We start from the raw sequence: 56,042 nt of genomic DNA, 5'->3' as shown, positions 1-56,042 counted from the left end.
GCGTGCGATGAGCGCCCGTGCCACTTCCTGGACCGCCTCGAGCAACTGGGCCCAGTTCAGCCGCACCTCGCCGTCGGCGATCGCCGGGGCGTCGCCGAAGGTCCGAGCGGCGTGGTGCAGTGCCATCGGTGTCGTCTGTGCAGGGGTTGTCACGGTTGTCCTTACCGTCCGCGAGCGAGTTATGCGTGCACTCTACAAAGCAAGTGCTTGGTAGGTTATCCTACCGGCGTGGGTGCGATCCAGACCTCAGAATCCGACACCGCCGCTCCGGACGGGCGGTTTTCCGCCGTGCAGGACGAGCGATTCGCCGCCGAAGTGCGCGAGTGGCTGGAGGAGAACCTCAACGGCGAATTCCGCGCGCTGCGCGGCCTCGGCGGTCCCGGCCGCGAACACGAGGCGTTCGACGAACGCCTGGCCTGGGACCGGCACCTGGCCGCGGCCGGGTGGACCTGCCTGGGCTGGCCGAAGGAGTACGGCGGCCGCGAGGCCACGGTGCGCCAGCAGGTCATCTTCCACGAGGAGTACGCCAAGGCGAACGCCCCCGCGCGGGTGTCGCACGTCGGCGAGGAACTGCTCGGCCCGACCTTGCTCGCGTTCGGCACCCAGGCGCAGAAGGACCGCTTCCTGCCCGGCATCCGCAACGTCAGCGAACTGTGGTGCCAGGGTTATTCGGAGCCCGGCGCCGGCTCCGACCTGGCCGCCATCACCACCTCGGCGCACCTGGACGGCGACGAGTGGTCGATCAACGGGCAGAAGATCTGGACGTCGCTGGCTCACGTGGCCGACTGGTGCTTCGTCGTCGCCCGCACCGAGCGCGGGTCCGCGAGGCACAAGGGTCTGTCCTACCTGCTGGTCCCGATGCGGCAGCCGGGGATCGACGTGCGTCCGATCATCCAGCTGACCGGGACCTCGGAATTCAACGAGGTCTTCTTCGACAACGCCCGCACCGCGGCCGACCTGGTGGTCGGCGAGCCGGGCGACGGCTGGCGGATCGCCATGGGCACGCTCACCTTCGAGCGCGGCATCTCCACCTTGGGCCAGCAGATCCGGTTCGCCCGCGAACTGGCCGACATCGAGGCTCTGGCCCGCCGCACCGGCGCGGCCGACGACCCGCTGATCGCCGACCGAATCGACCGCGCCTGGGTCGGGTTGCGCGTGCTGCGCGCGCACGCCATGCGCACGATGGAGGGCGCGGGCGTGGACGACGGCGCGGGCCAGGCCTCGGTGGCGAAACTGCTGTGGGCCAACTGGCATCGCGGGCTGGGGGAGCTGGCGATGGCCGTGCTCGGCGCCCGCGGCCTGGTGGCGGGCGAGAACGATCTCAACGAATGGCAGCGGCTGTATCTGTTCACCCGCGCCGACACCATCTACGGAGGTTCGAACGAAGTGCAGCGCAACATCATCGCCGAGCGGGTGCTCGGCCTGCCGCGCGAGGCCCGCCCGTGACCGGGCCGCTGTCGGTCGCCCCCGCGCCCGTTCCTGGGCACGGCCTGCTGACCGGACGTTCGGCCGTGATCACCGCGGCGGCGGGCACCGGCATCGGCTCGGCCACCGCGCGCAGGTTGCTGGCCGAGGGCGCGGACGTGGTGGTCTCCGACTGGCACGAGCGGCGTCTGGCCGAGACCGCGACCGAGCTGGCCGCCGAGTTCCCGGACCGGCGGGTCGCCTCGATCCCGTGCGACGTGCAGAGCACCGAACAGGTGAACGCGCTGATCCGCGGCGCCGCCGAGGCCGTCGGCCGCATCGACATCATGGTCAACAACGCCGGGCTGGGCGGGGAGACGCCCGTGGTCGACATGACCGACGAGCAGTGGGACCGCGTCCTCGACATCACCCTCAACGGCACCTTCCGCTGCACCAGGGCCGCCCTCGGTTACTTCCGCGACGCGGGCCACGGCGGCGTGATCGTGAACAACGCCAGCGTGCTCGGCTGGCGCGCGCAGTACGGCCAGGCGCACTACGCGGCGGCCAAGGCGGGCGTCATGGCGTTGACCAGGTGCAGCGCAATCGAGGCTGCCGAACTCGGCGTCCGGATCAACGCGGTGGCCCCGAGCATCGCCAGGCACGCCTTCCTGGACAAGGTCAGCTCGACCGAGCTGCTCGACCGGCTGTCGGAGCGCGAGGCGTTCGGCCGCGCGGCCGAGCCCTGGGAGGTCGCCGCCACGATCGCGATGCTGGCCAGTGACTACACCACCTACCTGACCGGCGAGGTGGTTTCGATCAGCAGCCAACGCGCCTGAGCCACGGGCTTTTCGGGCTCGTCCGCTCTGCATGGGGCGGACGAGCACACCCCGGCGACCATCGAGCAGCCGTTTGTCCGCCACGCCCGGAGAGATCTTCCACGCCGTATTGCGATCGCCTTCTCGCATCACGGCTGCCGCGTGAAATGGGCAGCTGATCAGGTGGAAAAGGACGAGCCGGAGCGCGGCGCGGTGTGCCATGCTGGATGAGATCGGATCAGCGCTCTTCAAGGGGGCGATGGCTATGGGTCGCGATCGCCCACCTGCCCGCGAACAACTGGAACTCGATGTGGTGCGCGAAGTCGTGCTGGCCAGGCGACGGCTCGACAGCCTCGTCCTCTCGGCCCTCACCCTCGGCGCCGAGCTCATCGAGCACACCTCCGAAAGCGCGGTCGCCACGGCCGCCGCGCGGATTCTCGAGCAGCACGCCGTCGACGAGGGGGAGGTCGCCCGCGATCCGCGCGGCGCGCTGCGGGCCGATCTGGCGCGCGATCGCGAGCGTGCCCGGCGCATCGGCCTCAGCGCCGACAGCACGGAGAGCGAGCAGGAGCAGCGCAGGCAGCGCCAGACGGACTTGCTGTGCGAGGTGCGCGCCGACTTGCTCGCGGTGGTCGCGAAATGCCGGAAATTCCGTTTCGACCAGGTGACCTTCTCGGACGAGATCGCGCAGGGCCTGTGCGCTGCCACCGACAAACTGGTGATCGGGGCCGACATGGACACCTACCACGCCTGGCAGCGCGGCATGGTGCTCAAGCTGAGCGAGGAGCCGGTGCGCGGCGGCCCGCCACGGGTGATGGCCACGGTGGACGCCGGTCCCGATCGCGGTCAGCTCACCGTGGAGTGGGACAGCTGCGAACGTCGTCTCGCGCTCGTCGCCCGGATGGCGCGCGCGGGCGTCTCGCCGGTGATCATCTGCGATCGCCTGCTCGCCGATCTCTCGGTGTCCTCGCCGCTGCGCTATTCGGCCCGTTGAACGGGGCCGCTGTACCAAGCAAATGCTTGGTTGTATGATGGCCGTGTGCCCGCACCAGACGCCTCTAAATCAGCACGGCGCAGCGAGTTGCTCGCCTTGGCGGCCGAATTGTTCGCCGAGCGGGGATTGCGCGCGACCACAGTGCGCGACATCGCCGACGCGGCCGGGATCCTATCGGGGAGCCTCTACCACCACTTCGATTCCAAGGAGTCGATGGTGGACGAGATCCTGCGCGGGTTCTTGGACGAACTGTTCGGCCGCTACCGCGAGATCGTCGCCTCCGGTCTGAGTTCGCGAGACACCTTGGAAGCCTTGGTGCTCGCGTCCTACGAGTCGTTCGACCGCTGGCACGCCGCGGTGGCGATCTACCAGGCCGAGGCGAAGCGGCTGCGCGACTCGGAGCGGTTCACCTACATCGCCGCGTACAACCGCGAATTCCGCGAGCTGTGGCACCGGGTGCTGACCAACGGCGTCCAGGACGGCAGCTTCCGGCCGGAGCTGGATGTCGAACTGGCCTACCGGTTCCTGCGTGACACGGTGTGGGTCGCGGTGCGGTGGTACCGCCCCGGCGGCTCGGTCACCGTCGAGAACCTCGCGAAGCAGTACCTGACCATCGTGCTCGACGGGCTCACCGCCGGCGAGCGCACCACGTAGGAGTCCTTACATGTCAGCACCTTCCGCGTCCCGTCGTCCGTATGCCCCGCTGCGGGACGCCTACGTGATCGATGCGGTACGCACCCCGGTCGGCAAGCGCGGCGGCGCACTGGCGGGCGTGCACCCGGCCGATCTGGGCGCGGCCGCGCTGCGCGGCCTGCTGGACCGCAACCCGATCGACCCGGGGAATGTGGACGACGTCATCGTCGGCTGCGTCGACAACGTCGGCCCCCAGGCGGGCAACATCGGCCGCACCATGTGGCTGGCCGCGGGCTATCCCGAAGAGGTGCCCGGCGTCACGGTGGACCGGCAGTGCGGATCCAGCCAGCAGGCCATCAATTTCGGCGCCCAAGCCATCATGAGCGGCACGGCCGAGGTGATCGTCGCGGGCGGCGTGCAGAACATGAGCGCGATCCCGATCTCCGCGGCCATGTTCGCGGGCAAGGAGTACGGCTTCGACTCGCCGTTCGTCGGATCGCAGGGCTGGGATCACCGCTACGGCACCGCCGAGGTGACCCAGTTCCGGGCGGCCCAGCTGATCGCCGAGAAGTGGGACATCAGCCGGGCGGAAATGGAACGATGGGCGCTGCGCAGCCACGAGCGGGCCCGCGACGCGATCAAGAACGGCCGCTTCGACAACGAGATCGTGCCGGTCGGCGATTTCTGGATCGACCAGGGCCCGCGCGAGACCAGTCTGGAGAAGATGGCTTCGCTGCCCGCGCTGGCCGAGGGCAGCCCGCTGACCGCCGCGGTGGCCAGCCAGATCTCCGACGGCGCCAGCGCCACCCTGCTCGCTTCGGACTGGGCGGTGCGGGAGTACGGCTTGACGCCGCGAGCGCGCATCCACCACGTGAGCGCGCGCGGCGCGGACCCGATCTACATGCTCACCGCGCCGATCCCGGCGACCAAGTGGGCGCTGGAGAAGTCCGGTCTCACCATCGATGACATCGACGTGATCGAGATCAACGAGGCGTTCGCGCCCGTGGTGCTGTCCTGGCTGAAGGAGACCGGCGCGAATCCCGAGAAGGTCAACGTCAACGGCGGCGCCATCGCCCTCGGTCACCCGCTCGGCGCGACCGGCGCGAAGCTTTTCGCGACGCTGCTCAACGAGCTCGAACGGATCGAGGGCCGCTACGGCCTGCTCACCATCTGCGAGGGCGGCGGCACCGCCAACGCCACCATCATCGAGCGCCTGCCGCGCTGATCCGCACCGACGAGCGGCACGCCGAGAAGTTCGACGTGCCGCTCGCGTGTCGTGGATGGCGACGGGTCGTGGTCAGTCGGATTGCACCTCGTGATCCGACTGCCCCTGAGACGGCCCATCATTGATGGCGCCACGGCTCTGGTGGACTGGCCGTTCGCGCGGTCCTTATCGCTGTGAGCGCAGGTACTCGTCGTGTTCGCGGTCCTCGCGGTAGTAACGCTGGGTCAGCACGGTGAGACGGTTGATCTCGGCCGCCATAGCGGCGGGGGCGAGCGGTTTGGCGACGATGGGGTCGCCCGTTCTCACGTAGTAGCGGCCATCCGTGTAGTCCATCCACCAGAAACCGCGCCCGAAACTCGGGCGGGCGTCGACGGCTGGGCCGGCGAACACCGTGACCTCGCCCAGCCCGAGGCGTTCCCGCTTGAAGATCTGGTCCAGCCGCGCCACGGTGCCGACCTCGTACGGCTTGCGCACCGGCCGTTCCCGATCGGCGGTCACTTCGTCGCGGCGCACTTCGATCGGCGGATGCGTGCCCGCGGGCATCTTCGGCAGCGCGGCCACCGCTTTGGCGGCGACCCGCCCTGCGGCGCAATAACTCACGATCACGTCAGCGCCGGTGTCCGGTGCGTGGCCGGGGAGTTGGACCAGGGTGGCCCCGGCCTGCCCGCGTACCGCGCCGTGGAAACGGAACACGATCGACATGTCCGGGCCGCCCATGCCTTTGGACTCGACCCGTACCTCGGGCTCCAGCAATACGTCCAGCGCCTGTTCCAACTCGACGGCGTATCGCCCGAGCAGCGCGTCGACCGCTTCCTCGCGTTGACGCTTCAGATCGGCGAAATCCATCTCTTCCGGACGATATTGCAGCGGGTACGGCAGACGGTCGCGACCATAGGCGGACCAAAGGATTTCGAATTCCTGCCCGGTGAAGCGCCAGTCAGCCATGCGGGTTGTCTCCGATGACCGGGGGAACGGCCTTCGGCAAGGAATCCGAACCGGTGAGTTCCTCACCGTTGTGCTGGTTGACCAGGTAGTCCTTGACGCCCGATGTCTCGCTTTCGTCGTGCTTGCCGCGAGACCCCATCCCCGGGGCGATGCCGCTCGTTCCGGTCGTGCCGGTTCGCGCCGCCTGGGCTCCGGTCGCCGTGGCGGCCGGATGCGCGTGCGGCTGCTGCGGGCCGGCCGGGACGTTGCGGCCCGGTGCTGGAGTTCCGGTGATGTTCGGTGCACCGGATACGACGGGGGTGCCGGGACGCCCGGGTGTATTCGGGCTCGTCGTCCCGGGCCGACCAGGCGTCGCCGGAGCGGTGGTGAAGTTCGGGCTCGGCGTAGTGGTGCTGCTCGGTGTCGTCGACGGCGTGGTCGATGTCGTCGGTTGTACGCCGGTCGACTGGTCCACACCCGCCGGGGTGACTGCCTGCGGAGTGGTGGCGGGGTTGGTCTCGGGCGATTGTCGTGGGCCGCCGTCGGATTGGTCGGTGGTCTCCGGTTGCGCGGCTTCGGGCTGGTTCGACTCGGTAGTCGTCGTCTGCGGTGCGGAGGTATTCGGAGCGCCAGGTGACGAGATACCTGGCTGCTGCCCGGGATCTGCCACGATCTGTGGGGCCGTGGGCAGGACGGGCACACCGTGGTCGGTCTGATTCGCGACTTGGCCGTACACCGTCCGCAGAATCCTCCGCGCTTCCTGCGTGGCCTCCTCTTCGGTGTAATCGCCCGCCTTCATGACACCGTCCTGGGGCAACGTCTTATCCCTCAGGTCCGGGCGTTCGGTGGCCTGCGGCATCAACGCCTGCGTCTGCTCGAGGCCGGTATGCATCTCCGACAGCTTGAAACTCACCAGACACGCGGCATCCGCGAGATTCCCCGACTGATTCCGGTAGTTCGTCACCGCGTCCGCGGCCGCTTTCCCGGATTGCCCGGTCCAGCCCGGATTCGTGCCGTCCCCGGTCACGGTGCGGCCGAACTGCTCGTTGAACGCCTGAATCGCACCGGTCAGATTCATCCCGATGTTCAACCAGGCCTCCGACGCCTCGCGCACCGTACCCGGCCGCATCGCGTTCACGGCGTCGACCATCTGCGCCAACGTCATACTGTCGTAGTTGTCCGGTCCCGGAATTCGCGGCGGTTCGTACTCCCCTTGAAACGATGTGCCCAACCGGCTGGTGAAGTCGTAGATCGTGTCACGCTCCCGATTCCACTGCTCCTGCGCGGCGATGATCCGGGCGCGGTACTCCTCGTAGGTCATGGTTGCGCGTCCAAGCCGGTGAACTGGTCGGCCCTCGACCGGTCCAGCTCCACGAAGTTCGCGATTGCTTTGGCGACGACCTCTTTCGCGATCTTTACCGCGTCGATGTGCTGCATGAGGACGGCGTCCGAGGATTGCTCGGTGCCAGTCGATTTCAGGCTGAACTTCTCTTGCAGAGCGACCCCTGACGGAAACGGGCCGAACCCGGTGACATCAATGATCCGGTCGGTCATTCGCATGATGCCGTCGAGACGATCGAGGTAATCGTCACAAGCCTTGTCCAGACCCCTGCCGACATCCGGATGCAGTAGCAGCTCACCGGCGTTCGCCTGGTCCAGCAGCCTGCGCCACTCGGCGAAATCCACCCCGATGGTCATCTAGCCCCTCAATTCGTAGGCAGATAGCGCACCAAGTCGTCAGCGTGACGACCTGCCTCCTGACATGGCTCGCCTTGCTTCCCGATCGAGTAACGCGTGGTCACCTTGAAAATTACCGTTCCGTGAGCATTCTCGACCGCAACGCTGCATTTCAGCCGCCTGCTGTCGCCGACATCCAGGTATTGCAGAGCGCGGTGTGAGCCGACGGTCAGAGGTGTGAACGACTCCTTGTCTTGGCGCTGACGAACTTCATCCAAAGCGAAAGCTCCGGACAGAACACCCAGGTCGTACCAGCGCGCCGCTGCCTGCCAGCCACAAACCTTCCAGCCGGTGAAATCGACCCCAGCGACATCTTTCTCTTTCGTCGCCTGATTAAGACCGGTGCCAGAGACCGCCGATTCTGGCAATGCGCACGGATCCCACAGAGCGGCGTCGGGGTCGCTCGACCTCGACGCCGACGGGGTGGGCGCGGCCGCAGCAGTGGTCGTGGTCGGCATGGGTGTGTCCGTCGAGTCACCGCACCCAACGACCACAAGAGCGACGCCGGTCGCGAGCACGGCACCGCGTAACAGCTTCCCCCAGCTCGTCATCGGTTCCTCACCGCCGGTGCCGTAACGCATCGACGGGGGCCGGACCGGCTCCTCCGCCCCCCGCACGCTGGGATCGACGCTACTGGGCGGTTCATGGGGTCGCAACAGTCGCCGACGGGCGAGGCCAAGCGCGGCGGAAACCGGAGCACAGTGGCGCAGGTGAGCGGAATCCTGACACGCTCGCGCTTCCGAGCGGTCGATGACGCCGAATTCGAAGTTCTACGTATTCGAAATGTTCGTAACGTTCGACTGTTCAATTATTAGTGACCATCTTTCTCTGTACAGTTCGGGTGTGGCGAACATCGTTGAGCTCGTACTGCTTTGGCTCGATGGTGCTGCCTTGCATCCGATCGGTGGCAGTGGAGCGCTGATTCGATGAGGGGTCCGGGGGCCGAAACCTTCGGCCTGTGAACGTCACCCGGCCCGCCTACAGCGCGGCGCCCCACCGTGGGTGACGCACGAGTTCGCTCACGGCACGGCGGTGAACAACTCGTAGCCGAGTACCCGGATCTGATGCTCCGGTTCACAGCGCACACATAGACACGGCCCAGCGCACACACACAAGTTTCTCTTCGAGGATTCTCTCGCCGGTCCGGAAGCCGCGAGTCCGGACCGGCATCCACCGAAGAGAGGATACGAATTGAGCATCAAGTCGACGCTGGCCAGGACCGTTGTCGCCGCCGGCGTTGTGGTCGGCCTGGTAGGCATCGGCGCGGGTATGGCGAGCGCCGATCCGGCCCCGGATCAGCGGCCGCCCGCTCCCGCGCAACCGCAGGATCCGCATTGCCCCCCGCCGGGCCAGCCGCAGGGCCCCGACCAGCCGCCCTGCCCGCCGCCGCAGTAACGCACGGATTCCTGACGGCGTTCGACCCGACGGGAAAGTTCCCATGTTCCACTGGTTGTCGCCGACCGGCAGCTATCTTCCCCAACGGGCAGCCGGCTACCCCTGCTGATGTCGATCTGGCCCCCGCGCACTATCTGAACCTGCGCCGATAGTGACCGGGTGAGCGACCGAATTCCGAGCTCTCCAGAGCGGCACCTGAGGCCCTCCGCGCCAGGCATGCAAGCCTCCGCTGTGGGCCTCTCGCGCCGATCGAAGGCGGAGATCGCCGCAAGGTAGGCACCCGTCAGTCGAGTGGCACATGGCTGAGGCGAATTGCGAGTAGACCCTCCGTCTTGTGCCACTCGACGAGGCGCCTGGCGGGGGCAAACCCTCGCCTGGCGAGTGATCTAGCTAGTCGACGGATAGGTGCCGATGAGCTGGCCGTCTCCGATGCTCGCGTCGACGATCGCGGACCTCGCGTCGTTCGCCGACGTCCGCGCGTCCACCTTCACGGGACGCGAGAGCGCGTAGACGATGAATCGGTAATGGTGGACGCCGGTGCCTGCGGGTGGGCACGGTCCGAAGTATTCGGCGCGCTTCGCGCTGTTGAGGCTGACCACCCCGCCCGCGGGTGTCTGCCCCTCCGCGCTGGACGTGGTGGTCGTCGGGATATTGCTGACCACCCAATGGGTGAACAGGCCGCTCGGGGCGTCCGGGTCGTCGACGATCAGCGCCGAGGTGGCGGCTTCCGGGGGCATCGTCCAGTTCAGCGGCGGCGGCTCGTTCCTGCCCTTGCAGGTGTAGACCACCGGAATCGGGTCGCCATGGTCGAAAGCGGTACTGCGCACGGAGATCTCGTTCGTCGCGGGCATCGCGGCCTCCGCTCGAGTCGAGGGATGGTGATCGAGTCCGACGGTTCGCCTGTCGCACGGCGGGCTGGCGCAATGTGGCGATCGACAGGCGAACCCTGTTATGTCGTTGTCAGTCCAGCGTAAGACGCCGTTGCGGGACCATCCAGATTATGGGCAAATCAGCCGTTATCACTGCCTGTAGGCGACCGGCCACCCGCGAGGTCGGCTTCGAGGTCATGGCTCGCTTCGCCCGGCCGGCTATTCGGGGGTCGCCCGATGTCGGTCCCTTTCGAGTTGGACACGGGCAGGGCGGCACCAGGGCGAACCGGCGGCCGCAATCCCTCAGTCCGACCCTGTTCCCGCCGACTGCTTGTCTCCGGCCAGCGCCGCGATCGTCTCGATCCGCTCCACCGCGTCGGTGACGATCCGATCGATCAGTTCCTTGCACGTGGGCAGGTCGTCGATGATCCCCGTGACCTGTCCCGCCGCGAGCACGCCCGCCTGGGTGTTGCCCTCGACCAATCCGGCGCGCAGGAGCATCGGCGTGTTCGCGGCCATGACGACCTGAGACCAGCTGAGGTCCTTGGTCTTTCGCATGGCCAAGCCGTCGCGGACCATCGTGGACCACTTCATGCCGGTCATGCTCTTGAACCGGGCCGCGTTGCCCACCGCTGCGGTGAGGCCGCGCCAACGGCCCGAATGCTCGAGCCGCTGAACCAGTTCGGTGTTCAGCACGCGGTGCGGCATGCCGTCGACCTTGAGCGACACCACCGTGTCCTGGAGCTGTCGCCGCAGGTACTCCTGCTTGACCGCATCGGGGACGGTGCTCTCCTGGGTGAGCAGGAACCGCGTGCCCATCGCGACACCCGCCGCGCCGTACGCCAGGGCGGCGGCCAGACCACGCCCGTCGAAGAATCCGCCCGCGGCGACAACGGGAATGTCCACCGCGTCCAGCACCGAGGGCAGCAGCAGGGTGGTGGCCACCGGGCCGGTGTGTCCGCCGCCCTCGCCGCCCTGCACGATCACGGCGTCCGCCCCCCACGATGCGACTTTGACCGCGTGCTTCGCCGCGCCGATCGACGGAATGACCACCGCCCCGGCGTCTTTCAGCTTCGCGATCAGGTCCTGCTTCGGCGCGAGCGCGAACGACGCGACCGCCACCTTCTCCCGGATCAGCAGATCGATCCGCTCTGACGCGTCCGCGGCGTCGGCGCGGATGTTCACGCCGAACGGTTTCGCGGTGTGCGCTTTGGTCTTCGCGATGGCCGCCTCGAGCTCGGCGAAGGTCATGGTGGCGGAGGCGAGGATGCCGAGTCCGCCCGCTTCGGCGGTGGCCGACACCAGGCTCGGGCCCGCGACCCAGCCCATGCCGGTCTGCACGATCGGATGTTCGATGCCGACCAGATCGGTCAGCGGGGTACGCAAGCGCGGGCTCATGACGGGACCTCGGTTTCGCGAATCTTCTTGGGGTCGAGCACCTCACGGATCAACCGCAGCTCCTCGGCCGTCGGCTGCCGCGTCTCGCCCGCTTCGGCGAGCCCGGCGATCTCGAACGAGGTGTTCTCCGCGACCTCGTCGGCGGTGACGCCGGGGTGCAGGCTGCGTGCGCGCATGGTGTGGCCTGGGCCTTCGAAGTCGAAGACGCCCAGATTGGTCACCACGCGGTGCAGGTGGTGGAAGCGGTATGCCGGGTCGGCCGCGTCGACCTTGTCGTATCCCACCCCGGAGACGATGTCGACCTTCTCGGTGAACACGCGCTTGGTGTGCCGCGCGACCCAGTAGCTGGTGGCGTGATTGATCGTGTTTCCCGGCGCGCCACGCACACCGAACATCTGCCGGGTCGGCTGCTGCAAGGAGCCGAACGCCGAAAGGTTCTGGTTGCCGAACCGGTCGATCTGATTGGCGCCCATCACCACGTGCCTGCGTCCGGACGCCACCACGTCGAAGACTCTCCGGAACGGGATCCAGCCTTCGATCGGCGCTTTGCCGCCCAGCGGGGGAGTCTCGGCGAACAGCAGCGCCTCGCCGTCGGACAGCAGCAGATCCGGTTCGGTGGTGAGCTTGGCCAGCCGCGCGCCGATTATGGACATGGGTGACATGGGGCTGGCCATGATCTCGCCCGCGCCGCTGAAGATCTCCGCGCAGGCGATGGCACAGATCTCGGCGCGGGTGACGGTTTCGGTGCTGGTCATCACGCCTCCTCGGCGAATCGGCGGACGGCGGCCTGGTACTGCTCCTCGGAGCCGGCCAGATAGGTGTCGACGAACCGCTGCCACGACTCCGGCGTCTTCGCGGACTCGACGTAGTGCTTCTGGAACTTCTCGTCCCGGCCGTAGTCGTCGGCCGCCAGGGTGAAGTGCGCGCCGCCGGGGGCCTCGACCACGCCGTCCACCATCATGCGGTTGAGCAGCAGCGATTGCAGCGGAACGGTTTTCACCAGTTCGTCGGTCTCTACGACGCGCTCGACCGAGACGTAGCGGCGCTGCGCCGCCAGGCAGAACAGATCGTCGAAGTAGGGGTCGACGCCGGTGTAGGCGGCGTTGCCATGCGCGTCGCCGAGATTCAGGTGTACCAGCGCCGCGTCGAGATTCAGGGCGGGCATGGCGATCAGGGTCTCCGGCGTGCCGTCGACGGGGTAGGGCGATTCGACCGTCTTCAACTCGCCCTCCCAGAAGTTCGGGACGTCCGAGCCGAGCCCGGCGCGGATCGGCAGGAACGGCAGTCGCGCCGCCGCGGCCTCCAGCCCGCACTTGAGCATGCCTTCGTCCATCTCGCGGGCGGCCAGCGCACCCGAGGTGCGCGCCTTGGCGAACCACGGGTCGTAGAACGGCGCCGAATCCAGCGACACGAAGCCGTAGTACGCCTTGCGCACCTTCCCCGCCGAACACAACAGCCCGAGATCTGGCCCGCCGTAACCGACCACGGTCAGGTCCGTGAGGTCCGAACGCAGAATGGCTCGAACCAGCGCCATCGGCTTGCGCCGTGACCCCCAGCCACCGATGCCGATGGTCATCCCGCTGCGCAGCTCGCCGACGACCTCGTCGAGCGACATCCGCTTGTCTCGCATGGGTAATTCCTCTCTCACTGCCCGCTCTTGCGCGCCGCGAGGTCGTCGTCGAACCGGGCGCGGATCTCGTCGGCGACGCCGGCGAGGTTGAGTTCGAAGGTGAATCCCTGCTCGTACCGGTAGCTGCGGTGCACGTCCTGCACGTCGATGCCGTTCAGCGCCCGCTTGGCCGCCCGGATCACCCGGCCGTCCTTGGCCGCGATGTTCTTGGCCAGCTCCAAGGCGGCGGCGTCGAGTTCGGCGCGCGGCACCACCTGGTACACCGAGCCGTAGTGGTGCAGCTGCTGGGCGGTGATGGTGCTCGCGGTGTAGAACAGCGCGCGCATCAGGTGCTGCGGCACCAGCCGTGCCAAGTGGGTGGCCGCGCCGAGCGCGCCGCGATCGACCTCGGGCAGCCCGAAGGTCGCGTCGTCGGAGGCGATCACGACATCCGCGTTGCCCACCAGGCCGATGCCGCCACCGAGGCAGAAGCCCTGCACCACCGCGATCACCGGCACCTGGCACTCGTACACCGCCGCGAACGCCTCGAAGCAGCCGTGATTGGCGTCGATGAGCGCCTGATGGCCGGGCTTGCTCTGGATCTCCTTGATGTCCACACCCGCGTTGAAACCGCGGTTCTCCGCGCGCAGCACCACCACCTTGGTGTCCGGGTCGCGGCCCGCCGCGCGCACTTCGTCGGCGATGGCGAACCAACCGTCCGTGGGGATGGCGTTGACCGGCGGATAGTCGACCGTGACCACGCTGATTCCGGTCGATTCGGAGTGGCGGTTGATCCCCATGGCAAGTCCCATCGTGTGTGAACGCATTGGCAAAGCAAGCAGTTGCTTGGTAGGTTAGCACGGTGCCACTCGAAATCGATCTGTCCGGCCGCGTCGTTCTGGTGACGGGCGGTGTGCGCGGTGTGGGCGCGGGCGTGAGCAAGGCGTTCCTTGCCGCGGGCGCCACCGTCGTGGCCTGTGCGCGGCGACCGGCGGACGCGCCCGTCGAAGTCGACGGCCGCTCGATCGACTACGTGCCGTGCGATGTGCGGGACGAGGACGCGGTGCGCGCCCTGATCGACACGATCACCGAGCGCCACGGCCGCCTCGACCATCTGGTGAACAACGCGGGCGGCGCTCCGTTCGCACTCGCCGCCGAGGCGAGCAAGAAGTTCCACACCAAGATCGTCGAGCTGAACCTGCTCGCTCCGCTGCTGTTGGCGCAGGCCGCCAACGCGGTGATGCAGCGGCAGGACGAGGGCGGCTCGATCGTGAACATCTCCAGCGTCAGCGGGCACCGTCCCTCGCCGGGCACCGCCGCCTACGGCGCGGCGAAAGCGGGCGTGGACAGTCTCACCGGCTCGCTCGCCGTCGAGTGGGCGCCGAGGGTTCGGGTGAACTCGCTGGTGGTGGGGCCGGTCGACACCGAGCTGAGCCGACTGCACTACGGCGATCAGGACGGCGTCGACGCGGTGGGCCGGACAATTCCTCTGGGTCGCATGGCCCGACCCGACGACGTCGGCCGCTGCGCCGTCTTCCTGGCCTCGCCGCTGGCCGCATACGTCAGCGGCGCGACCCTGCTGGTGCACGGCGGCGGCGAACGGCCCGCCTTCCTGGCCGCTTCCAATGCCGACCAGCAGTCCTGAACAAGACCGCACACGAAGAAGGACACATATGGACACCGAGCAGATCTGCGCCGGGCGCGTCGTCATCGTCACCGGCGCGGGCCGGGGCATCGGCCGCGCGCACGCCCTCGCTTTCGCCGCGGCGGGCGCCAGCGTGGTGGTCAACGACATCGGTTCGACCCTCGACGGCGCGGCCACCGCGGAAACGCCCGCCGCGCAGGTGGTCGCCGAGATCGAGGCGCTGGGCGGCCGGGCGGTGGCCAACGGCGACGACGTCGCCGACTGGGAAGGCGCCCGCAGGCTCGTCCGCCAGGCCGTCGACGCCTTCGGCAAGCTGGACGTGCTGGTCAACAACGCCGGGTTCGTGCGCGACCGGATGTTGGTCAATCTCAGCGAGGACGAGTGGGACGCGGTGGTCCGCGTGCACCTGAAAGGCCACTTCGCGACCATGCGGCACGCGATCGAATACTGGCGTGCGGAGGCCAAGGCGGGTCGTCCGGTCGACGGACGGATCATCAACACCAGCTCCGGCGCCGGACTGCAGGGCAGCGTCGGACAGAGCAATTACGGTGCGGCCAAGGCCGGTATCGCGGGCCTGACGCTGACCGCCGCCGCCGAATTCGCCCGCTACGGCGTGACGGTGAACGCGATCGCCCCGTCCGCGCGCACCAGGATGACCGAGACGGTGTTCGCGGACATGATGGCGGCGCCGGAAAGCGGCTTCGACGCGATGGCGCCGGAGAACGTGTCTCCGCTGGTCGTATGGCTGGGCAGTGCGCAGTCGGCGGCGGTGACGGGGCGGGTCTTCGAGGTGGAAGGCGGCAAGGTGGCGCTGGCCGACGGCTGGCGGCACGGTGAGCCCGCCGACCGCGGCGCCCGCTGGGATCCGGCCGAGCTCGGACCGGTCGTGGCCGACCTGATCGCCAAAGCGACTCCGCCGGAGCCGGTATACGGCGCCTGAGCGGCCTCGGCCCGTCGACGGGCGCGTTCGCGGACCGGGGTCTAGTATGGGCACCCGTCCGTTCGGAAAGTCCCGTGTGAGAGTGGCGACCGGGCACAGAACTGCGCTTCGACTGATGAGGGGAAGGCTCGGCGCATGAGAGTAGGTCGCGCGTTCCGTGTGCAGGCAGCGTCCGGCGCCGTCGCGGGCCCCGCTCTGCGCGGCGGCAGGGTTTCCGCCCACGTGCCACTTTCCCGCCCATCGTGCGCGGTGGATCCCGAGCCGCCGCCCTACGACAGCGGCGATCCCTGGCTTCCGCTGGCCGTGCCGGGGCAGCGGTCGGAGGTCGATGCGGCCCCTGCCCGGCCGACCGCTGGAACGGATTCGGCCGCAGTGGGTTCGGCGGCCGCCGGGTCGTCCGGTCTGGGCGTGTACTCGGCAGCGGGTCGGCCGTGCAATCGCGCTCTACCCGGCGGGCATCGTGGTGCTCGCGGTACCGGCCGTGGATCGGATCCGGTGCGCGGCCCGGGTCGCAACCGGCAGTCCGGCCTTGGCTCGGCCCGCTTGGAAGGTCGCGAGCCTGCTCATCGCAGATCGGTGACATGCTGACTCGCCGCCCGGCGGCGGCCTCGTGCTGGCGGAACGCGCACCGACCGCCTCGGTGGTGGTCCGGACCGACCGGGTGAGCGCGGTGGATTGCTCTGTCCGAAGGCTTTAGTCCGGGCGGAGCGTGCAGGCACGTCTCGCGCGCCTATCGGACCACCGCGCCCGGCTGCGCTCGAAATTGATCGACCTCGCGCAAATACGATCAATCCGGCGCAATAGCCGAACGCGGACTATTCGGACAGACCGGTTGGGCCGGGAATCCTCTTCGACATGAACGACTGTCGGCGAACCACGCCGAAAGTGCATATGTAAGCACATCATAGGGAGGGCGGCACTAACCGGCCTGCGGTCGCGGCCCCAATTTCTCTGGGCACGACCGCACGCCGGTTGCGTGCTTCGCCCGCTTACGCGTGCGCAAAACACAGCACAGTGCGACCCGATGGGTCGCACTGTGCTGCCGTGCAGAAGAACCTATTCGGTTCCATCCGGAGGAATTTCGGGCAAGCCCTCGCTTGCCCGCAACTTCTCCGCCATGGATGTGAGGAGGTTCTGTGATTCTTCGGACAAGTCGAACGCTCTACTCGACAGCCGTCGCAGTCCATAGCCCTGCAGCTGGGACAGCAGCTCCAGATCGTGATCGATCTTGGCGGCATAGATGTCGTTGAAGAAGTAGTCCGGCTTGACTTTGAAGAACTTCGCCAGGGCGGCCACCGTCTCATCGGACGGGTTCGTCCGTTGTCCCGACCGCAACTGCGACAGGTACGGTTTCGAGATCGGATGTCCGGAGGCCGTCAGCGCCGCCGCGACCTCCGCGTTGGTGTGCGGCTTACGCCCCGGGGGATGCACGGTTTCGAACAGCTTGTTCAGCCGCGCCGCGAAATCAGCCATTGTGAGCCGCCCAATTCCCTTCGCTGTACTAACAGTCGTTATCTCGGATACGTATCATTGATATTAGCGGCTCAGTAACTGAAAACCTACGCCTGATTCCGGATTTCCTTGAAGCTTCTAGGTCGGAAGGCGGCGAAGGCACTGGGACGGTCGCGTTTGCGGGTCACGCCAAGGCCTCTCGAGAAGCCGCGGTACGAACCGGTTCTGGCCCGTCGCTGCGGTCTCTACGCAAGGGGTCTTGATAGCCGCAAGATAGCTGACATCTCATGGACTCGGCGGTACATGGGTTTGTGTGGCGTACGACACGTTTGCGCGCCCAGGGGATGAACGTTCAACAAACGCGCATGAAATGGTTGAACTCACAAACGTTCGATGATCGTTCCTGTCGCGAGTGCGCCACCGGCGCACATGAGAACCATTGCGGTGCTGCGGTCGGAGCGCTCCAGTTCGTGCAAAGCCGTTGTGATCAGGCGGGATCCGGTGGATCCGACCGGATGCCCGAGAGCGATGGCGCCGCCGTTGACATTAACCCGATCCATGTCCGGCTGGTGTACAGAAGCCCAGGAAAGTGCGACCGACGCGAACGCTTCGTTGATCTCGAAAAGGTCGATGTCGCCGATATTCATGCCGGACCGCTCCAGCAGCCTGGTGCACGCCTGCACAGGGCCGTCGAGGTGGAACTCCGGCTCCGCGCCGACCACCGCCTGTGTGACGATCCGCGCCCGCGGACGCAAACCCGCTCGCTGCGCGGCCTTCTCGTCCATCAGCAGCACCGCGGCGGCGCCGTCGGAGATCTGTGAGGAGGATCCGGCGGTGTGCACGCCGCCCTCCAGGACCGGCTTCAGCTTCGCCAGGCCTTCGACAGTGGTCTCGCGCAGGCCCTGATCCCGTGACACATCGAGCTTTTCGCCGGTGAGGTTGCCCTCTTTGTCGGCTGCGGGGGCGGTGACGGTCAGCACCTCGCGATCGAACCGGCCCTCTGCCCACGCCTGCGCGGCCAGGCGCTGCGAGCGTGCGCCGAACGCGTCCACGTCCGCGCGGGTGATGCCGCGCCGCTTGGCGATTCGCTCGGCCGCCTCGAACTGGTTGGGCAGGTCGATGTTCCACGACGCGGGCCTGCGCGGCCCCGCGTTCTCGCCGACATTGGCGCCCAGCGGAACCCGGCTCATCGCCTCCACGCCACAGGCCATGCCGATGTCGATGGCGCCGGCCGCGATCAGTCCCGCGATCAGATGATTGGCCTGCTGAGCGGAGCCGCACTGGGTGTCGATCGTGGTGGCGCCGACCTGCCACGGCAGGCCCGCGTGCAGCCACGCGACCCGGGTGACGTTGTTGGACTGCTCGCCCGCCTGGGTGACGCAGCCGCCGATGACCTGTTCGACCTGCGCGGGGTCCAGGTGTGCGCGCTCGAGCAGCCCGCGCTGGGCCGCGCCGAGCAGTTCGGCCGCGTGCAGGCCCGACAGCCAGCCGCCGCGCTTGCCGATCGGGGTCCGTGCGGCCTCGACGATCACGGGTGTGCCCATGTCCAACCTCTCTTTATGGGACAGAAAACTGAAACGCGTTCATAGCACTTGTCAGGGGCGGATCTATCCGGTTTCTTTCCTCGTTCTCCCGCCTGTGCTTCAATGATTATAGAACGTGTTTCAGTTTGTCGAAGGAGACATCTGGTGGTAGACACTCGGAATGCCCGGCCGAATCTTCCGGACGGGTTCGACGTCACGGACCCGGACATCTACGCCGAGCGTGTTCCGGTCGAGGAGTTCGCCGAACTGCGCCGGACGGCGCCGATCTGGTGGAACCCGCAGTCCCCGGACGTCAGCGGCTTCCACGACGACGGCTTCTGGGTGGTGAGCAAGCACGCCGACGTCAAAGAGGTCTCGCGGCGCAGCGACGTGTTCTCCAGTTACGAGAACACCGCCATCCCGCGGTTCAACGACGACATCGCCCGGGAGCAGATCGAGCTGCAGCGGATCGTCCTGCTGAACATGGACGCGCCGGAGCACACCAAGCTGCGCAAGATCATCTCGCGCGGCTTCACCCCGCGCGCCATCAACGGCCTGCGCGCGGAGCTGTCGGCCCGTGCGGAGTCCATCGTGAAGGCGGCGGCCGAGTCGGGTTCCGGCGACTTCGTCACCCAGATCGCGTGCGAACTGCCGCTACAGGCCATCGCCGAGCTGATCGGCGTCCCGCAGGAAGACCGGATGAAGGTCTTCTCCTGGTCCAACGACATGACCGGCTACGACGACCCGGAGAGCACCGCCGACCCGGTCGCGGCTTCCGCCGAGATTCTGGGCTACGCCTACCAGATGGCGGCCGCGCGCAAGCAATGCCCGGCCGACGACATCGTCACGACGCTGATCGAAGCCGATGTCGACGGTGACAAGCTCACCGAAGAGGAGTTCGGCTTCTTCGTGATCATGCTCGCCGTCGCGGGCAACGAGACCACGCGCAACGCCATCTCGCACGGCATGATCGCGTTCCTGGAGAACCCGGACCAGTGGGAGCTGTTCAAGAAGGAACGTCCCGCCACGGCCGCCGACGAGATCATCCGGTGGGCCACTCCGGTCACCTCGTTCCAGCGGACCGCGCTGGAGGACACGGAGCTCGGCGGCGTGCAGATCAAGAAGGGCCAGCGGGTGGTCATGCTGTACCGCGCGGCCAACTTCGACGAAGAGGTCTTCGACCGGCCGGAGAAGTTCGACATCATGCGCGCGGACAACCCGCACCTGGCCTTCGGCGGCACCGGGGCGCACTTCTGCATCGGGGCGAACCTGGCCCGGCTGGAGATCGATCTGATCTTCAACGCCATCGCCGACCACCTGCCCGACATCACCAAGGTCGCAGACGCCAAGCGGCTGCGTTCGGGCTGGCTCAACGGGATCAAGGAGTTCCCGGTCGACTACAAGACTTGCCCGGTCGCGCACTGAGACATGGAAAAGGCCCTCGCGCTTCGGTGCGAGGGCCTTTTCGTCCGGTACCGAGTCAGTCGACCGGACGCGCGGTCTTCATGGCGCGATCGACCTCCCAGAACGCCCGCAGCGCGGCGATCTTGCCGTCCTCGTTCACCCGGTAGGTGAATACGCCGTCGGCGTCGATCCGGTGCCCGCCGAGGGTGCTGCGGATCGTGCCGGTGAAGGCGACGTCGTTGCCGCAGGCGAACGAGTCGCCGAACAGGAACTCGATCAGATCGGTCTTCGCGATCGCCTTGTCCCAGAACGCGGCGATGGCCTCCGTGCCGCGGTGGCCCTTGCCCTCCGGGTCGAAGCCCGACGGGCCGATGGGGTCCTCCACGATGCCGTCCTCGGCGAACAGCGCGACCCAGGCCCGCTTGTCCCGTGCTCGCACGGCGGCCTGTGACGCAAGGCCCGCGGCCCGGGCCGGATGCTCGGCGGTGGTCATACGGCCTCCTTCGACCGGTTGATGGGTCTCACCGCGCGGTGAGCACGGGTTCGGCTATGTACTGTCGCGCGAACTTGCGCAGCGAGTCCTGTTTGGCGGCGAGCTCACCGTCGAATCCGATGCCGTCGGCCAGCCAGGGCACCACGATCGCGTCGGTGACGCCCGCGTCCGCGAGGTCCTGATAGCCCGACCGTCCGAAGCGATCGATGCACACCGCCTGGATCTCGAACGGCTCATCGGCCCGGTCGTACTCGGCGCGCAGCGTGCCGAGCTTGCCGATGGTGCTCCGGAGTTCGTCGTAGGTCATCATGGCCGAGGTCCAGCCGTCGCCGACCCGTGCGGCGCGGCGCAATGCCGCGTCGGTGTGCCCGCCGATATAGAACGGCACCGGCTCGCTCGGGGCCGGGCTGATCTGCAGCGGATCGAAATCGAAGAACTCGCCGTGGTACTCGACCATGCCACCGGCGAGCACCAGCTTGATCACCTCGATCATCTCGTCCACCCGCGCGCCGCGGCGCGCGAAGGGCACGCCGCACCACTCGAATTCCTCCGGCGCCCAGCCGATTCCGACGCCGAAACCGAAGCGGTTGCCCGACAGGTTGGCCACCGAGCCGACCTGCCGGGCCAGCAGCAGCGGATTGCGCGAACCCAACTTCAGCACGTTCGTGTAGAAGCGGATGCGGCTGGTGACGGCCGCCATGGCGGTCGCGCCGATGAGCGGGTCGACCCACGGGGTCTCCGGCCCCCAGAACCGGCTGCCGTCGGCGGTGTAGGGGTACTTCGCCGCCGCCGACTTCATGTAGAACAGCGAGTCCGGCAGCGCGATCGACGAGAAACCGCACTCTTCGGCGGTTTTCGCGAGTCCGGTCAGCTGGTCCAGCGGACTCAGCGCGATGCCGACGGTGAACTTCAGCGCGGTCACCGCCGCTCCGATCCGACCACCCACATCGAGAAGTACTGCGAACCGCCGCCGTACGCGTGTCCCAGCGCCTTGCGCGCGCCCTCGACCTGGTAGTCCCCGGCCCGCTGCATGACCTGCTTGGCGGCCTCGGCGAACCGGATGAGCCCGGAGGCGCCGATCGGGTTGGACGACAGCACGCCGCCGGACGGATTGACCGGAAGAGTGCCGCCGATCTCGGTCTCGCCCTTGTCGGTGAGTTTCCACCCGTCGCCCTGCGGCACGAAGCCCAGGTTCTCCAGCCACATCGGTTCGAACCAGGAGAACGGGACGTAGATCTCGGCTACGTCGATCTCCTCGAGCGGGTTGGTGATCCCGGCCGCCTGCCACAGCGCCGCCGCCGCGTCGCGGCCCGCCTGCGGGTTGACCTGGTCGCGCCCGGAGAATGTGGTCGGTTCGGTACGCATCGCGGTGCCGTGCACCCAGGCGACCTTGCGGCCGGTGGCCTCGACCGCCTCGGCGGCGTCCGCGTCGCCCAGCACGATCGCGCACGCGCCGTCGGAAGAGGGGCAGGTCTCGTCGAAGCGGATCGGGTCCCACAGCATCTGCGAGGCGAGCACCGATTCCAGCGTGATGTCGGGCTGCTTCAGGTGGGCCAGCGGGTTCTTGGCGCCGTTGCGGCGATCCTTCACCGCCACCATGGCGCCGATGTGACCCGGGGCGTTGGAGCGCCGGATGTAGGAACGTACGTGCGGCGCGAAATATCCGCCCGCGCCCGCGCCGACCGGCATGGTGAACGGCACCGGAATCGACAACGCCCACATGGCGTTCGACTCCGACTGCTTCTCCCACGCCACCGCGAGCACGCGCTTGTGCACACCCGCCTGCACCAGATTGGTCGCGACGATGCCGGTGGAGCCGCCGACGGAACCGGCGGTGTGCACCCGCAGCAGCGGCTTGCCGGTGGCGCCGAGCGCGTCCGCCATGAACAGCTCGGGCATCATGACGCCCTCGAACCCGTCGGGCGCCTTGCCGACCACGACCGCGTCGATATCGGCGATGGTGAGACCGGCGTCGGCGAGGGCGCGATCGATGGCCTCGCGGCACATCCCCGACATGGAGACGTCGGTCCGTTTCGTCACGTGATGGGTCTGTCCGGTGCCGAGCACCGCAGCTGGCAAGCTCATCGGTTCTCCGATCCCAAGACGGTCACAAGGTTCTGCTGGAGCGCGGGTCCGCTGGTGGCGTGGGCCAGGGCGCGATTCGCCGAGCCCGCGATGATCGCCTCGGCCGCGAAGCCGATGCGCTCCAGGCCCGCGGCGAACATCGGGTTGGCCGCGAGCGCGCCGCCGGACGGATTCACCTTCGTGCCGTTCTTCAGCCCGATCGCCTCGGCGAGGATCAGCTGCTGATGACTGAACGGCGCGTGCAGCTCGGCGATGTCGAAGCCGCTGACGTCGCCGCCGGTGACCGCGTGGGCGGCGGCGGCCGTCGAAGGCGAGACGGTGAGGTCACGCGCACCGAGCACGGGAGTATCGGTTCGATGCGCCATGCCGGTGATCCACGCGGGGCGTTCGCACAGTTCGCGGGCGCGGTCGCCCACGGCGAGCACGATGGCGGCCGCGCCGTCGGTGATCGGCGCGATGTCGTGCGCGCGCAGCGGATCCGCGACGTAGGGCTGGTCGAGCAGGCTGTCGGCGTCACCGTCGCCTGCCACGACGGCCGCCATGTCCCGCTCGGTCCAGCGGCCCGCGTCCAGACCGGCGCGCGCCTGCAGGCCGGCGATGGACCAGGCGTCCGGCCACAGCGGCGCGACCAGGTAGGGGTCCAGCTGCATGGTGAGCACCTGGCGCTGCGTGCCCGCGGAGGACTTGCCGAAGCCGTACACCAGTGCCGTCGTCGCCTGCCCGGAGCGCAGTTTCACCCACGCCTCGTACAGCGCCCATGCGGCGTCCATCTCCACGTGCGATTCGTTGATCGGCGGCACCGCGCCGATGGCGTCGATCGCCGAGATGAACGAGAAGGCGCGTCCGGCAAGGTAATCGGACGAGCCGGAGCACCAGAAGTCGATATCGGACTTGGTGATGCCGAGTCGGTCGTAGAGCTGCTGGAAGCAGGGCACCAGCATCTCGACACCGTTGGTGGTGCCGAAGGTCTCCGGCACGTGCGGCGCGTGGGCGAAGCCCACGACCGCGATGTCGGTGGCGTTGTCAGTCAACGTGCGCCTCTCTCAGAGGTGGTGCTTATAGGTCTCGTAGTCGGCGTCCGGCTCGCCGGAGGGGCGGAAGTGATCCACGTTCTCCAGCCCGTAGCCCCACTCCTCGCGCGGCTTCCACACCGCCTGCACCCGCATGCCCATCCGCACCTCGCTCGCGTCGCAGCCGAGCACCAGGTGCAGCACCGGGATGTCCGCGCCGTCCAGCAGCACGTAGGCCGCGACGTAGGGCGGCTTGATCCGCTGGCCCATGAACGGCACATTGACGATGCAGAAGGTGGTCACGGTGCCGTGATCGGACAGTTCGATGAACTCGTCGGTCGGCCTGCCGTCGGTCGGATTCGCGCCGCGCGGCGGGAAGTACACCTTGCCCGCGGCGTCGGTGCGCGCGCCGATCAGCTTGCCTTCGGCGAGTCCGCGCAGGTACACGGTCTCCTGCGGCGAGGCGGTGTGCTTGTAGGAAAGGTCGACCGGCGTCGTGATCATGGTGACCGGATCGGCCGAGGCGGACTCCACCGGCGCCGAAGCCTCCTCGCCCGGCTCGAAGCAGAGGATGTCGCGAATGCTGCCCTCGGTCTGCTCGGCCCAGCGGGCGGTCACCCGTAAGCCTTTGCGGATGTCCTCGGGTGCGGCGACGTCGACGGCGTGCAGCAGCGTCGTGTCCGCGCCGTCCAGCCGGATCAGCGCCCAGGCGAACGGGCGGTCGAACGGCTGGCCCGGCAGCGGCTCGCGCACCCAGGTCCAGGATTCGACGGTGCCGGTGTCGGCGACGTCGACGAACTCGGTCAGCGGTTCGGCGGTGATCGGATCGTATTCCGGCGGCGGCACGATCACCCGGCCGTCCGACCCGCGCGCGCCGACGATCTTGTGGTCGCGCAATCGGGTCAGAAAGGTTCCGATGGTGGTGCCGACGGAGCGGGTGTAATCGAAACGCACCCGCAGGGGCGCGCTGAGTACCTCGGGCACGGCGCCCGTGTTCAATGCCGTGCCGCTACCACCCGCGATTGCCGTGGATGCAGTATTCCCCTGAGTCACGATATCGAGTAGAACAGGTTCTAACTCTGGTGGCAAGCAGTTGATCGGAAAGGGGTCCGGCGTGAAGTTCGGATTGCAACTCGGGTACTGGATGGCCCAGCCGCCCGCGAACGCGGGGGAGCTGGTGGTGGCGGCCGAGGAAGCCGGGTTCGACGCCGTCTTCGCCGCCGAGTCATGGGGATCGGATGCCTTCGGTCCGCTCACCTGGTGGGGTTCGGCCACGCGGCGAGTGCGCCTGGGCACGTCGGTGGTGCAGATGTCGGCGCGCACCCCTGCCGCGACCGCCATGCACGCGCTCACCCTCGACCATCTCAGCGGTGGCCGCGCCATTCTCGGTCTGGGCGTCTCAGGTCCGCAGGTGGTGGAGGGCTGGTACGGCCAGCCGTTCGCCAAGCCGTTGCAGCGCACCCGTGAGTACGTCGGGATCGTGCGCCAGGTGCTGGCCAGGCAGGCGCCGGTCACCAGCGACGGCCCGCACTACCCGCTGCCCTACACCGGGCCGGGTTCGATCGGGCTCGGCAAGCCGCTGAAGCCGATCGTCCATCCACTACGTGCGGATTTGCCGATCTGGCTGGGCGCGGAGGGGCCGAAGAACGTGGCGCTCACCGCCGAGATCGCCGATGGCTGGCTGGCCATCTACTACGCGCCCCGGCTGGCCGGTATGTACGACGAGTGGCTCGACGAGGGCTTCGCGCGGGCGGGTGCGCGGCGCAGTAGGGAGGACTTCGAGATCGCCGCGAGTTGTCAGGTGGTGATCACCGACGACCCGGCGGGCGAGCTGGAGCGGATGCGCTGGATCATGGCGCTCTACATCGGCGGCATGGGCGCGCCGGAGTTGAACTTCCACGCCCAGGTGTACCGGCGCATGGGGTACGACCGCGAGGTCGACGAGATCGGCAAGTTGTTCCAGTCGGGCAAGAAGGCGGAGGCCGCGGCGGCGGTGCCGGACGAGCTGATTCTGGACACCGCGATCATCGGAGACGAGGAGCATGTCCGCAAACAGCTGCGGGTCTGGGAGGCCGCGGGCGTCACGATGATGCTGGTGTCGGTTCCCGATGTCGCGCAATTGCATCGGCTCGCACCCCTTGTCGAACAGTAGAACACGTTCTAGATTCAATGGGGTGACTGCCTCACCCGCCCCGTCGGCTCCGCACAATCCCCCCGCACCGGAGCCAGTGAAAATTCTCGGTCTGTGGAACATCGCCGAAGCCGAACCCGATCGGATCGCGATGGTCGATCCCTGGGGCCGGGAGGTGACGTATCGCGAATTGGCCACGCTCGCCAATCGTTACGCCACCGGCCTGCGCGGGCTCGGCCTGAAAACCGGTGACGTGCTGGTGAGCATGGTGCACAACTGCGTGGAGGCGATCGCGGCGTACTTCGCGGCCTACCAGTCGGGGTTGTACATCGTCGCGGTGAACTGGCATCTCACCGGTCCGGAGGTCGCCTACATCCTGGCCGACAGCGAGGCGAAGGCGTTCATCGCCAGCGATCGTTTCGCCGCCGCGGCCAAGGCCGCCGCCGACGAGGCGGGGTTGCCCGCGACGGCGCGCTTCGCGGTGGGCGAGATCGAGGGCTTCAAGTCGGTGGCCTGGCTCGGCGCCGCCGACACCGGCCGTCCGTCCGACCGCAGCACCGGCGCGCCGATGCTCTACACCTCGGGAACCACGGGACGACCCAAGGGCGTCCGGCGGCCGCTCACCGGCGCGGACCCCGATGTGGTCCCGGCGCACACCACCGCGTTCTTCGGCCTGTTCGAACTCACGCCCTACGACGACCACGTGCACATCTGCGGCTCGCCGCTGTACCACACGGCGGTGCTGAACTTCGCCACCATCTCGATCAATCTGGGCCACAAGCTGGTTCTGATGGATCGCTGGGACGCCGAGGAGATGCTGCGGCTGATCGACAAGCACCGGGTGACGCACAGCCACATGGTGCCCACCCAGTTCCACCGGCTGCTGGCCTTGCCGGAGGAGGTGCGCGCCAAGTACGACGTGTCCTCGCTGCGCAGCATGGTGCACGGCGCAGCGCCCTGCCCGCAGGAGACCAAGCGGCAGATGCTCGAATGGTGGGGCCCGACGGTCACCGAGTACTACGCGGCCACCGAAGGTGGCGGCACGGTGATCAACGGCGCCGACTGGCTGCGCAAGCCGGGCTCGGTCGGCAAGGCGTGGCCGTGGTCGGTGATCAAGGTGCTGAGCGAAGAGGATGGCTCCGAGGTGCCGGTCGGCGAGCCCGGCCTGGTCTACATGCGCATGGGCGCGTCGAGTTTCGAGTACCACCACGACAAGGCAAAGACCGATGACTCGCGCGTCGGCGACCTGTTCACCGTCGGCGACATCGGCCACCTCGACGAGGACGGTTACCTCTACCTGCACGACCGGCGCTCGGATCTGATCCTGTCCGGCGGGGTGAACATCTACCCGGCGGAGGTCGAGAACGTCCTGATCACGCATCCGAAGGTCGCCGACGTCGCGGTCTTCGGCATCCCGCACCCGGATTGGGGCCAGGAGGTGAAGGCGGTCGTGCAGCCGGCCGACGGAACCGAGGGCGACGACGCGCTCACCGAGGAACTGCTCGCCTTCGCCGCCACGCAGTTGGCGAAGTACAAGATGCCCAAGTCGATCGATTATCTGCCCGAACTGCCGCGCGATCCGAACGGCAAGCTGTACAAGCGCAAGCTGCGGGAGCGGTATATCCCCGCTTCCTGAGGCACCCCGCCGGACGGACGGCGTCGGGCACTGCCCGGCTCGGGTCCGGCGGAGGCGAGGCGCGTCGGGCAGCCGGGCCGCTGGGGCTGTGACCCGGCCGCGCGACGACGTCGAAAACCGAATGCGCCCTTCACGATTACCGTGAAGGGCGCATTCGCGTCCCCGCATTTGGGATCTGCGAGCACGGTATGGATCGAACATGTCTATCAAGAGTGCTCGTATATCGCCTGCCGAAACTCCTCTGCGTGCGGCCCCGAGAGATCGAAGGTGACCGCGGCGGGCTCAGCCGGGCCGTGAGCACCGCGCACAGGTCCGGGAACGATGGAGCGCGCCAGTTCGCGAAGTTCCGTCAGTGACAATGCGCGAGTCCGCGTTTCCAACGGACATGAGACGTGGTCTAAGCCCTGCTCTGCTTAGGAGCACACCCTTAGTCGGGCTATGTACCGGTGCCCCCAGTCGGACTCTGGGAGCTCCGTCGTCTCGATTCCGCTCCGGCTCACTCGTCCGGCGTGTACTCGGCGTACCGCCCCGACGACTTAGGGAAGGTGGCTAATGCCAACTCCCGCGCAGCTTGGATCAGTGCAGCTATGGCCCGGTGCTCCGGACCGAGGTACCGGCCCGCTTCCTCTGTGATCTGTTGGAGCTGGTCTCGTAGCCGCACCGAGGTTTCCTCGTCGAGTGCGCCGGGGGGTTCCGTGGTAGACATACCGCTCCTCTGGTCAGAACCGGTTAGGGCACTTGGAGGTCAGGACCTCCACCGCGCTGGATGCGTTGTTGTAGGTGAACTGGTGCCCCTGAATCTTGCCGCGTATACCGACGCTGACACGCCACTTCCCGGCGTAGCACGCAGCCGACACCGCGTAGGAGTGTCCACCGCCCCGGAACGGTGGGGGGATGGTCGAATCGGTTCGGGTTGCCACACCTGCTACTCGGGTTCTTGGAACCGGATACGTTCATCGGTGCGACGTTGACCGACACCGGCCGGGGAACATTCCGGCTCACCGGTCGGCCGGTCACTGAACCGGAACTACTCGCCCAGCTCGACATAGCGGACGACGAAAAACGCTATAGAGGTTCCGAAGCTAGAAAGGACATTCTACGGTGCTGCTAGTGCCCGATGAAAGGTTCCCGGACCTACTCCGGACCTGCAAGCGGGAACCGTTTCATCTCGAAGTGCTCGACACTTACGCCGAACCGAACGAGCATGAACCGTTCCGGCGATTCCTGGCAGACGAGCCGGATGACTACGCATGGTTCCAGCCGTGGACCGAGCTGATACAGGAGACGACCAGCCGGGGTGTAGCGGTCACACGGGTACGAATCGTCACCGAACCGCACACCGACTACACCCGGTTCGCGCTTGCCGTGGCAGCGCTCAATGTACGGGCCGGCGAAGACATTCGATATCTTCCCCGGCATCATGCCGGGGAAGTCCCTTCGGATGACTACTGGCTACTTGATGACGAAACAGTGGTCTTCTCAGCGTTCGGGGGGTCCGGAGGTTGGTCCGGTGCGGCAACTACCGACCCGCACATTGCCGCGTACTGTCGCGGGCTCCGAGCCCGGTTCTGGCCTCTTGCCACTCCGTTTCCGGAGTACGTCACACAGTGACCGGTTCAGTTGACCAGCAGCGCGAGTATCTCGGGGCGCAACTCCGGGGTATTCGTGTTGCCGCCGGGTTGTCCGGTGCGGAGTTGGCACGCCGTAGCGGATGGGACCCAAGCAAGGTCTCAAAGATCGAATACGGCCGGATACGCCCGTCTCTAGAGGACATCTCGGTGTACTGCCGACACTGCAACGCGGGTGACCAACTAGCAGACCTCCACGCGGCGCGGCAGAGCATCGATACCGCGTACCTCGAGTGGCGGAAGATTCTCGGTACCGGAACCAAGCGCAGACAGCAAGCGTCGATCAAGTGGGAATCCGAAGCTCGGATCATCCGATCGTTTGAACCGGTCTTGGTTCCCGGTCTTCTACAGACCGCCGACTACGCGGCGGGCATCCTGCGGAAGGTGATCGAGTTCCAGCAGATTCCGAACGATCTGGACGCGGGTGTATCCAAGCGGTTGCAGCGGCAACAAGTCTTGTATCAGCGGGATCACTTGTTCCACTTCGTCCTTGGTGAACAAGCGTTGTATACCACCGTTGGCGACGCTCAGACGATGGTCGGCCAGCTCGACCGGCTCTTAGCTGTCCAAGGTATGCCACGTGTGACGCTCGGTATCGTGCCGATGCTGGCACCGTTTGAGACGGCTACCACGTCGTTTCTGATGTTCGATTCGAGCCGTGTCCTGGTCGAAAACATCACAGCAGAGCTGTCGATCACTCAGCCGCGAGAGATAGCGGTGTATCACCGGACGTTCGATGTCCTGGCCGGTCAGTCCGTGACCGGCGAAGCAGCACGGGAGCTGATCCGCAAGGCGCTGGACGCCCGTACGCCCCGACCGTGACCGTGACCGTGCAGGGGGATTCGCTGGTCAGCGGTTCGGGAACCTTCTCCGCGTCGATCTTCGCGCACGGTGCAAGAGGACGGCGGCGCCTACTCGCGCCCGAACAGCAGGGCTCGAAGCGGTGCTGTTCACACGACGCATCCACGGCGCTTATGCCGCGAAGGGCGCCTCGGGTCAGATGCTCTCGCGCAGTTCAGGCGCGAGGCCGAAGAGCGGGAACAGCTTCTCGGTGTCCAGGAAGAAGTTCAGTCCGGCGATGGTGTCGCCGTCGAGTTCGAGCACCGTGATCGACCACGGCACCCACACGCCCGGCTCGTCGCTCGGCTTGTAGTGGCCGAAGGCGGGCAGGCCGTTGGCGCCTTCCAGCCGGACCAGTCGCGAGTCGCGGCAGGCGCTTCCGTGGCCGAGCATGAACGCGGCCACGTTCTCCGGACCGGAGATCCACAGCTCGATCGGCGGCATGGACAGTGCCACATCCGCTTTCAGCAGCGAGGTGAGTGTGTCCATGTCGTAGGCCTCGAACGCCTTGACGAAACCGTCGACCAGTTTGCGCTGGTCCTCGTCGGTCTCGTCGTAGGTGTCGTTGGCCGCGGTCTGGACCTTCGACATGGTGGCGCGCGCTCGTTGCAGCGCGCTGTTGACCGACGCGGGCGACATGGTGAGCGCCTCGGCGGTCTCGTTGGCGGAGAAACGCAGCACCTCGCGCATGATCAGGATCGCGCGCTGGGTGGCGGGCAGGTGCTGGCAGGCGGCGACGAAGGCCAGGCGCAGCGTGTCCTTGGCGCTGGCGTGCTCGGCCGGATCGGCGCCGAAGGCCAGGGCGTTCGGGATCGGCTCGATCCACACGTAATCCGGCTGCGGCGCGGGCAACGGCGAATCCGGCCGCGACGGGCCGGACAGATCCATCGGCCTGGCGCGGCGCTGCGGACCGTCGAGCATGTCGAGGCAGACGTTCGTGGTGATCTTGTACAGCCAGGAGCGGAGGCTGGCGCGGCCCTCGAACGAGTCGTAGGACTTCCACGCCCGGGTGAGGGTCTCCTGCACCGCGTCCTCCGCTTCGAAGGAAGAGCCGAGCATGCGGTAGGCGTACGCGCACAGCTCCCTGCGATGGGTCTCGAACGCGGCGAGCAGATCGGGAGCGAGGCCGGCGGGGGAGGCTGGCGAGTCGTTCATGGGTGTCACCCTGCCACAGGCCACCGACAAGAAACAGGCTCTTCAACTCGAGTACCGCGCTGATCAAGATCATTAAACCTGTGCGGCCTGTGGGACGTGTCACGGTCGTCGCGGCGATGAATCGACCGCTCGCGGACCGTCATATCCGGTGACACGAAAAGAATTTGCTCGAGAGGAAGAGGCCATGAGCAGCAAGATGATCTTCATCAATCTCCCGGTCGCCGATCTGCACCGATCGATGGCGTTCTACGAGGCGCTGGGCTGGAAGGTCAACCAGGAGTTCACCGACGACAACGCCGCCTGCATCGTGGTGGACGACAACATCTGCCTGATGCTGCTCATCAGGGATTTCTTCACCACCTTCAGCAAGCGTCCGGTGGCCGACACGAAAACGGCGATCAACGCCGCGTACGCGCTCGCGCTCGGCAGCGCCGAGGAGGTCGACAGCCTGACCGGCGCGGCGCTCGCCGCGGGCGCGACCGAAGAGGTGAACGAGGACAAGCGGGCGCAGGAGGCGCAGGTGGGCATGCACGGCCGCACCTTCATCGACCCGGACGGTCACCAGTGGGAGCCGTTCTGGATGGATTACCCGGGCGCGAACTGAGCCCGGTGAGGGGTCGCCCCCGATGCGCGTGCACTGGCCGCGCATCGGGGGCGTAGGGCTCGATCCGGGAACTCAGTTTCCGGTGAAAGAGGGCTTGCGCTTCTCCGCGAACGCGCGCGGCCCTTCCTTGGCATCGGCCGAGCGGAATACGGACATGCCGAGCTTGGCGTCGATCTGGAAGGCGTCCTCCTCCGGCATGGCCTCTGTCTCGCGGATGGTGCGCAGGATGGCCTGCACGGCCAGCGGGCCGTTGGCGGCGATCTGCCCCGCGATCTCCAGCGCTTTGTCCAGCGCCGTCCCGTCCGGCACCACGTGCCCGATGAGGCCGATCTCCTTGGCCTCGGCGGCGGTCAGGTGCCGTCCGGTGAGCAGAATCTCGGCGGCGACGGTGTAAGGGATCTGGCGGACCAGCCGCACCGCCGAGCCGCCCAGCGGGAACAGGCCCCAACGCGCCTCGGACACGCCGAATTTCGCGCTCTCTCCGGCCACGCGGATGTCGGTGCCTTGCAGGATCTCGGTGCCGCCCGCGATGGCGGGGCCTTCGACCGCCGCGATCAGCGGCTTGGTCAGCCTGCGTCCTTTGAGCAGCGCCTCGAGCTTGGCCGGATTCCAGCCGCCGCCGTCGATGGTGTCGCCGGGGTGCTCGGAGGTCATGCCCTTGAGATCGGCGCCCGCGCAGAACGCGCCACCCGCGCCGGTCAGGATCGCGACCCGGATGTCCGGATCGTCGTCCACCTGGTTCCAGGCGTCTTTCATGATCGCCATCATCTCGCCGGACAGCGCGTTGCGCGCCTCGGGCCGGTTCATGGTGACGATGAGGACGTGGTCGCGCTTCTCGACGAGGCAGTGCGGCATCGCTGATTCTCCTGACTTCGAGCCTTGTCAGAAACAGTAACACGTTCTATTTTTATGGCTGTGAGCTACAACATAGCGGACCTTGTCGAACATGCCATCGACCTGATGCCCGACCGCGTCGCGCTGGCCGACGACGGCCGCGAGGTCACCTACGCCCAGTTGGAGGAGCGGGCCAACAGTCTCGCTCACTACCTGCAAGAACAGGGAGTCCAGCCGGGCGACAAGGTGGGTATCTACTCACGCAACACGATCGAGGCCGTCGAGGCCATGGTCGCGGTCTTCAAGGCGCGGGCCGTGATGATCAACGTGAACTTCCGATACGTCGAGAACGAGTTGCAGTACATCTTCGACAACTCGGACATGGTCGCGCTGATTCACGAGCGGCGCTACAGCGACCGGGTCGCCGCCGTTCGTTCCAAGACCCCGCAGCTGCGCACCGTCATCGTCGTCGACGACGATACGACCGGCACGATCGCCACCGCAGCGGATTCGGTGGAATACGAGGCGGTGATCGCGCAGTCCTCGGGCGAGCGCGACTTCGGCGAGCGTTCCCCGGACGACCTGTACATGGTCTACACGGGCGGCACCACCGGCATGCCCAAGGGCGTGATGTGGCGCCAGGAGGACGTGTGGCGCGTACTCGGCGCGGGCATCAACTTCATCACCGGCGAATACGTCCAGGACGAGTGGGAGCTGGCCAAGGTCGGTGCTGGCAGCCCGCCGATGGTGCGGTTCCCGATCCCGCCGATGATCCACGGCGGAGCGCAGTGGGCCACGTTCCACAGCCTGTTCGGCGGCGGCAAAGCCGTGATGCTTCCGGAGTTCTCGGGGCACGGCGTGTGGCAGGCCATCGATCAGCACAAGATCAATCTGATCTTCATCACCGGTGACGCCATGGCCCGCCCGATGCTCGACGCGCTGATCGAGGGCAATCCGGAAACCGGTCAGCCCTACGATCTTTCGAGCCTGTACGTGATGGCCAGCAGTGCGGCGCTGTTCTCGCCCGCGCTCAAGGACCAGTTCCTCGAGCTGTTGCCCAACCGGATGATCTCCGATTCCATCGGCTCCTCGGAGACCGGTTTCGGCGGTATCGCCATCGTCGCCAAGGGCGCGACGCACACCGGAGGGCCGCGCGTGAAGATCGACGCGTCCACCGAGGTGCTCGACGAGGACGGCAATCCCGTGCAGCCCGGCTCCGGTGCGGTCGGCATCCTGGCCCGGCGCGGGCACATCCCGCTCGGCTACTACAAGGACGAGGTCAAGACCGCGGCGACCTTCAAGGAGTTCAACGGCGTCCGCTACGCCATCCCCGGCGACTTCGCTCGCGTCGAGGAGGACGGCACGGTCACCATGCTCGGCCGCGGTTCGGTCAGCATCAACAGCGGCGGCGAGAAGATCTACCCCGAGGAGGTCGAGGGCGCGCTCAAGACGCATCCGGAGATCTTCGACGCGCTCGTGGTCGGCATCGATGACGAGCGCTGGGGCCAGCGCGTGGTCGCGGTCGTGCAATGCCGCGGCGAGTCCCGCCCCACCCTGGAAGAGCTCCGCCCCATGCTCACCCAGGAGATCGCGCCGTACAAACTCCCCCGCAGCTTGTGGTTCGTCGACGAGATCAAGCGTTCTCCGGCGGGCAAGCCCGACTACCGCTGGGCCAAGGAACAGGCTCTCTCCCGTCCCGCCGACGACAACGCCGTGGCGAGCGCGAAGTAGCAGTCTGACCGCACGGCCGGCCACCGCGCCTCGCGGGGTGGCCGGCCACTACGGCATCAGCGCCGCCGATCGGTCTGCCGTGGATGCCCCGTACCGGCGAGTGTCAGGTAGAGGGTGCGGTTGGCGTCATCGATTGCGTACCAGATCCGGCCGCCTCCGGTGATCTCGTATTGCCATTGCTCCAATTCCGCGCCGCCGAGTTTGACCGATTTGAGCTCATACTTCAGTCGATGCTGCCGCGAAGGATTCGCCATGCTTCGAGGATCGCTGGTGATGTCGACCCATGCTCGATCGAGGTTTCCCGGGGCCTGGGCCAACAGTTCGGCCCCACCACGCGCGGCATTCGAGCTGTGCACGACAACGCGCCACGGATTGGGGCGCGGTACCCCATCACCTCGGTGCAGCTTCATTCCGCCGTTCCCGGCCGTGTGACCTCGGAGAAGTCCGCCGGGTCGAACGGCCCGGTCAGTCGGCGGGCGAGTTCTGGTTGCGCGTAGATCTCGGCGGTGCTCCGCCAAGCGGCCAGATCGCGGGCGAACGGAATGAACAATCCGGTGTCCGCACCGGCGATGAGCTGGTCCAGCAGTTCGCTCACCGCTTCGGTGCGTCCGGTCTCGGGTAGCCATTTCAGCCAGGGCAGCTCTTCGGCGAAAACCTCTTCCGCCAAAGACCGATTCGATCGGGCGATGATGGCGAGGGTGCGGGCGAGCAGCCGCGTCGCGGCCTCCTTGGCCTCGAACCGCTCCGAGCGAGACAGCACGAGATTCTCCGCGTCGCGGCGCTCCAGGATGACGTCGGCGTCGTCCAAGGCGGGAAACACCGACGTCTGTTTACGAATCAAGTCGCTGAAGGGAAAACTTCTCGCGGTCATGTTCCTAGCCTACGCGACTTCTGAAGTAGTTCAGCGGTTGGCGAGTTCCGACAGTTGGTAGGCGAGGCGGTGGCGGAAGGCCGGGATGCGGGACACGGTGCTGAGGACCAGGTTGCGTACGGTGCGGGCGGGGCGTGCGCGCAGGGTGGCCATCTTGGTCATGCGGTCGGTGAACGAGACGACGCCGAGCGCGACAGGGCGGCGGGTCGTTTCGTAGTCGTCCAGGAGAGCGTCCGGCTCGCCCGCGAGCACGCGGGCCACGAGCGCGCCGAGGGTGGCGGCGTCCTGGATGCCGGTGTTCATGCCCTGGCCGCCCGCCGGGCTGTGCACGTGGGCGGCGTCGCCCGCGAGCAGGATGCGGCCGCTGCGGTAGTGGTCGGCGACGCGGTGGTGCACGCGGAAGCGCGAGCTCCACAGCACTTCGTGCACGCGCACCGTGCCGCCGGGGCCGCGGGCGTCCAGAAGCTTCTGGATGTCCTCCGCGGTCGAGTGCTCGGGCGCCGTTTCCAGGGTGGCGACCACGCGGAAGCGGTTCGGCTCCTTCTCGTCGGGCAGCGGCGCGACCACCATGACGCCCTCCGGTGAGAGGTGCAGGGCCACTTCGTCGCGCGCGATCGGCCAGTCCATCCGCACGTCGGCGAGGACGAAGGATTCCGGGTAGGTCGCGCCGGTGAATCCGATGCCCGCCTGCTCGCGGACGATGCTGTGCATGCCGTCGGTTCCGATGACGTAGTCCGCGCGGATGCTGCCCGGCGCGCCCGCCTCGTCGGTGTATTCGACCGTGACGCCGTCGTTCTCCTCCGCCACCCGGGTGACCTGGTACGGGCGCTGGACCTCCCCGCCCGCCTGCCGCAGTCGCTTCAGCAGCACCGCCTCGGTGGTGTCCTGCGGTGTCATCAAGGTGTAGGGGTAGCGGGTCGGCAGCCCGTCGAACCCGATGGTCGCCAGGGTGCGCCCGCCGTCGTGGACCGTGAAGCGCGCGACGATGTCGCCGGTCGCCACCAGTTCGTCCGCGATGCCGATCTGCTCGAGCACTTCCAGCGTCCTGGCGTGCACGACCGCGGCGCGCGAGGTGTTCGCGCCTTCGCTCAGCCGGTCCAGCAGGACGAAATCCACCCCCGCGTCGGCCAGGGTGATGGCGGCGGTCAGTCCGGCGGGACCCGCGCCGACGATCACGACGGAGGTGGTGGCGGGCAGCGGGTTCGGGGTGGCGGTCATCGGAACTCCTCAGGTCAACGTTTGTAGGCCAACGTTTGTTGACATAACCGTAGCGCGGGCCGCGCTAGGAAGTCAACAGTTGTTGGCCTACACTTGTTGGCATGACCGTAGAGCCTGATCAAGCCCCCGCTCGGCGCTCGGACGCGACGCGTGCGGCGATTCTGGAAGCGGCCCGTTCCCGATTCGCCGCCGAAGGTTTCCGCAAGGCGACCATCCGCGCCATCGCCGCGGACGCGGACATCGACCCGTCCATGGTCATGCGGTACTTCGGCAGCAAAGACGGCCTCTTCGCGGCGGCGGTCGACGTCCGGCTCGATCTGCCCGACCTCGGCTCCGCGGACCCGGACACCCTGGGCGAGCAGTTGGTGCGCCGCTTCTTCGAGATCTGGGAAGAGCAGCCGAACAGGGAGGTGCTGCTGACGCTGCTGCGCTCGTCGATCACCGACGAGGCCGTGGCCGAACGCGTCCGCGCCATCTTCACCCAGCAGATACTGCCCGCCGTCCTGCGTTTCGGGGATCCCGCCGACGCTCCACGCAGGGGAGGTCTGATCGTCACGCAGATGCTCGGCCTCGCCCTGTGCCGCTATGTCCTGTGCCTGCCCCCGGTCGTAGCCTTGACCCGCGACCAGATCATCGCCGAGGTCGCGCCCACCCTCCAGCGCTACCTGACGTCCATCCCGACTGAGTGAAATCAGCGCGCAACGAAATCGGCCCGCACGACGTGCTGTCGTGCGGGCCGATCGGTCTGCCGTGTCGCGCTCAGCCTGCCAGCAACGCGCCGAGGGCGCGGAGGTGGTCGGTGCCCGCGCCGAGGGCGAACTCGTTGTGTTTGGCGGCGGTGAAGTAGTTGTGCGCGATGTGCTCGCGGTCGATGCCGACGCCGCCGTGCACGTGGACGACGGTGTGCGCGACGCGGTGGCCCGCGTCGGCGGCCCAGAACTTTGCGGTGTGCACCGCTTCGGCGGCGGGCAGGTCCTCCGACAGCAGCCATGCCGCTTGGGTGACCGCCAGGCGCAGGCCTTGGACGTCGATGTAGGCGTCGGCGAGCCGCTGCGCCACCGCCTGGAAGCTGCCGACCGCCTTGCCGAACTGCTCACGCTCCCTGGCGTAGTCGGCGACCAGCTCGAGCGCCCGTTCCAGAGTGCCGAGCTGTAGGGCGCTCAGACCGAGCCAGGCGCGAGTGAGGATCCAGTCCAGGATCTCCGCGCCACTGTCCACCGTGCCGACGAGTTCGCCGGGGGTATCGGTGAGTTCGACCGCGAATTCAGGGCTACGGTCGACCACCTGCTGCGCGGTCACGGTCGCCGCCGCGGGATCGACCAGGAACACCGCGGTGGTCCCCGAGACGGTGGCGGGCACCAGAATTCGCTCGGCCCGGTTCGCGAAGGGCACGGTGGTCTTCGCGCCGGTCAGCCGCCAGCCGTCCTCGGTCTCCACCGCGGTGGTGGTGGGTGCGGCGGGTTCCCAGTTGCGCTCCTCGGCCAGCGCGACCGTCAGGATGACGCTGCCCGCGCCCGCCCGCGTGGCCAGCTCCTGTTGCGCCGCGGAACCGAACCGCGCCAGCGCGCCCGCGCCGAGCGCGATCGACCACAGGTACGGCACGGCCGCGAGGTGCTTGCCCAGCTCGCGCAGGATCGCGGTCTGCTCGAGCGAGCCGAGGTCGCTGCCGCCGACCGCCTCGGGCAGCGCGGCCGCGAGCACGCCGGTCTCGGCGAGCGAGTTCCACAGCTGCTGATCGAATCGCTCGTCTGCGGTGTCGAGTTCGCGCAGCCGGTCGGCGGTGACGAGCTTGCCGCACACCTCGCCGGTCAGCCGGCCGAGATCGAGTTGGGCTTCGGTGGGGGTGAAATCCATGGCGTTCTACCTGCTTTCGATCAGCGCGCCGCGGCAGGCTGCTTGAGGGCGGTCATGGCGATGATGTCGCGCTGCACCTCGTTGGTGCCGCCGCCGAAGGTCAGGATGAGCGCGGCGCGGTGCATGCGCTCCAGACGGCCGCGCAGTTCCGCGCCGGGGGAGTCCTGGCGCAGGTAGGCCTGCGGCCCGAGCACCTCCATGAGCAACCGGTACGCCTCGGTGGCCAGCTCGGTGCCGTACACCTTGCAGGTGGAGGCGTCCCACGGGCGCGGAGCCGCGTCGCCGCCCGCGTCGGCCCGGCTGGCGATCTCCCAGTTCAGCAGCTTGAGGTACTCGACCTTGGCGTGCACCTTGGCCAGGTTGAGCTGCACCCATTCGCGATCGATCACGCGGGAGCCGTCACCGGCCTTGGTGTTGCTCGCCCACTCGACGGTCTGGCGCAGGGCCAGCGCGAGCGGTGCGGCCGAGGTGAGCGCGACGCGCTCGTGGTTGAGCTGATTGGTGATCAGCGCCCAGCCGCCGTTCTCCTGGCCGACCAGCGCGCTCGCGGGCACCCGCACGTCCTGGTAGTAGGTGGCGCTGGTGTCCGGCCCGGCCATGGTGTGCACGGGCGTCCAGGAGAAGCCCTCGGCGGTGGTCGGCACGATGAGCATGCTGATGCCCTTGTGCTTCTTGGCGGTCGGGTCGGTGCGCACCGCCAGCCAGACGTAGTCGGCGTAGGCGATCAGGCTGGTCCACATCTTCTGGCCGTTGATCACGTAGTCGTCGCCGTCGCGCACCGCGGTGGTGCGCAGGCTGGCCAGATCGGTGCCCGCGCCCGGCTCCGAGTAGCCGATGGAGAAGTGCAGTTCACCGGCCGCGATCTTGGGCAGAAAGAACTTCTTCTGTTCCGCACTGCCGTAGTGCATGATCGTGGGCGCCACCGAGTTGATGGTCAGGAACGGCACCGGCGCGCCCGCGATCGCGGCCTCGTCGGTGAAGATCAGCTGATCCATGGTGGGGCGATCCTGGCCGCCGTACTCCTTGGGCCAGCCCAGCGCCAGCCAGCCGTCGTGGCCCATCTGCTGGACCACCTCGCGGTAGACGTTGCCCTGCCCGTACTCGCCGGTCTGCGCGCTCAGGGCCTCCCGGCGCTCGGGGGTGATGAGCCGCGCGAAGTAGTCGCGCAGTTCCGCGCGCAGCTGCTCCTGTTGCGGCGTGTACGCAATGCGCATGGCTATACCTCATGCTTCGTTGGATCGGGTTCCCCCGATCATTGCATATGGACTGAAACATGTTCCAGTATTGATACTGAATCCTCCCGATGACGCCCCGGTGGAGCGGATCGGCTTGTTAGGCTTCGGCCAGAGTGGTGGTAAAGGAGTTGCCATGAAGATCAGTGTCGATCCAGACCAGTGCGAAGCTAATGGAATATGTGTCGGAATCGCCCCCGACGTGTTCGAACTCGATGACGAGGACGTGCTGCACATCGCGAACGCCGATGTGCCCGCCGATCGGCTCGCCGATGTCCAGGATGCCGTCGCGCAGTGCCCCAAGGCGGCGCTGCGGCTGCAGTGAAGGACTCTTGCCGTAAGTTGGAACACGTTCTAGAGTCGGCCGCGTGAGCAATGATCTGAGCCTGGCGGGCCGAGTAGCGATCGTGACCGGCGGCGGCGCCGGACTTGGGCGGGCCGAAGCGCTCGCGCTGGCCGAAGCCGGCGCGTCCGTGGTGGTCAACGACCTCGCCGAGTCCGACGCGGTCGCCGACACGCTCGGCGCGATCCGGGCGCTCGGCGCCAAGGCGGAGTTCGTCGCGGGCAGCATCGCCGAGCGCGCCACCGCCGACGCGCTGATCCGCGCCGCGGAGGAGTCGTTCGGCTCGGTCGACATCGTGGTCAACAACGCGGGCATCACCCGCGACCGGATGCTGTTCAACATGTCCGACGAGGACTTCGACGCGGTGCTCGCGGTGCACCTGCGCGGCCATTTCCTGCTGTCGCGCAATGCCGCCGCCTACTGGCGCGGCAAGTCGAAGCAGGCGGGCGCGCCGGTCTACGGCAGGTTGGTCAACACCTCCTCGGAGGCCGGCTTGCTGGGCCCGGAGGGGCAGGCCAACTACGGCGCCGCGAAGGCGGGCATCACCGCGCTGACCCTTTCGGCAGCGCGGGCGCTGGCGCGCTACGGCGTGCGCGCCAACGCGATCGCGCCGCGGGCGCGCACGGCGATGACCGAGGCGGTGTTCAGTCCCGCGCCGGAGGGGGAGCCCGATCCGCTGTCGCCCGATCACGTGGCCCGGCTCGTGGCCTATCTGGCCTCGCCCGCGGCCGATACGGTCAATGGGCAACTGTTCGTCGTCTACGGGGGGATGGTGGCGCTCATGGCGGCGCCCGTCGTCGAGCGCCGGTTCGACGCGGCCGCGGGGGAGTGGTCGCCGCAAGATCTGGCCGACACGCTGGGCGGCTATTTTGCCGATCGCCCCGATGGGCGGACCTTCTCGGCCTCTTCGCTGACCGAGTTGGGGTGAGCCGCGGCGGCTCGCCGCGAGCGCGCAACTGATCAGCTGTCCAACTGTTGATCATGGGATCGGTGCTTGGTAGACATAGGGACGGGTTATGTCTCACCTCACAAAGGTGGGATCATCACTCGCTGACACCGGTTCCAAATTTATATGCCGATCTTTCGAAAAATTGCACTTCAAATGTGTGAAAACTGCTACCGGCAACACGGTGAACATGTTCTAATCGTTCCGGCGGTGCGGCCACGGTGAGATTCGCGCCGTGTGCTGTGTCGCCGGTGAGCAAGGAGGATCGCGGATGAACGAGGTCCTTGCCGTGCCGTTGCGGGCCGTCGGCGGATTCTTCGAACTCACCGCCGATGTCGCACGCGCCAGCGTGCGCAGACCCTTTCAATGGCGCGAGTTCATCGATCAGTCGTGGTTCATCGCGCGGGTATCGATCGTGCCGACATTGCTGGTGGCCATTCCGTTCACCGTTCTGGTGAGCTTCACGCTGAACATTCTGTTGCGGGAGATCGGCGCGGCCGACCTCAGCGGAGCGGGTGCGGCGTTCGGTGCGGTCACCCAGGTGGGGCCGATCGTCACCGTGCTCATTGTCGCGGGGGCTGGCGCGACCGCGATCTGCGCCGACCTCGGCGCACGCACCATCCGCGAGGAAATCGACGCCATGCGGGTGCTGGGCATCGATCCGGTGCACCGCTTGGTGGTGCCCCGAGTGCTCGCCTCGATGTTCGTCGCACTGATGCTCAACAGCCTGGTGTGCACCATCGGCATCGTCGGCGGATTTCTGTTCTCGGTGTTTCTGCAGGACGTGAACCCCGGCGCGTTCGTCAATGGCATCACGCTGCTCACCCATCTGCCTGAGCTGATCATTTCGGAGGTGAAAGCCGGATTGTTCGGGCTGATCGCCGGACTGGTCGCCTGCTATCTGGGCCTTAATGTCAAAGGCGGACCCAAGAGTGTCGGTGATGCGGTGAATCAGACCGTAGTCTTCGCTTTTATGGCCTTGTTCGTCGTGAACGTGGTGGTCACCGCCGTCGGCATCAAGTTCACGGCGCGGTGATCCGATGGCCTTCGTAATCGAATCCCGCTTTCCCCGTACCGTTCGACGGGTGCGCCGGATGTCGGACTCGCTCGATTCGGTGGGCAAGCATGCCGTTTTCTATGCCCAGGCGCTCGGCGCCATTCCACGGGCGCTGGTGCACTACCGGACCGAGACCATCCGGCTGATCGCCGAGATCAGCATGGGCACGGGCGCGCTGGCGGTGATCGGCGGCACGGTGGTGATCGTCGGGTTCCTGACCCTCTTCGCGGGCGGCACCATCGCCGTGCAGGGCTACAGTTCGCTGGGCAATATCGGCGTCGAGGCGCTGACCGGCTTCTTCGCGGCGTTCATCAATGTCAGGATCGCGGCGCCGGTGATCTCCGGCATCGGCCTGGCGGCCACCATCGGGGCCGGTTCGACCGCGCAATTGGGCGCGATGCGGGTCGCCGAGGAGATCGACGCGCTGGAGTCGATGGCGATCCGGCCGGTGCCCTACCTGGTGGGCACCCGCGTATTGGCCGGGATGATCGCGATCGTCCCGCTCTACGCGCTGGCGGTAATCGCCTCGTTCCTGGCCAGCCGGTTCGCCACCGTGGTGATCTACGGGCAGTCGGCGGGCGTCTACGACCACTACTTCTCCACGTTCCTCATCCCGAGCGACATCCTCTGGTCCTTCGCCCAGGCGATCTTCATGGCACTGGCGGTCATGCTGATCCACACCTACTACGGCTACAACGCCGCGGGCGGGCCGGTCGGCGTGGGTGTCGCGGTGGGCAACGCGGTGCGCACCTCGCTGGTCGCGGTGGTCACGGTGACCTTGTTGATCTCGCTGGCCATCTACGGCACCTCCGGCAACTTCCATCTCTCCGGATAAGCGACATGGCGGAATCGAAGCAAACGGAAAACCGCCTGGTGCGGGCGCTGCGCGGCGGGCTCGGCCTGAAACTGGCCGGGGCGGCGATGGTGCTGGCGCTGGTCGCGATCATGGCGGTCGCGCTGATCATGTTCGTCGGCGGGTTCACGCCCACCGCCACCGTGACGGTGGACGCGCCGCGCAGCGGCCTGGTGCTGGACCCGGACGCCAAGGTGAAGGTGCGCGGTGTTGAGATCGGCCGGGTGGCCTCGGTCGACCACACCGACGAGGGCGCCAGGCTGAAGCTGGCCCTCGATCCGGAACTGCTGAAGCTGGTGCCGTCCAACGCGGACGTCGACATCAGGTCCACCACGGTGTTCGGCGCGAAGTACGTCAACTTCATCGTCCCGCAGCAGCCGGCGACCACTTCGCTGCAACCTGGCGCGGTCGTCACCGCGCAGCGGGTGACCGTCGAGTTGAACACGCTGTTCCAGCACCTGTCCGACGTGCTCGCCAAGATCGAGCCGGAGAAGCTGAACGCGACGTTATCCGCGCTGGGCACCGCGCTACAGGGCCGCGGGGAGAAACTGGGCGAACTGCTCGAGCAGAGCGACGCCTACCTGCGCGACATCAACCCGTATCTGCCGACGCTGCAACAGGATCTGGCGAAGACCGGCCAGGTCACCGACCTGTACGCGGACTCGGTGAACGATCTGCTGCGCACCGTGGACAACTTCACGGTCACCAGCAAGACCCTGACCCAGGAACAGGACAGCCTGGACAACGTGCTGGTGAACCTCACCGGCTTGGCCGACACCACCGGATCGGTTCTGCGCGACAACGAGAATCAGCTCGGCACGGCGCTGGATCTGCTGCGTCCGACCACCGGATTGCTCGACGAGTACGCGCCCGCGCTGTACTGCTTGATCGGCGGCCTGGGCAAGGCGCTGCCGATGGGTGAGGCGGTCTTCGGTGGCTTGCAGGAAGGCGTCGCGCTGAACACCGGCTTCATGTACGGCGCGAAGCCGTACACCTACCCGGAGGATCTGCCCAAGGTCAACGCGACCGGCGGCCCGCAGTGCGGAGGCATCCTGGACCGGGTGCCGGGCAGCCACTCGGACTATGTCGTCACCGACACCTCGGAGGGGCATGTGTACACACCGTCGACGACACTGAGTGTCAACCCGCCGAAGATCTTCCAGATCCTGTTCGCCGGACTACCGGGGGTGCCGCGCCCGTGAAGAACACCGCGACCACCGTCAAACTGGCCATCTTCACCCTGGTGATGACGCTGATCTTCGCAGGCCTGGCGGTCGTGTTCAGTCAGATGCGCTTCGCGCGGGAGAACGGCTACCACGCCGTGTTCACCAGTTCCTCCGGCATGCTGCCCGGGGCGAAGGTGCGCATCGCGGGCGTGCCGGTCGGCTCCGTCAAGTCGGTGAAGGTCGGCAAGGACTATCTCGCGCACGTCGAGTTCGATGTCGACCGCAAGTACCGGCTGCTCACCAGCACTCGTGCGGCGATCAAATACGAGAACCTGGTCGGCGACCGCTATCTCGAGCTGTCGGAGGGCCCCGGCTCCAACCGCGTCTTGCAGCCGGGCGGCACCATCGCCAAGGAACAGACCGCGCCCGCCCTCGATCTGGACATGTTGCTCGGCGGTTTCCGGCCGCTGCTGCGCGGACTCGACCCCGGCCAGGTGAACGACCTGACCAACGCGCTGCTGCAGATCTTCCAGGGCCAAGGCGGCACGCTGGTGTCGCTGCTCAACAGCGGCGGCTCGTTCGCCAAGACGCTCGCCGACCGGGACGCCCTGATCGGCAGCGTGATCAACAACCTCAACGCGGTCCTGCAGACCATCGATGAGCGCGGCGACCAGTTCGCCACCACGATCGCCGAATTACAACGCTTGATCAGCGGATTGGCCGCCGACAAGGACCAGATCGGCGACGCGATCCCGCGCATCGCAGGCGCTACCGGCGATCTGACCGATCTGCTCTCCCAAGCCCGCCCCGATCTGCGGGGCACCATCGAGCAGACCGGGCGTCTGGCCACGAATCTCGACGCCGGGTCGGACACGGTCCAGTGGGTGCTGGACCGGCTGCCGTCGACCTATCGCCAGCTGATCCGCATCGGCTCATACGGCTCCTTCCTCCAGCTCTACGTCTGCTCGACGAACTTCCTGGTGGACGGCCCGAACGGCCAGACGATGAAGATCAACATGCCCGGGGCGCAGACGACCGGAAGGTGTGCGGACAACCGATGAAAGAGCAGCGATCACCCGCCATCACCATCGGCATCGTCGGCCTCGTGCTCGCCGTGGCGGTGGCGCTGTCGGCCCTGCAATTCGACCGGCTGCCGTTCATCCGTTCCGGCGCGACGTTCACCGCCTACTTCGCCGACGCGGGCGGCCTGCTGCCCGGCGACCCGGTCCAGGTGGCGGGCGTTCGATCCGGTCGCGTGGAGGACGTCAGCCTGGACGGCGCGAAAGTGCTCGTCCGGTTCACTCTCGCGGAGTCGATCGTGCTCGGTGAGAAGACTTCGGCGGCGATCAAGACCAACACGGTGCTCGGCCGCAAGTCGCTGGAGCTGACGCCGTCGGGCACCGGCGCGCTGCGCGTCGACGACACCATCCCGCTCGAGCGCACCACATCGCCGTATTCGCTCAACGAAGCGCTGAGCGACCTGGCGGGCACGGTGCACGACCTGGACCTGGACCGGGTCGACCAAACCCTCGACGCGCTCTCGGCGACCTTCGCCGACACGCCCGCGCCGTTGCGCTCGGCGCTGGACGGCGTCACCGCGCTCTCCCGCAGCATCAACGCGCGCGATCAAGCGCTGACGGACTTGCTGAAGCGGGCGCAGAACGTGACGAAGATCCTCGCCGACCGGGGCAACCAGATCAGCGCGCTGTTGCTGGACGGCAACGAACTGCTCGGTGAGCTGGACCGGCGGCGCACCGCCCTCGGGCAGCTGATCGTCTACGTCAACGGACTCGCCCAGCAGCTCTCCGGCCTGGTCGCCGACAACGAGGCGCAGCTGAAACCCGCCCTGGACAAATTGAATTCGGTGCTGGCGCTGTTGCAGCGCAACAAGCAGAATCTCGCGGACGCGCTGGACGGGCTCGGACCGTTCGCCGCGGCCCTGGGTGAGCAGGTCGGCAGCGGTCCCTACTTCCAGGCCTACGTGATCAACGCGGCGAGCAAGACGCTGCAACCGCTGGTGGACGCGCTGGTGTGGCCGCAGCACCTGCCGAGTGATCTGCAGAGCTACCTCACGCCGTCCCCATCGATCGAACCCGCGATACAGGAGCCGCCGCGGTGAATCTCGTACGGAAACTACCTCGCTGGGCGTTGGTGCTGGCCGGAGTGGTCGTCGCGGCGCTCGTGGTCGCCGTCGCGTGGAACGGCATAACCCGGATCGGGACCACCAAGGTCACCGCCTATTTCACCTCCACATCCGGCCTGTACGCGGGCGACGACGTGCGGGTGCTCGGCGTCAAGGTCGGCCGCATCGACGCGATAGAGCCCGGCGCGGATCGGGTGAAGGTGTCCATGACCCTGAATCGCGGAGTCGACGTCCCCGCCGACCCGAAAGCGGTGATCATCTCGCCTTCGCTGGTCTCGGCGCGTTTCATCCAAATCGCGCCCGCCTACACCGGCGGTCCGAAATTGAAGGACAACAGCGTGATCCCGATCGAGCACACCGCGGTGCCGGTCGAATGGGACGACATCAAGGCCGAGCTGTCCAAGCTGGCCACCGCGCTCGGCCCGGTCGGCGACGACAAACAGGGGTCGTTCGGCCGCTTCGTCGACACCGCCGCGAACAACCTCGACGGCAACGGACAGCGGTTCCGCGACACCCTGCGGGAGCTGTCGGCCACCTTGAACACGCTGTCGGACGGCCGCACCGACCTGTTCGGCACCGTGCGCAACCTGCAGAAGTTCGTCGACGTGCTGTCGGCGAGCAACGAGCAGATCGTGCAGTTCGAAGGCAGGCTCGCGTCGGTGTCCTCGGTGCTGGCCGGGGTCTCCTCGGATCTCGGCGCGGGCCTGGACAACCTGGACGCGGCGATCGTCGACGTGCGCCGGTTCATCGCGGGCAGCGGAGCGGAACTCACCGAGGGCGTTCAGCGGCTGGCCGACGCCACCCAAGTGCTGGTCGACAAGCGACCGGAATTGGAACGCGTCCTGCACTCCGGCCCGACCGCGCTGGTGAACTTCTACCAGATCTACAAACCGGCCCAAGGCACCCTGACCGGCGCGATCGCGCTGAACAACCCGGCCGACCCGCTCGGCTTCCTGTGCGGCTCGGTCCGCGCGCTGGAGACCAACGACTCCGATCGCAGCGCCGACCTGTGCGCGCAATACCTCGCGCCCGTGATCAACAGCCTGAGCATGAACTACGTGCCGATCATGACGAACCCGGCCAGCGGCGTGACCGCGTTTCCCGACCAGCTGGTGTACTCCGATCCCAGCCTGGCCGGGCGGGTGGCGAGCCAGAATCCGGCGCAGCCGCAGCCCGCTCCGGTGAGCATCCCGGACGGCCTCGCCGGGCTGGCCATCCCGGGCCTGACAGGAGGAGGGCGATGATGCCGAGGCGGCGGATGCGCCGCACCGCCGCCGTCGCGGCGGGGCTGGCGGTGGCGCTCGGCGTCACGGGCTGTCAGTGGGACGGACTGAATTCGCTGCCCATGCCCGGCACCGAGGGGACCGCGCCCGGCTCCTACGAGGTGCGCGTCCAGATGCCGAACGTCACCACGCTGACCAGGAATTCGCCGGTGCGGGTGCATGACGTCGCGGTCGGCACCGTCTCGAAGATCGAGGTGGAGGACTGGCACGCGCTGGTCACCGTCTCGCTGAACCCGGACGTGCACCTGCCCGCGAACGCCGTCGCCAAGATCGGGCAGACCAGTCTGCTCGGCTCCAACCATCTCGAGCTCTCCGAGCCGACCAATCAGCCCCCCGAAGGCCAGTTGAAGGCCGGCGACGTCATCCCGCTCGCGCGTGCCGGAACCTATCCGACCACCGAGCAGGTGCTGTCGTCGCTGTCGGTGGTGCTCAACGGCGGTGGCGTCGCGCAATTGGAAACCATCACCCACGAGCTGAATTCCGCGCTCACCGGGCGGGAGGACGCCATCAGGGACCTGCTGCCGCAGCTGAACGAGCTGACCACGAACCTGGACCGCCAGACCGGCGACATCATCGCCGCGATGAGCGGACTGGACCGGCTCGGCGGTCAGCTCGCCGAGCAGCGCGACGTGGTGGCGGAGGCGATCGAGCAGATCCATCCGGCGTTGACCGTGCTGGCCGATCGCCGCGCGAACATCACCAGGGCGATCACCGCGCTGGGCGAGCTGAGCGACGTCGTGCGGCGCATCGTCGCGGCGAGCGGCGACGACTTGAAGGCCAACCTGCACAGCCTCGTGCCGGTGCTGAAGTCGCTGTCGGACACCGGCAGCGATCTGACCGAGGCGCTGAAGATCCTGGCCACCTTCCCGTTCCCGATGAAGAACCTGGACCACGCGATCAAGGGTGACTACCTCAACCTGTTCATGACCGTGGACATCACCGGCAAGCGGCTGGATTCGAACTTCCTCACCGGAACGCCGCTGGGCGGACGGTTCGGCGGCGTGGAAGGCGCGCTCGGCAGCTTCGCGCCCGGCACGGCAGCGCAGAACGGCGACCCGGCCACGGGCCCGTTGCAGGCGCCGCCGCCCGCGGCGAGCCAGCCCGCCCCGACGATCCCGGGACTCCCGCCGATCCCCGGCATTCCCGCCATTCCCGGGTTGACCGTGCCCATGCCGGGCAACACCGCGCCGCAAGGGGGTCCGGGACAGTGACACTCACCCGGTTCGTCCGTACCCAGCTGATCATCTTCTCCGTGCTGACGGTGATCGGCCTGGTGGTCATGGGCGGCACCTACGTCAAGCTGCCGGCGATGTTCGGCATCGGGCGCTACGAGGTCACCGTGCAGCTGGCCGCGACCGGTGGTCTCTACCCGACGGCCAACGTCGCCTATCGCGGCACGAACGTCGGTGTGGTGAAGGAGGTCCGGCTGACGCCGGTCGGCGTGGACGCGAAGCTGTCCATCGCCAGCGACTACAAGATTCCCTCGGATGTCGACGCGTGGGTGCGCAGCGTCTCCGCGGTCGGCGAGCAGTACGTGGACCTGGTGCCCGCGCAGAACCGCACGGGCGGAAACCTGCACGACGGCAGCGTGATCCCGGTGGAGCGCACCAAGCTGCCGCAAGACGTCGGCGCGCTGCTCGACCAGGCCGACCGGCTGCTGTCGAGCGTCGCGGACACCCGGCTGAAACAGGTCATCGACGAGGCGTTCCTCGCGTTCAACGGCGCGGGACCGGATCTGCAACGGTTCATCGATTCCGCGTCGTTGCTGGTGCAGGAAGCGCAGGCCAACGCGGAACCGACGAAACAGCTGCTCGACCGGATCGGGCCGCTGCTGGACACCCAGACCCGCTCGGACGCCGCGATCCGTTCCTGGACCGCCGATCTCGCGACGGTCACCGACCAGTTACGCGGTCACGACCCCGCGCTGCGTGGCATCCTGCGCGAGGGCCCGTCGTCGATGCAGCGGGTGACCAACCTGTTCGAGGACCTGCGCCCGACGCTGCCGCTGCTGCTGTCGAATCTGGTCAGCGTCGGTCAGGTCGCCGTCACGTATCACGCGGGGCTGGAGCAGATCCTGGTGGTGTATCCGCCGCTGGTCGCCGCGCTGCTGACCGCCGTCCGCGGTCCGCTGGAATACGGCGCGCTGGTCGACTTCATGGCGCTGGTCAACGACCCGCCCGCGTGCACGACCGGCTTCCTCCCGCCCGACCAGCGGCGCTCGCCGAGCGAGCTCGACACCCCGGACACACCGCCGGGCCTGTACTGCAAGGTTCCACAGGACGCACCCGAAGCGGTGCGCGGCATCCGCAACACGCCGTGCGCCGAGGTGCCCGGTGTGCGCGCCCCGACGCCGGAACTGTGCCGCACGGGGTACGTTCCGATCGGTGACAACCCGCCGTTCGGGCCGCCGCGTCCGGTGGCGCCCGCCGCCGCGCCCGCGAGCGAGCCCCCGGTCGTCGCACCCGCGAGTTACGGTGGCGGCACACCAGCCGCCGCACGGTCGTACGATCCGGCCACCGGCGTGTACATCGGCACCGACGGGCGTACCTACCGACAGGGCGATATCGGACCGGGCGGTTCGGGCGCGGTACCGTCGAGCTGGCAGGCGATGCTCGAGGAGCAGCAACGATGAGTGAGAGCAACGGAGAAGGTCACCGCGCGCGACGGCGTGCGGTGCGCTCGGCCGGGCCGCCGGTCGAGGAGAACGCGACCGGTGGCGTGCGGACCGTGGTCGCGAAGGACCCTGCCACCGCGACCGAAACCGGCGTCGCGGACGGCGGTACGAGTTCGTTTGCGGCCGAGCCGGAGGTCTCGTCCGCTTCGGCGCCGGTCACGGACGACTCGAGCGTCGATGCGGCGAAGGTATCCGTGACGAAAACCGACGCCGAACCCGACTCCGAGGCAACACCGGCCGAGCCCGAAGGGAACAAACGGCGCGGAGTCCCGCGTGTCCTCGCCGCGGCCGCCGCGGCCTTGCTGGTCGTGGCGCTCGTGGCCGGTGCGGTCGTGTCGGTTGTCGCGATGCACGCGACGCACGAACGTGACCAGCGCCGAGCCGAATACGTGGAAACCGCCAGGCAGGCGATCGTCAACCTGACCACCATCCGCGCCGATACGGCCAAGCAGGACATCGACCGGATCCTCTCGCTGGCCTCGGGGGAGTTCAAGACCGAGTTCGACGGCCGGGTCGACCCGTTCACCAGCATCGTGCAGCAGGCCAAAGTGGTCTCCAGCGGCGAGATCGTCGAGGCCGCGCTGGAAAGCGACGACGATCGATCCGGACGGGTGCTGGTCGCCGCCAAGCAGACGCTGACCAACGCGGGCCAGGCCGAGCCGCAGACCAGGTACTACCGGTTCCGGGTCACCGTGTCGCGCGGCGATTCGGGGCTGTCGGTGTCCAACGTGGAGTTCGTGGCATGAACGGTCAGGCCCGGAGGCGGCAGCGGAGCGTGACCACGCAGGGCCCCGTTCATGCCGGAGAGGACACAGCATGAGTATGAACGGCATTCGCGCCAAGATCCTGCTAGCGGTCCTCGGTGTGGTCGTCGCGGCGGCCGCGGTCGTCGGCGGCGTGAACGGCTACCGCTACTGGGATGACCGGCAGGCCGAGCAATCGCGCAAGGACGCGGTCGCGACGGCGGGCCGCACTCTCGAGGCCATGTTCACCTACAACCCGCAGACCGTCGACACCGAGCTGCGCAAATCCGCCGACAACCTCAGCGGCGACTTCCGCGCCGACTACCTGACGCTGATCGAGAAGCAGATCGCTCCCGGCGCCAAGGAGAAGCAGCTCACCGTCACTGCGACCACCCAGGCGGCCGGCGTCATCTCCGCCGACCGCTCGCACGCGCAGGTCCTGCTGTTCCTCAACCAGGTGATGACGAGCAAGGACGCCCCGCAGGGCACCACCACGGGCAGCCGGGTACGCGTCTCCTTGACGAAGTCCGATTCGCACTGGTTGGTGTCGGCGGTGACGCCGGTCTGACGCCGGTCCGCTGGATTCGCTAGGCCGATTCCGATGACACTGTGCGCGGCAGCCGCACCGTGAACGTCGTCCCGGCCTCGGGCGTACTGCGCACGCCCACCTCGCCGCCGTGCGCCGTCACCAGCGCTTGCACGATGGACAAGCCGAGACCCGTGCCGCCGCTGCTGCGGGCGCGGGAGGTGTCGGCACGGTAGAAGCGCTCGAAGACGCGGTCGGCGTCCTCCGCTGTCAGTCCTGGACCGGTATCCGCCACTTCGAGCAGCACATCGTCGGGGCCGGGGGTGAGCAATACCGTCACCTTCGCGTCGGGCGCGGTGTGGGTGAGGGCGTTGTTCAGCAGATTGCTCAGCACCTGGCGCAGCCTCGCCTCGTCCCCGATCACCTCGAGCGTCCCCTCGCCGGGTTCGATCCGCAGCTCGATGGTGCGGACGGGCCCGTCGGCGTGCCCGGCGGAGACCACGGCGCGCGCGTTGTGCACTCCGTCGCTGGCGACGGCGAGCAGGTCCACCGGGCCGAGTTCCAGCGGGCGCTGCGCGTCCAGCCGCGCGAGCATCAGCAGGTCTTCCACGAGCACGCCCATCCGCTGGGATTCGCGCTCGATGCGGTCCATGAACGCGGCGGGATCGTCGGTCGCGCCCTGCCGATACAGCTCCGCGAACCCGCGGATCGTCGTCAACGGGGTGCGCAACTCGTGACTGGCGTCGGCGATGAAACGGCGCATGCGGTCCTCGGACCGGCGGGCCGCCTCCTCGGACGCGGCGGTCGCGGTGAACGCGCGCTGGATCTGCGTCAGCATCCCGTTCAGCGATCTGGACAGCCGGTCGACCTCGGTGTTGGTGTCGCGCACCGGCACCCGGCGGTGCAGGTCGCCTTGGGCGATGGCCGCGGCGGTGCTCTCCACTCGGCGTAGCGGCCGCAAGCTGCGCCGCACCATGAAGTACGCGAGCACCGCCAGCACGGCCAGGACGACCGCCCCGACGATCAGCTCCAGCACCACGAGCCGGTGCACCGTGTCGGTGTTCTGCGTGAGCGGCAGCGCCACTGTCGTCGTGCCCTCCGGTGTGCGCAGCGTCAGCACCCGCCACCGGATCGCTCCTCCGTTCGCGGAGTCGACGGTGTACGGGCCCGTCGGCGGCGTGGCAGGCAGCACCGGCTCCGCGTCGACGGCGAACGCCGGGATGAGGAACGCGCGCCCGTCGGTGCGTATCGAACGCACCCAGAACTGGCTCGGGGCGTGGCGTGGGTCGGGTGGCAGCACCGGTGGCGGCGGCCCACGCCGGGACCATTCCATCGCGCCTCCGCGCAACTGCTGGTCGGTACGGGCGGTCAGCTGCTGTTCCAGGGCCGAAGTGACCACCATGCCGGAGACGAGCAAGCCGAGCCCCGCCGTGAGCACCAGCAGAACCATCAGCGTCACGCGCAGCGGAACGGCGGACAGCCAGCCGGAAACCTTCGCGCGCGCGCCGACGATCCGGCCCCGGCTCATGAACCGCTCTTGCGGTGGGGCGCGCGCATCACGTAGCCGACGCCGCGCAACGTGTGGATCAGCCGGGTATCGCCGGTGTCGACCTTCTTGCGCAGGTAGGAGACGTAGGTTTCCACGACGCCGACCTCGCCGCCGAAGTCGTAGCGCCAGACGTGGTCGAGGATGCGCGGTTTGCTCAGCACGGTGCCCGCGTTGACCATGAAGTAGCGCAGCAGTGTGAACTCGGTGGGCGACAGCGCGACCGGCTCGCCCGCCTTCCACACCTCGTGGGTGTCGTCGTCGAGTTCGATGTCCTCGAAACGGAGGCGCGAGCTTTCCCGCTGCGGCGCGGCGTGCCCGGCGCGGCGCAGGATCACCCGCAGCCGGGCCACCACTTCCTCCAGACTGAACGGCTTGGTGACGTAGTCGTCGGCACCGAGGGTGAGGCCGGTGATCTTGTCCTGCACGTCGTCGCGCGCGGTCAGGAACAGCACGGGCGCGTCGATGCCGTCGGCCCGCAACCTGCGCAGCAGGCCGAAGCCGTCCATGCCGGGCATCATCACGTCCACGATCAGCGCCTGCGGACGGAAACTGCGCGCCTTGTCCAGCGCCTGCGCGCCGTCGGCCGCGGTGTCGACTTCGAAGCCCTGATAGCGCAGACTCACCGCGAGCAGTTCGACGATCATCGGCTCGTCGTCGACCACCAGCACCCTGGCCTCGGGTGTCTGCTGCACGGGGGCGCCACTCATGGCTTCATCGTCCGCTGTTCGCCTGCGAACTTCCTGGACCGAAGCTGGGTGATTCCTGTGAACGTCGGACTCAGCGGTCCTCGGGATAGACATCGTCGTCGGTCAGCAGCGCGCTGCCCGCGACCTGGTCCTGCGCCAGCGCGTCGAGGAAGGCCCGCGCCCAGCGATCAACATCGTGCGCCAGCACCTGCCTGCGCAGCGAGCGCATCCGCCTGCGTTTGACGTCGCGCTCGTCCTCCAACGCCGCGACGATGGCGTCCTTCACGTCGTCCAGGTCGTGCGGATTGCACAGGTACGCCTGCCGCAGTTCCGACGCGGCGCCGGTGAACTCGCTCAGCACCAAGGCGCCGTTGAGCCCGCTGTGGCACGCGACGTACTCCTTGGCGACGAGGTTCATGCCGTCGCGCAGCGGCGTCACCAGCATCACGTCGGCGGCGACGAAGAACGCGACCAGCTCGTCGCGCGGGATCGGACGGTGCAGGTAGTGCACCACCGGGTAGCCGACCCGGGCGAACTCGCCGTTGATCCGGCCGACCTGGCGTTCGATGTCGCCGCGCATCTGGATGTAGCTCTCCACCCGCTCGCGACTGGGCGTGGCCAGCTGGATCATGACCGTGTCGGCGGGATCGATCCGGCCCTCGACGAGCAGCTCCTCGAGCGCGTTGAGGCGGATATCGATGCCCTTGGTGTAGTCCAGCCGGTCGACGCCGAGCAGGATGTTCTTCGGGTTGCCCAGCTCGGCCCGGATCTTGGCGGCGCGCTCGCGCACCGATCTGCGCCTGGAGTGCTCGTCCAGCTCGGCGGAGGCGATGGAGATCGGGAACGCGCCGACGCGCACCGTGCGGAAACCGACCTGGACGACGCCGAGCTTGGAGCGCACGCCGACCGACCCGCGCGAGGTCGGCTGACCTGCCAGCCTGCGCGCCAGATAGAGGAAGTTCTGCGCGCCGCCGGGCAGGTGGAAGCCGATGAGATCGGCGCCGAGCAGGCCCTCCACGATCTCCGTGCGCCACGGCATCTGCATGAACAGCTCGACCGGCGGGAACGGGATGTGCAGGAAGAACCCGATGGTGAGGTCGGGGCGCAGCATGCGCAGCATCTTGGGCACCAGCTGGAGCTGATAGTCCTGTACCCACACCGTCGCGCCCTCGGCGGCGACCTTGGCGGTGGCCTCGGCGAAGCGCCGGTTCACGGTGACATAGGCGCTCCACCACCTGCGGTCGTAGACCGGCCGCACGATGACGTCGTGGTACAGCGGCCACAGCGTGCCGTTGGAGAAGCCCTCGTAGTAGTCGGCCACCTCGTCGGCCGACAACGGGACCGGATGCAGTTCGAGGCCGTCCTCGATGATCGGATCCACGTCGACATTGGGGACGCCCGCCCAGCCGACCCACGCCCCCTTGTTGTTGCGCAAGACCGATTCCAGCGCGGTCACCAGACCGCCCGGGCTGCGTTTCCACCTGGTGCTGCCGTCGGGCAGTCGTTCGAGGTCGACCGGGAGCCGGTTGGCGACGACGACGAAACCGGAGCCAGCACCGGAGCCGGTGGTTTCCGCCGCGGCGTCAGCAGTCGAGGTGTCTCTGGCGTGCTCGGAGTCGTCGGACGGATTCATCTGGTCCACTCACGCATCCTTTGCGCGTTGCTGTATCCCGCTGGAGTTGTGTAGTCGACGTCGCCGTTGGCGTCGAGAACGAGATTATTCGCCTCGAGCGTTCGGTCCAATACCCAACATAGACAACAACATCCGGCATTCGTCCGCGTCCTCGGCGTAGGCCGCGACCACTCGCTGCGCCTGACGCGCCGTTTCGTCGGCGAGTGGTTCCAGATCGTCGTCCGCAATGTCGTTGGCGCTGCCCTTCGCGGCCATCGTCAAGTCCTCCCGGCTCGTGCGCTCTTACCCTGCGAAAAGTCAATGGTATGCGACGCTGGGAGGCGCGCCCGCCGGGGCGTTGGCGCAATGGCGGCGCGCGCCGCCAGGACACCCCGGTCGAAGTGCCTTCCTCGCTGGTCCCTATACCGTGGGGAGCGCAGCACCAACTCCACGAAAGGGTCGACATGCCGCTGGCCACGGTGAACGGGATTTCCCTCAATTATCAGGTGAAGGGTGACCGCGCCAAGGGCTCCGCGCCGCTGGTGGTCATGATCATGGGCACCGGCAGTCCCGGCCGGGTGTGGGAGCTGCACCAGGTTCCGGCCCTGGTCGCGGCCGGTTACCGGGTGTGCACGTTCGACAACCGCGGGATCGCGCCGTCCTTCGAAGCCGCCTCCGGCATGACCATCGACGAGCTGGCCGCCGACACCGCCGCCCTGATCGAATTCCTGGACGAGGGCCCGGCGCTGGTGGTGGGCACCTCGATGGGGGCGCGTGTGGCGCAGGAGTTGGCACTGGCCCGCCCCGACCTGGTCCGCAAGGCCGTGTTCATGGCCGGGCACGGGCGGCTGGACCAGTTCCAGAAGACGCTCTCGCTCGGTGAACACGAACTCGACGCGGGCGGGGTGACACTGCCGCCGAAATACGAGGCGGCGATCACCGCGGTCATGAATCTCTCGCCTGCGACCATGGCCGAGCCGAACGCCGCGCGCGACTGGCTCGACCTGTTCGAGTTCACCGGCGGGCCGGTCTCGCCAGGCATTCGCGCCCAGCGCAGGATGGATCACGATTTCGACCGGGTGCAGGCCTACCGGGCGATCCGGGTGCCATGTCTTTCGGTCGGATTCGCCGACGACCGGATGATTCCGCCGTATCTGTCCAGGGAGATCGCC

The 56,042-nt window shown here is 67.7% G+C and carries 58 protein-coding genes (2 of these 58 running past the window's edge); 29 read left to right on the top strand and 29 right to left on the bottom strand.

The window, feature by feature from the left end:
• Positions 1-153, bottom strand: partial view of a FadD3 family acyl-CoA ligase gene (locus AB0L97_RS04565; protein WP_364425166.1) — the 5' portion only. It extends 1,395 nt beyond the left edge of the window; 153 of the gene's 1,548 nt are visible here — the first part of the coding sequence; its start codon is at positions 151-153; the stop codon falls past the left edge of the window.
• A gap of 75 nt (positions 154-228) precedes the next feature.
• On the opposite strand from AB0L97_RS04565, the gene AB0L97_RS04560 reads away from it, so the two are divergent.
• The 5 genes from AB0L97_RS04560 to AB0L97_RS04540 all read left to right on the top strand — a co-directional run bounded on the left by AB0L97_RS04560 (position 229) and on the right by AB0L97_RS04540 (position 5,071).
• Entirely contained in the window at positions 229-1,446 is a 1,218-nt protein-coding gene (locus AB0L97_RS04560) for an acyl-CoA dehydrogenase family protein (protein WP_364425164.1), read from the top strand.
• Positions 1,443-2,240, top strand: a complete 798-nt coding sequence (locus tag AB0L97_RS04555) for an SDR family oxidoreductase (protein WP_355076832.1) — start codon at positions 1,443-1,445, stop codon at positions 2,238-2,240. The genes AB0L97_RS04560 and AB0L97_RS04555 overlap by 4 nt, the downstream gene beginning before the upstream one ends.
• A gap of 199 nt (positions 2,241-2,439) precedes the next feature.
• Positions 2,440-3,213, top strand: a complete 774-nt coding sequence (locus AB0L97_RS04550) for a hypothetical protein (protein WP_355076833.1) — start codon at positions 2,440-2,442, stop codon at positions 3,211-3,213.
• 45 nt (positions 3,214-3,258) lie between these two features.
• On the top strand, positions 3,259-3,867 hold the full coding sequence (locus AB0L97_RS04545) for a TetR/AcrR family transcriptional regulator (protein ID WP_355076835.1): 609 nt from the start codon (positions 3,259-3,261) through the stop codon (positions 3,865-3,867).
• Positions 3,868-3,916: 49 nt separating this feature from the next.
• Entirely contained in the window at positions 3,917-5,071 is a 1,155-nt protein-coding gene (locus tag AB0L97_RS04540) for an acetyl-CoA C-acetyltransferase (RefSeq protein ID WP_355077048.1), read from the top strand.
• Between the two features lie 165 nt (positions 5,072-5,236).
• Here AB0L97_RS04540 and AB0L97_RS04535 read toward each other — a convergent pair whose 3' ends face one another.
• From AB0L97_RS04535 to AB0L97_RS04520, 4 genes are read right to left on the bottom strand one after another with little or no spacing between them, the layout of a single operon-like run.
• Positions 5,237-6,016, bottom strand: a complete 780-nt coding sequence (locus AB0L97_RS04535; protein ID WP_364425161.1) for an ESX secretion-associated protein EspG — start codon at positions 6,014-6,016, stop codon at positions 5,237-5,239.
• Positions 6,009-7,316 carry a hypothetical protein gene (locus tag AB0L97_RS04530; RefSeq protein WP_364425159.1) on the bottom strand — a complete coding sequence of 436 codons (1,308 nt, stop codon included), beginning with the start codon at positions 7,314-7,316 and terminating at the stop codon, positions 6,009-6,011. Before AB0L97_RS04530 ends, AB0L97_RS04535 begins: the two co-directional genes overlap by 8 nt.
• Entirely contained in the window at positions 7,313-7,693 is a 381-nt protein-coding gene (locus AB0L97_RS04525; RefSeq protein ID WP_364425157.1) for a hypothetical protein, read from the bottom strand. Before AB0L97_RS04525 ends, AB0L97_RS04530 begins: the two co-directional genes overlap by 4 nt.
• An 8-nt stretch (positions 7,694-7,701) precedes the next feature.
• Positions 7,702-8,283: a DUF3558 domain-containing protein gene (locus AB0L97_RS04520; protein ID WP_364425233.1), complete on the bottom strand. Its 582-nt coding sequence runs from the start codon at positions 8,281-8,283 to the stop codon at positions 7,702-7,704.
• Between the two features lie 640 nt (positions 8,284-8,923).
• On the opposite strand from AB0L97_RS04520, the gene AB0L97_RS04515 reads away from it, so the two are divergent.
• Complete coding sequence (locus tag AB0L97_RS04515; protein WP_364425155.1) at positions 8,924-9,127, top strand: hypothetical protein; 204 nt, start codon at positions 8,924-8,926, stop codon at positions 9,125-9,127.
• A 386-nt stretch (positions 9,128-9,513) separates the two neighbouring features.
• Here AB0L97_RS04515 and AB0L97_RS04510 read toward each other — a convergent pair whose 3' ends face one another.
• From AB0L97_RS04510 to AB0L97_RS04490, 5 genes are all read right to left on the bottom strand, one after another.
• Complete coding sequence (locus AB0L97_RS04510) at positions 9,514-9,978, bottom strand: YbhB/YbcL family Raf kinase inhibitor-like protein (protein WP_364425153.1); 465 nt, start codon at positions 9,976-9,978, stop codon at positions 9,514-9,516.
• A gap of 321 nt (positions 9,979-10,299) precedes the next feature.
• Positions 10,300-11,394 (bottom strand): nitronate monooxygenase, encoded by a 1,095-nt coding sequence (locus AB0L97_RS04505; protein ID WP_364425151.1) that lies wholly within the window; start codon positions 11,392-11,394, stop codon positions 10,300-10,302.
• Entirely contained in the window at positions 11,391-12,149 is a 759-nt protein-coding gene (locus AB0L97_RS04500) for a CoA-transferase (protein ID WP_355076848.1), read from the bottom strand. The genes AB0L97_RS04505 and AB0L97_RS04500 overlap by 4 nt, the downstream gene beginning before the upstream one ends.
• Positions 12,149-13,024, bottom strand: coding sequence for a CoA-transferase (locus AB0L97_RS04495; RefSeq protein ID WP_355076850.1), 876 nt, complete (start codon positions 13,022-13,024; stop codon positions 12,149-12,151). Before AB0L97_RS04495 ends, AB0L97_RS04500 begins: the two co-directional genes overlap by 1 nt.
• Before the next feature lie 14 nt (positions 13,025-13,038).
• Positions 13,039-13,803, bottom strand: a complete 765-nt coding sequence (locus AB0L97_RS04490; protein ID WP_039794869.1) for an enoyl-CoA hydratase family protein — start codon at positions 13,801-13,803, stop codon at positions 13,039-13,041.
• A 62-nt stretch (positions 13,804-13,865) separates the two neighbouring features.
• Here AB0L97_RS04490 and AB0L97_RS04485 point away from each other — a divergent pair, with 62 nt between their 5' ends.
• Complete coding sequence (locus AB0L97_RS04485; protein WP_364425148.1) at positions 13,866-14,648, top strand: SDR family oxidoreductase; 783 nt, start codon at positions 13,866-13,868, stop codon at positions 14,646-14,648.
• A gap of 28 nt (positions 14,649-14,676) precedes the next feature.
• Entirely contained in the window at positions 14,677-15,588 is a 912-nt protein-coding gene (locus tag AB0L97_RS04480; RefSeq protein WP_364425146.1) for an SDR family oxidoreductase, read from the top strand.
• Between the two features lie 1,056 nt (positions 15,589-16,644).
• Here the strand turns inward: AB0L97_RS04480 and AB0L97_RS04475 are convergent.
• A complete protein-coding gene (locus AB0L97_RS04475) occupies positions 16,645-17,061 on the bottom strand; it encodes a helix-turn-helix domain-containing protein (RefSeq protein ID WP_011207048.1) in 417 nt (138 codons plus the stop codon).
• A 359-nt stretch (positions 17,062-17,420) separates the two neighbouring features.
• Complete coding sequence (locus AB0L97_RS04470) at positions 17,421-18,584, bottom strand: steroid 3-ketoacyl-CoA thiolase (RefSeq protein ID WP_356963622.1); 1,164 nt, start codon at positions 18,582-18,584, stop codon at positions 17,421-17,423.
• Positions 18,585-18,686: 102 nt separating this feature from the next.
• Between AB0L97_RS04470 and AB0L97_RS04465 the strand changes: the two genes are divergently transcribed.
• Positions 18,687-19,988, top strand: coding sequence for a cytochrome P450 (locus AB0L97_RS04465; protein ID WP_364425143.1), 1,302 nt, complete (start codon positions 18,687-18,689; stop codon positions 19,986-19,988).
• Positions 19,989-20,043: 55 nt separating this feature from the next.
• On the opposite strand, the gene AB0L97_RS04460 is transcribed toward AB0L97_RS04465, so the two are convergent.
• From AB0L97_RS04460 to AB0L97_RS04440, 5 genes are read right to left on the bottom strand one after another with little or no spacing between them, the layout of a single operon-like run.
• The gene (locus tag AB0L97_RS04460) at positions 20,044-20,460 is read right to left on the bottom strand and encodes a nuclear transport factor 2 family protein (protein WP_364425141.1); all 417 of its coding nucleotides are present in this window, start codon (positions 20,458-20,460) and stop codon (positions 20,044-20,046) included.
• Positions 20,461-20,488: 28 nt separating this feature from the next.
• The gene (locus AB0L97_RS04455; RefSeq protein ID WP_364425231.1) at positions 20,489-21,373 is read right to left on the bottom strand and encodes a TIGR03619 family F420-dependent LLM class oxidoreductase; all 885 of its coding nucleotides are present in this window, start codon (positions 21,371-21,373) and stop codon (positions 20,489-20,491) included.
• Positions 21,374-21,378: 5 nt separating this feature from the next.
• Entirely contained in the window at positions 21,379-22,545 is a 1,167-nt protein-coding gene (locus AB0L97_RS04450) for a thiolase domain-containing protein (protein ID WP_355076859.1), read from the bottom strand.
• Positions 22,542-23,576, bottom strand: coding sequence for a thiolase domain-containing protein (locus tag AB0L97_RS04445; protein ID WP_364425138.1), 1,035 nt, complete (start codon positions 23,574-23,576; stop codon positions 22,542-22,544). Before AB0L97_RS04445 ends, AB0L97_RS04450 begins: the two co-directional genes overlap by 4 nt.
• Positions 23,577-23,588: 12 nt before the next feature.
• Positions 23,589-24,554: an OB-fold domain-containing protein gene (locus tag AB0L97_RS04440; protein WP_364425136.1), complete on the bottom strand. Its 966-nt coding sequence runs from the start codon at positions 24,552-24,554 to the stop codon at positions 23,589-23,591.
• Positions 24,555-24,669: 115 nt separating this feature from the next.
• Here AB0L97_RS04440 and AB0L97_RS04435 point away from each other — a divergent pair, with 115 nt between their 5' ends.
• Both AB0L97_RS04435 and AB0L97_RS04430 read left to right on the top strand, forming a co-directional pair.
• The gene (locus AB0L97_RS04435; protein ID WP_355076864.1) at positions 24,670-25,707 is read left to right on the top strand and encodes an LLM class F420-dependent oxidoreductase; all 1,038 of its coding nucleotides are present in this window, start codon (positions 24,670-24,672) and stop codon (positions 25,705-25,707) included.
• A 22-nt stretch (positions 25,708-25,729) separates the two neighbouring features.
• Positions 25,730-27,322 carry an acyl-CoA synthetase gene (locus AB0L97_RS04430; RefSeq protein ID WP_364425134.1) on the top strand — a complete coding sequence of 531 codons (1,593 nt, stop codon included), beginning with the start codon at positions 25,730-25,732 and terminating at the stop codon, positions 27,320-27,322.
• A gap of 496 nt (positions 27,323-27,818) precedes the next feature.
• Here the strand turns inward: AB0L97_RS04430 and AB0L97_RS04425 are convergent, their stop codons facing one another.
• Positions 27,819-28,028, bottom strand: coding sequence for a hypothetical protein (locus AB0L97_RS04425; RefSeq protein WP_364425132.1), 210 nt, complete (start codon positions 28,026-28,028; stop codon positions 27,819-27,821).
• Positions 28,029-28,432: 404 nt separating this feature from the next.
• Between AB0L97_RS04425 and AB0L97_RS04420 the strand changes: the two genes are divergently transcribed.
• A complete protein-coding gene (locus AB0L97_RS04420; RefSeq protein ID WP_364425130.1) occupies positions 28,433-28,933 on the top strand; it encodes a DUF6879 family protein in 501 nt (166 codons plus the stop codon).
• A complete protein-coding gene (locus AB0L97_RS04415; RefSeq protein WP_356963628.1) occupies positions 28,930-29,772 on the top strand; it encodes a helix-turn-helix transcriptional regulator in 843 nt (280 codons plus the stop codon). Before AB0L97_RS04420 ends, AB0L97_RS04415 begins: the two co-directional genes overlap by 4 nt.
• Positions 29,773-29,946: 174 nt before the next feature.
• On the opposite strand, the gene AB0L97_RS04410 is transcribed toward AB0L97_RS04415, so the two are convergent.
• Positions 29,947-30,945: a sigma-70 family RNA polymerase sigma factor gene (locus AB0L97_RS04410; RefSeq protein WP_364425127.1), complete on the bottom strand. Its 999-nt coding sequence runs from the start codon at positions 30,943-30,945 to the stop codon at positions 29,947-29,949.
• Between the two features lie 184 nt (positions 30,946-31,129).
• Between AB0L97_RS04410 and AB0L97_RS04405 the strand changes: the two genes are divergently transcribed.
• Entirely contained in the window at positions 31,130-31,549 is a 420-nt protein-coding gene (locus tag AB0L97_RS04405; RefSeq protein WP_364425125.1) for a VOC family protein, read from the top strand.
• Positions 31,550-31,621: 72 nt separating this feature from the next.
• Here AB0L97_RS04405 and AB0L97_RS04400 read toward each other — a convergent pair whose 3' ends face one another.
• Positions 31,622-32,404, bottom strand: coding sequence for a crotonase/enoyl-CoA hydratase family protein (locus tag AB0L97_RS04400; RefSeq protein ID WP_355076882.1), 783 nt, complete (start codon positions 32,402-32,404; stop codon positions 31,622-31,624).
• A 60-nt stretch (positions 32,405-32,464) separates the two neighbouring features.
• On the opposite strand from AB0L97_RS04400, the gene AB0L97_RS04395 reads away from it, so the two are divergent.
• On the top strand, positions 32,465-34,114 hold the full coding sequence (locus AB0L97_RS04395) for an acyl-CoA synthetase (protein WP_364425123.1): 1,650 nt from the start codon (positions 32,465-32,467) through the stop codon (positions 34,112-34,114).
• Positions 34,115-34,170: 56 nt separating this feature from the next.
• Here AB0L97_RS04395 and AB0L97_RS04390 read toward each other — a convergent pair whose 3' ends face one another.
• The 3 genes from AB0L97_RS04390 to AB0L97_RS04380 all read right to left on the bottom strand — a co-directional run bounded on the left by AB0L97_RS04390 (position 34,171) and on the right by AB0L97_RS04380 (position 36,203).
• Positions 34,171-34,368 carry a hypothetical protein gene (locus AB0L97_RS04390; RefSeq protein WP_067795016.1) on the bottom strand — a complete coding sequence of 66 codons (198 nt, stop codon included), beginning with the start codon at positions 34,366-34,368 and terminating at the stop codon, positions 34,171-34,173.
• A 152-nt stretch (positions 34,369-34,520) separates the two neighbouring features.
• Positions 34,521-34,985, bottom strand: coding sequence for a hypothetical protein (locus tag AB0L97_RS04385; RefSeq protein WP_364425120.1), 465 nt, complete (start codon positions 34,983-34,985; stop codon positions 34,521-34,523).
• A gap of 30 nt (positions 34,986-35,015) precedes the next feature.
• Positions 35,016-36,203, bottom strand: a complete 1,188-nt coding sequence (locus AB0L97_RS04380; RefSeq protein WP_364425118.1) for an FAD-dependent monooxygenase — start codon at positions 36,201-36,203, stop codon at positions 35,016-35,018.
• Positions 36,204-36,304: 101 nt separating this feature from the next.
• On the opposite strand from AB0L97_RS04380, the gene AB0L97_RS04375 reads away from it, so the two are divergent.
• A complete protein-coding gene (locus AB0L97_RS04375) occupies positions 36,305-36,892 on the top strand; it encodes a TetR family transcriptional regulator (RefSeq protein WP_364425116.1) in 588 nt (195 codons plus the stop codon).
• Positions 36,893-36,962: 70 nt separating this feature from the next.
• Here AB0L97_RS04375 and AB0L97_RS04370 read toward each other — a convergent pair whose 3' ends face one another.
• Positions 36,963-38,057, bottom strand: coding sequence for an acyl-CoA dehydrogenase family protein (locus tag AB0L97_RS04370; RefSeq protein WP_364425114.1), 1,095 nt, complete (start codon positions 38,055-38,057; stop codon positions 36,963-36,965).
• 20 nt (positions 38,058-38,077) lie between these two features.
• Positions 38,078-39,271: an acyl-CoA dehydrogenase family protein gene (locus AB0L97_RS04365; RefSeq protein WP_364425112.1), complete on the bottom strand. Its 1,194-nt coding sequence runs from the start codon at positions 39,269-39,271 to the stop codon at positions 38,078-38,080.
• A 154-nt stretch (positions 39,272-39,425) separates the two neighbouring features.
• On the opposite strand from AB0L97_RS04365, the gene AB0L97_RS04360 reads away from it, so the two are divergent.
• The 12 genes from AB0L97_RS04360 (at position 39,426) to AB0L97_RS04305 (ending at position 51,065) form a co-directional block, all read left to right on the top strand.
• A complete protein-coding gene (locus tag AB0L97_RS04360; protein WP_355076896.1) occupies positions 39,426-39,614 on the top strand; it encodes a ferredoxin in 189 nt (62 codons plus the stop codon).
• A 43-nt stretch (positions 39,615-39,657) separates the two neighbouring features.
• Entirely contained in the window at positions 39,658-40,560 is a 903-nt protein-coding gene (locus AB0L97_RS04355) for a 3-oxoacyl-ACP reductase (RefSeq protein ID WP_364425110.1), read from the top strand.
• A 289-nt stretch (positions 40,561-40,849) separates the two neighbouring features.
• Positions 40,850-41,614, top strand: a complete 765-nt coding sequence (locus AB0L97_RS04350) for an ABC transporter permease (RefSeq protein WP_355076899.1) — start codon at positions 40,850-40,852, stop codon at positions 41,612-41,614.
• A 4-nt stretch (positions 41,615-41,618) separates the two neighbouring features.
• Complete coding sequence (locus AB0L97_RS04345) at positions 41,619-42,470, top strand: ABC transporter permease (protein WP_355076901.1); 852 nt, start codon at positions 41,619-41,621, stop codon at positions 42,468-42,470.
• A 5-nt stretch (positions 42,471-42,475) separates the two neighbouring features.
• Positions 42,476-43,690, top strand: a complete 1,215-nt coding sequence (locus AB0L97_RS04340; protein WP_364425107.1) for an MCE family protein — start codon at positions 42,476-42,478, stop codon at positions 43,688-43,690.
• The gene (locus AB0L97_RS04335; RefSeq protein ID WP_355076905.1) at positions 43,687-44,715 is read left to right on the top strand and encodes an MCE family protein; all 1,029 of its coding nucleotides are present in this window, start codon (positions 43,687-43,689) and stop codon (positions 44,713-44,715) included. The genes AB0L97_RS04340 and AB0L97_RS04335 overlap by 4 nt, the downstream gene beginning before the upstream one ends.
• Positions 44,712-45,773, top strand: a complete 1,062-nt coding sequence (locus tag AB0L97_RS04330; RefSeq protein WP_355076906.1) for an MCE family protein — start codon at positions 44,712-44,714, stop codon at positions 45,771-45,773. Before AB0L97_RS04335 ends, AB0L97_RS04330 begins: the two co-directional genes overlap by 4 nt.
• A complete protein-coding gene (locus AB0L97_RS04325) occupies positions 45,770-47,041 on the top strand; it encodes an MCE family protein (RefSeq protein WP_364425104.1) in 1,272 nt (423 codons plus the stop codon). The genes AB0L97_RS04330 and AB0L97_RS04325 overlap by 4 nt, the downstream gene beginning before the upstream one ends.
• Complete coding sequence (locus AB0L97_RS04320) at positions 47,038-48,291, top strand: MCE family protein (RefSeq protein WP_364425102.1); 1,254 nt, start codon at positions 47,038-47,040, stop codon at positions 48,289-48,291. Before AB0L97_RS04325 ends, AB0L97_RS04320 begins: the two co-directional genes overlap by 4 nt.
• A complete protein-coding gene (locus tag AB0L97_RS04315; protein ID WP_364425100.1) occupies positions 48,288-49,712 on the top strand; it encodes an MlaD family protein in 1,425 nt (474 codons plus the stop codon). Before AB0L97_RS04320 ends, AB0L97_RS04315 begins: the two co-directional genes overlap by 4 nt.
• Entirely contained in the window at positions 49,709-50,500 is a 792-nt protein-coding gene (locus tag AB0L97_RS04310) for a hypothetical protein (RefSeq protein ID WP_364425098.1), read from the top strand. Before AB0L97_RS04315 ends, AB0L97_RS04310 begins: the two co-directional genes overlap by 4 nt.
• Before the next feature lie 70 nt (positions 50,501-50,570).
• The gene (locus tag AB0L97_RS04305) at positions 50,571-51,065 is read left to right on the top strand and encodes a h domain protein (RefSeq protein ID WP_364425096.1); all 495 of its coding nucleotides are present in this window, start codon (positions 50,571-50,573) and stop codon (positions 51,063-51,065) included.
• 19 nt (positions 51,066-51,084) lie between these two features.
• On the opposite strand, the gene AB0L97_RS04300 is transcribed toward AB0L97_RS04305, so the two are convergent.
• The 4 genes from AB0L97_RS04300 to AB0L97_RS04285 all read right to left on the bottom strand — a co-directional run bounded on the left by AB0L97_RS04300 (position 51,085) and on the right by AB0L97_RS04285 (position 55,146).
• Positions 51,085-52,551 (bottom strand): HAMP domain-containing sensor histidine kinase, encoded by a 1,467-nt coding sequence (locus tag AB0L97_RS04300; protein ID WP_356963642.1) that lies wholly within the window; start codon positions 52,549-52,551, stop codon positions 51,085-51,087.
• Positions 52,548-53,279: a response regulator transcription factor gene (locus AB0L97_RS04295; RefSeq protein ID WP_067795068.1), complete on the bottom strand. Its 732-nt coding sequence runs from the start codon at positions 53,277-53,279 to the stop codon at positions 52,548-52,550. The genes AB0L97_RS04300 and AB0L97_RS04295 overlap by 4 nt, the downstream gene beginning before the upstream one ends.
• A gap of 70 nt (positions 53,280-53,349) precedes the next feature.
• On the bottom strand, positions 53,350-54,891 hold the full coding sequence (locus AB0L97_RS04290) for a trehalose-6-phosphate synthase (protein WP_364425229.1): 1,542 nt from the start codon (positions 54,889-54,891) through the stop codon (positions 53,350-53,352).
• Between the two features lie 84 nt (positions 54,892-54,975).
• Complete coding sequence (locus AB0L97_RS04285; protein WP_169334155.1) at positions 54,976-55,146, bottom strand: hypothetical protein; 171 nt, start codon at positions 55,144-55,146, stop codon at positions 54,976-54,978.
• A 188-nt stretch (positions 55,147-55,334) separates the two neighbouring features.
• Between AB0L97_RS04285 and AB0L97_RS04280 the strand changes: the two genes are divergently transcribed.
• Positions 55,335-56,042, top strand: partial view of an alpha/beta hydrolase gene (locus AB0L97_RS04280; RefSeq protein WP_355077054.1) — the 5' portion only. It continues 111 nt past the right edge of the window; only the first 708 of its 819 coding nucleotides appear in the window; its start codon is at positions 55,335-55,337; the stop codon falls past the right edge of the window.

The organism is Nocardia sp. NPDC051911, from assembly GCF_040681035.1.
In the GTDB taxonomy this organism is placed as follows: Bacteria; Actinomycetota; Actinomycetes; order Mycobacteriales; family Mycobacteriaceae; genus Nocardia; species Nocardia sichangensis.
The sequence above is the reverse complement of the archived record's forward strand: the minus strand, read 5'-3'. Positions and strand labels throughout refer to the sequence as shown.

Excerpts from the sequence above, each read along its gene's own strand:
- AB0L97_RS04550 (WP_355076833.1), top strand. The coding sequence starts at position 2,440 with ATGCTGGATGAGATCGGATCAGCGCTCTTCAAGGGGGCGATGGCTATG.
- AB0L97_RS04535 (WP_364425161.1), bottom strand. The coding sequence starts at position 6,016 with ATGGCTGACTGGCGCTTCACCGGGCAGGAATTCGAAATCCTTTGGTCC.
- AB0L97_RS04530 (WP_364425159.1), bottom strand. The coding sequence starts at position 7,316 with ATGACCTACGAGGAGTACCGCGCCCGGATCATCGCCGCGCAGGAGCAG.
- AB0L97_RS04525 (WP_364425157.1), bottom strand. The coding sequence starts at position 7,693 with ATGACCATCGGGGTGGATTTCGCCGAGTGGCGCAGGCTGCTGGACCAG.
- AB0L97_RS04520 (WP_364425233.1), bottom strand. The coding sequence starts at position 8,283 with ATGACGAGCTGGGGGAAGCTGTTACGCGGTGCCGTGCTCGCGACCGGC.
- AB0L97_RS04510 (WP_364425153.1), bottom strand. The coding sequence starts at position 9,978 with ATGCCCGCGACGAACGAGATCTCCGTGCGCAGTACCGCTTTCGACCAT.
- AB0L97_RS04505 (WP_364425151.1), bottom strand. The coding sequence starts at position 11,394 with ATGAGCCCGCGCTTGCGTACCCCGCTGACCGATCTGGTCGGCATCGAA.
- AB0L97_RS04500 (WP_355076848.1), bottom strand. The coding sequence starts at position 12,149 with ATGACCAGCACCGAAACCGTCACCCGCGCCGAGATCTGTGCCATCGCC.
- AB0L97_RS04495 (WP_355076850.1), bottom strand. The coding sequence starts at position 13,024 with ATGCGAGACAAGCGGATGTCGCTCGACGAGGTCGTCGGCGAGCTGCGC.
- AB0L97_RS04490 (WP_039794869.1), bottom strand. The coding sequence starts at position 13,803 with ATGGGGATCAACCGCCACTCCGAATCGACCGGAATCAGCGTGGTCACG.
- AB0L97_RS04480 (WP_364425146.1), top strand. The coding sequence starts at position 14,677 with ATGGACACCGAGCAGATCTGCGCCGGGCGCGTCGTCATCGTCACCGGC.
- AB0L97_RS04475 (WP_011207048.1), bottom strand. The coding sequence starts at position 17,061 with ATGGCTGATTTCGCGGCGCGGCTGAACAAGCTGTTCGAAACCGTGCAT.
- AB0L97_RS04470 (WP_356963622.1), bottom strand. The coding sequence starts at position 18,584 with ATGGGCACACCCGTGATCGTCGAGGCCGCACGGACCCCGATCGGCAAG.
- AB0L97_RS04465 (WP_364425143.1), top strand. The coding sequence starts at position 18,687 with ATGATTATAGAACGTGTTTCAGTTTGTCGAAGGAGACATCTGGTGGTA.
- AB0L97_RS04460 (WP_364425141.1), bottom strand. The coding sequence starts at position 20,460 with ATGACCACCGCCGAGCATCCGGCCCGGGCCGCGGGCCTTGCGTCACAG.
- AB0L97_RS04450 (WP_355076859.1), bottom strand. The coding sequence starts at position 22,545 with ATGAGCTTGCCAGCTGCGGTGCTCGGCACCGGACAGACCCATCACGTG.
- AB0L97_RS04425 (WP_364425132.1), bottom strand. The coding sequence starts at position 28,028 with ATGTCTACCACGGAACCCCCCGGCGCACTCGACGAGGAAACCTCGGTG.
- AB0L97_RS04410 (WP_364425127.1), bottom strand. The coding sequence starts at position 30,945 with ATGAACGACTCGCCAGCCTCCCCCGCCGGCCTCGCTCCCGATCTGCTC.
- AB0L97_RS04405 (WP_364425125.1), top strand. The coding sequence starts at position 31,130 with ATGAGCAGCAAGATGATCTTCATCAATCTCCCGGTCGCCGATCTGCAC.
- AB0L97_RS04400 (WP_355076882.1), bottom strand. The coding sequence starts at position 32,404 with ATGCCGCACTGCCTCGTCGAGAAGCGCGACCACGTCCTCATCGTCACC.
- AB0L97_RS04390 (WP_067795016.1), bottom strand. The coding sequence starts at position 34,368 with ATGGCGAATCCTTCGCGGCAGCATCGACTGAAGTATGAGCTCAAATCG.
- AB0L97_RS04385 (WP_364425120.1), bottom strand. The coding sequence starts at position 34,985 with ATGACCGCGAGAAGTTTTCCCTTCAGCGACTTGATTCGTAAACAGACG.
- AB0L97_RS04380 (WP_364425118.1), bottom strand. The coding sequence starts at position 36,203 with ATGACCGCCACCCCGAACCCGCTGCCCGCCACCACCTCCGTCGTGATC.
- AB0L97_RS04375 (WP_364425116.1), top strand. The coding sequence starts at position 36,305 with ATGACCGTAGAGCCTGATCAAGCCCCCGCTCGGCGCTCGGACGCGACG.
- AB0L97_RS04370 (WP_364425114.1), bottom strand. The coding sequence starts at position 38,057 with ATGGATTTCACCCCCACCGAAGCCCAACTCGATCTCGGCCGGCTGACC.
- AB0L97_RS04365 (WP_364425112.1), bottom strand. The coding sequence starts at position 39,271 with ATGCGCATTGCGTACACGCCGCAACAGGAGCAGCTGCGCGCGGAACTG.
- AB0L97_RS04360 (WP_355076896.1), top strand. The coding sequence starts at position 39,426 with ATGAAGATCAGTGTCGATCCAGACCAGTGCGAAGCTAATGGAATATGT.
- AB0L97_RS04350 (WP_355076899.1), top strand. The coding sequence starts at position 40,850 with ATGAACGAGGTCCTTGCCGTGCCGTTGCGGGCCGTCGGCGGATTCTTC.
- AB0L97_RS04345 (WP_355076901.1), top strand. The coding sequence starts at position 41,619 with ATGGCCTTCGTAATCGAATCCCGCTTTCCCCGTACCGTTCGACGGGTG.
- AB0L97_RS04340 (WP_364425107.1), top strand. The coding sequence starts at position 42,476 with ATGGCGGAATCGAAGCAAACGGAAAACCGCCTGGTGCGGGCGCTGCGC.
- AB0L97_RS04330 (WP_355076906.1), top strand. The coding sequence starts at position 44,712 with ATGAAAGAGCAGCGATCACCCGCCATCACCATCGGCATCGTCGGCCTC.
- AB0L97_RS04320 (WP_364425102.1), top strand. The coding sequence starts at position 47,038 with ATGATGCCGAGGCGGCGGATGCGCCGCACCGCCGCCGTCGCGGCGGGG.
- AB0L97_RS04310 (WP_364425098.1), top strand. The coding sequence starts at position 49,709 with ATGAGTGAGAGCAACGGAGAAGGTCACCGCGCGCGACGGCGTGCGGTG.
- AB0L97_RS04305 (WP_364425096.1), top strand. The coding sequence starts at position 50,571 with ATGAGTATGAACGGCATTCGCGCCAAGATCCTGCTAGCGGTCCTCGGT.
- AB0L97_RS04300 (WP_356963642.1), bottom strand. The coding sequence starts at position 52,551 with ATGAGCCGGGGCCGGATCGTCGGCGCGCGCGCGAAGGTTTCCGGCTGG.
- AB0L97_RS04295 (WP_067795068.1), bottom strand. The coding sequence starts at position 53,279 with ATGAGTGGCGCCCCCGTGCAGCAGACACCCGAGGCCAGGGTGCTGGTG.
- AB0L97_RS04290 (WP_364425229.1), bottom strand. The coding sequence starts at position 54,891 with ATGAATCCGTCCGACGACTCCGAGCACGCCAGAGACACCTCGACTGCT.
- AB0L97_RS04285 (WP_169334155.1), bottom strand. The coding sequence starts at position 55,146 with ATGGCCGCGAAGGGCAGCGCCAACGACATTGCGGACGACGATCTGGAA.